At 66.1% G+C, this 55,233-nt stretch carries 54 protein-coding genes (1 of these 54 only partly in view); 29 read left to right on the forward strand and 25 right to left on the reverse strand.

The genetic code is table 11. The annotated features are described in order from the left end of the window. Nucleotides 1-833: 833 nt before the first annotated feature. From PKE71_RS14310 to rnd, 5 genes are read left to right on the forward strand one after another with little or no spacing between them, the layout of a single operon-like run. Complete coding sequence (locus PKE71_RS14310) at nt 834-1,451, forward strand: TetR/AcrR family transcriptional regulator (RefSeq protein WP_271187674.1); 618 nt, start codon at nt 834-836, stop codon at nt 1,449-1,451. 45 nt (nt 1,452-1,496) lie between these two features. Next, nucleotides 1,497-2,270 carry a lysophospholipid acyltransferase family protein gene (locus tag PKE71_RS14315; protein ID WP_271187675.1) on the forward strand — a complete coding sequence of 258 codons (774 nt, stop codon included), beginning with the start codon at nt 1,497-1,499 and terminating at the stop codon, nt 2,268-2,270. Nucleotides 2,271-2,306: 36 nt separating this feature from the next. Next, on the forward strand, nt 2,307-3,044 hold the full coding sequence (locus tag PKE71_RS14320; protein WP_271187676.1) for a lysophospholipid acyltransferase family protein: 738 nt from the start codon (nt 2,307-2,309) through the stop codon (nt 3,042-3,044). Continuing rightward, nucleotides 3,041-4,363: an MFS transporter gene (locus PKE71_RS14325; protein ID WP_271187677.1), complete on the forward strand. Its 1,323-nt coding sequence runs from the start codon at nt 3,041-3,043 to the stop codon at nt 4,361-4,363. Before PKE71_RS14320 ends, PKE71_RS14325 begins: the two co-directional genes overlap by 4 nt. 34 nt (nt 4,364-4,397) lie before the next feature. After that, entirely contained in the window at nt 4,398-5,558 is a 1,161-nt protein-coding gene (rnd, locus tag PKE71_RS14330; protein WP_271187678.1) for a ribonuclease D, read from the forward strand. Between the two features lie 53 nt (nt 5,559-5,611). Here the strand turns inward: rnd and PKE71_RS14335 are convergent, their stop codons facing one another. From PKE71_RS14335 to PKE71_RS14360, 6 genes are all read right to left on the reverse strand, one after another. Next, nucleotides 5,612-6,199 carry a hypothetical protein gene (locus PKE71_RS14335; protein WP_271187679.1) on the reverse strand — a complete coding sequence of 196 codons (588 nt, stop codon included), beginning with the start codon at nt 6,197-6,199 and terminating at the stop codon, nt 5,612-5,614. Nucleotides 6,200-6,263: 64 nt separating this feature from the next. Then, nucleotides 6,264-8,567: a putative bifunctional diguanylate cyclase/phosphodiesterase gene (locus PKE71_RS14340; RefSeq protein WP_271187680.1), complete on the reverse strand. Its 2,304-nt coding sequence runs from the start codon at nt 8,565-8,567 to the stop codon at nt 6,264-6,266. A gap of 118 nt (nt 8,568-8,685) precedes the next feature. Further along, the gene (locus PKE71_RS14345; protein WP_271187681.1) at nt 8,686-10,212 is read right to left on the reverse strand and encodes a Ppx/GppA family phosphatase; all 1,527 of its coding nucleotides are present in this window, start codon (nt 10,210-10,212) and stop codon (nt 8,686-8,688) included. A gap of 5 nt (nt 10,213-10,217) precedes the next feature. Then, entirely contained in the window at nt 10,218-12,395 is a 2,178-nt protein-coding gene (locus PKE71_RS14350; RefSeq protein WP_271187682.1) for an RNA degradosome polyphosphate kinase, read from the reverse strand. Beyond that, the gene (locus tag PKE71_RS14355) at nt 12,392-13,072 is read right to left on the reverse strand and encodes a P-loop NTPase family protein (protein WP_271187683.1); all 681 of its coding nucleotides are present in this window, start codon (nt 13,070-13,072) and stop codon (nt 12,392-12,394) included. Before PKE71_RS14355 ends, PKE71_RS14350 begins: the two co-directional genes overlap by 4 nt. Before the next feature lie 22 nt (nt 13,073-13,094). Continuing rightward, a complete protein-coding gene (locus PKE71_RS14360; RefSeq protein ID WP_271187684.1) occupies nt 13,095-14,162 on the reverse strand; it encodes a DUF2066 domain-containing protein in 1,068 nt (355 codons plus the stop codon). A gap of 132 nt (nt 14,163-14,294) precedes the next feature. On the opposite strand from PKE71_RS14360, the gene purM reads away from it, so the two are divergent. After that, on the forward strand, nt 14,295-15,335 hold the full coding sequence (purM, locus tag PKE71_RS14365) for a phosphoribosylformylglycinamidine cyclo-ligase (RefSeq protein ID WP_271187685.1): 1,041 nt from the start codon (nt 14,295-14,297) through the stop codon (nt 15,333-15,335). A gap of 15 nt (nt 15,336-15,350) precedes the next feature. Next, on the forward strand, nt 15,351-16,001 hold the full coding sequence (gene purN, locus PKE71_RS14370; protein ID WP_271187686.1) for a phosphoribosylglycinamide formyltransferase: 651 nt from the start codon (nt 15,351-15,353) through the stop codon (nt 15,999-16,001). A gap of 15 nt (nt 16,002-16,016) precedes the next feature. Here the strand turns inward: purN and PKE71_RS14375 are convergent, their stop codons facing one another. Next, nucleotides 16,017-16,757, reverse strand: a complete 741-nt coding sequence (locus PKE71_RS14375) for a class I SAM-dependent methyltransferase (protein ID WP_271187687.1) — start codon at nt 16,755-16,757, stop codon at nt 16,017-16,019. 108 nt (nt 16,758-16,865) lie between these two features. Here PKE71_RS14375 and arfB point away from each other — a divergent pair, with 108 nt between their 5' ends. Further along, nucleotides 16,866-17,282, forward strand: a complete 417-nt coding sequence (gene arfB / locus PKE71_RS14380; RefSeq protein ID WP_367277642.1) for an alternative ribosome rescue aminoacyl-tRNA hydrolase ArfB — start codon at nt 16,866-16,868, stop codon at nt 17,280-17,282. On the opposite strand, the gene PKE71_RS14385 is transcribed toward arfB, so the two are convergent. After that, nucleotides 17,279-18,517 (reverse strand): winged helix-turn-helix domain-containing protein, encoded by a 1,239-nt coding sequence (locus PKE71_RS14385; RefSeq protein WP_271187689.1) that lies wholly within the window; start codon nt 18,515-18,517, stop codon nt 17,279-17,281. The genes arfB and PKE71_RS14385 overlap by 4 nt on opposite strands. A gap of 130 nt (nt 18,518-18,647) precedes the next feature. Here PKE71_RS14385 and PKE71_RS14390 point away from each other — a divergent pair, with 130 nt between their 5' ends. Further along, nucleotides 18,648-20,111: a S41 family peptidase gene (locus PKE71_RS14390; RefSeq protein WP_271187690.1), complete on the forward strand. Its 1,464-nt coding sequence runs from the start codon at nt 18,648-18,650 to the stop codon at nt 20,109-20,111. Here the strand turns inward: PKE71_RS14390 and PKE71_RS14395 are convergent. After that, complete coding sequence (locus PKE71_RS14395; protein ID WP_271187691.1) at nt 20,108-20,731, reverse strand: LysE family translocator; 624 nt, start codon at nt 20,729-20,731, stop codon at nt 20,108-20,110. The two genes, PKE71_RS14390 and PKE71_RS14395, sit on opposite strands and share 4 nt — an antisense overlap. A 144-nt stretch (nt 20,732-20,875) precedes the next feature. Then, nucleotides 20,876-21,298 carry a nucleoside-diphosphate kinase gene (gene ndk, locus PKE71_RS14400; protein WP_271187692.1) on the reverse strand — a complete coding sequence of 141 codons (423 nt, stop codon included), beginning with the start codon at nt 21,296-21,298 and terminating at the stop codon, nt 20,876-20,878. A gap of 299 nt (nt 21,299-21,597) precedes the next feature. Here ndk and PKE71_RS14405 point away from each other — a divergent pair, with 299 nt between their 5' ends. From PKE71_RS14405 to PKE71_RS14415, 3 genes are all read left to right on the forward strand, one after another. Continuing rightward, the gene (locus PKE71_RS14405; protein WP_271187693.1) at nt 21,598-23,478 is read left to right on the forward strand and encodes an ABC-F family ATP-binding cassette domain-containing protein; all 1,881 of its coding nucleotides are present in this window, start codon (nt 21,598-21,600) and stop codon (nt 23,476-23,478) included. A 195-nt stretch (nt 23,479-23,673) separates the two neighbouring features. After that, entirely contained in the window at nt 23,674-23,982 is a 309-nt protein-coding gene (locus PKE71_RS14410; RefSeq protein ID WP_271187694.1) for a hypothetical protein, read from the forward strand. Nucleotides 23,983-24,105: 123 nt separating this feature from the next. Further along, complete coding sequence (locus PKE71_RS14415; protein ID WP_271187695.1) at nt 24,106-24,411, forward strand: HigA family addiction module antitoxin; 306 nt, start codon at nt 24,106-24,108, stop codon at nt 24,409-24,411. A gap of 41 nt (nt 24,412-24,452) precedes the next feature. On the opposite strand, the gene PKE71_RS14420 is transcribed toward PKE71_RS14415, so the two are convergent. The 4 genes from PKE71_RS14420 to PKE71_RS14435 form a co-directional block, all read right to left on the reverse strand. Next, entirely contained in the window at nt 24,453-24,845 is a 393-nt protein-coding gene (locus PKE71_RS14420; protein ID WP_271187696.1) for an I78 family peptidase inhibitor, read from the reverse strand. A gap of 19 nt (nt 24,846-24,864) precedes the next feature. Then, nucleotides 24,865-25,200 carry an I78 family peptidase inhibitor gene (locus tag PKE71_RS14425; RefSeq protein ID WP_271187697.1) on the reverse strand — a complete coding sequence of 112 codons (336 nt, stop codon included), beginning with the start codon at nt 25,198-25,200 and terminating at the stop codon, nt 24,865-24,867. Then, entirely contained in the window at nt 25,197-25,649 is a 453-nt protein-coding gene (locus tag PKE71_RS14430; protein ID WP_271187698.1) for a DNA polymerase III subunit chi, read from the reverse strand. Before PKE71_RS14430 ends, PKE71_RS14425 begins: the two co-directional genes overlap by 4 nt. Before the next feature lie 254 nt (nt 25,650-25,903). Beyond that, on the reverse strand, nt 25,904-27,388 hold the full coding sequence (locus PKE71_RS14435; protein ID WP_271187699.1) for a leucyl aminopeptidase: 1,485 nt from the start codon (nt 27,386-27,388) through the stop codon (nt 25,904-25,906). 123 nt (nt 27,389-27,511) lie between these two features. On the opposite strand from PKE71_RS14435, the gene lptF reads away from it, so the two are divergent. The 6 genes from lptF (at nt 27,512) to rsmA (ending at nt 35,233) form a co-directional block, all read left to right on the forward strand. Further along, the gene (lptF, locus tag PKE71_RS14440; RefSeq protein ID WP_271187700.1) at nt 27,512-28,651 is read left to right on the forward strand and encodes an LPS export ABC transporter permease LptF; all 1,140 of its coding nucleotides are present in this window, start codon (nt 27,512-27,514) and stop codon (nt 28,649-28,651) included. Next, nucleotides 28,648-29,745 (forward strand): LptF/LptG family permease, encoded by a 1,098-nt coding sequence (locus PKE71_RS14445; protein ID WP_271187701.1) that lies wholly within the window; start codon nt 28,648-28,650, stop codon nt 29,743-29,745. Before lptF ends, PKE71_RS14445 begins: the two co-directional genes overlap by 4 nt. A gap of 84 nt (nt 29,746-29,829) precedes the next feature. Further along, nucleotides 29,830-32,022 carry an LPS-assembly protein LptD gene (locus PKE71_RS14450; protein ID WP_271187702.1) on the forward strand — a complete coding sequence of 731 codons (2,193 nt, stop codon included), beginning with the start codon at nt 29,830-29,832 and terminating at the stop codon, nt 32,020-32,022. A gap of 69 nt (nt 32,023-32,091) precedes the next feature. Next, the gene (locus PKE71_RS14455; protein ID WP_271187703.1) at nt 32,092-33,372 is read left to right on the forward strand and encodes a peptidylprolyl isomerase; all 1,281 of its coding nucleotides are present in this window, start codon (nt 32,092-32,094) and stop codon (nt 33,370-33,372) included. Beyond that, nucleotides 33,372-34,379 carry a 4-hydroxythreonine-4-phosphate dehydrogenase PdxA gene (gene pdxA, locus PKE71_RS14460; protein ID WP_271187704.1) on the forward strand — a complete coding sequence of 336 codons (1,008 nt, stop codon included), beginning with the start codon at nt 33,372-33,374 and terminating at the stop codon, nt 34,377-34,379. Before PKE71_RS14455 ends, pdxA begins: the two co-directional genes overlap by 1 nt. Further along, nucleotides 34,376-35,233 carry a 16S rRNA (adenine(1518)-N(6)/adenine(1519)-N(6))-dimethyltransferase RsmA gene (rsmA, locus tag PKE71_RS14465; RefSeq protein ID WP_271187705.1) on the forward strand — a complete coding sequence of 286 codons (858 nt, stop codon included), beginning with the start codon at nt 34,376-34,378 and terminating at the stop codon, nt 35,231-35,233. Before pdxA ends, rsmA begins: the two co-directional genes overlap by 4 nt. 12 nt (nt 35,234-35,245) lie before the next feature. On the opposite strand, the gene gmk is transcribed toward rsmA, so the two are convergent. From gmk to fabD, 7 genes are all read right to left on the reverse strand, one after another. Further along, nucleotides 35,246-35,905 (reverse strand): guanylate kinase, encoded by a 660-nt coding sequence (gene gmk, locus PKE71_RS14470; protein ID WP_271187706.1) that lies wholly within the window; start codon nt 35,903-35,905, stop codon nt 35,246-35,248. Continuing rightward, nucleotides 35,895-36,770 carry a YicC/YloC family endoribonuclease gene (locus PKE71_RS14475; RefSeq protein WP_271187707.1) on the reverse strand — a complete coding sequence of 292 codons (876 nt, stop codon included), beginning with the start codon at nt 36,768-36,770 and terminating at the stop codon, nt 35,895-35,897. The genes gmk and PKE71_RS14475 overlap by 11 nt, the downstream gene beginning before the upstream one ends. Further along, complete coding sequence (gene mltG, locus PKE71_RS14480) at nt 36,770-37,813, reverse strand: endolytic transglycosylase MltG (RefSeq protein WP_271187708.1); 1,044 nt, start codon at nt 37,811-37,813, stop codon at nt 36,770-36,772. The genes PKE71_RS14475 and mltG overlap by 1 nt, the downstream gene beginning before the upstream one ends. Before the next feature lie 20 nt (nt 37,814-37,833). Further along, nucleotides 37,834-39,117: a beta-ketoacyl-ACP synthase II gene (gene fabF, locus PKE71_RS14485; RefSeq protein WP_271187709.1), complete on the reverse strand. Its 1,284-nt coding sequence runs from the start codon at nt 39,115-39,117 to the stop codon at nt 37,834-37,836. Between the two features lie 10 nt (nt 39,118-39,127). Continuing rightward, entirely contained in the window at nt 39,128-39,364 is a 237-nt protein-coding gene (locus PKE71_RS14490; protein WP_271187710.1) for an acyl carrier protein, read from the reverse strand. Nucleotides 39,365-39,524: 160 nt separating this feature from the next. Then, the gene (fabG, locus tag PKE71_RS14495) at nt 39,525-40,262 is read right to left on the reverse strand and encodes a 3-oxoacyl-[acyl-carrier-protein] reductase (protein WP_367277651.1); all 738 of its coding nucleotides are present in this window, start codon (nt 40,260-40,262) and stop codon (nt 39,525-39,527) included. Further along, complete coding sequence (fabD, locus tag PKE71_RS14500) at nt 40,262-41,215, reverse strand: ACP S-malonyltransferase (protein WP_271187712.1); 954 nt, start codon at nt 41,213-41,215, stop codon at nt 40,262-40,264. The genes fabG and fabD overlap by 1 nt, the downstream gene beginning before the upstream one ends. A gap of 255 nt (nt 41,216-41,470) precedes the next feature. Here fabD and rpsF point away from each other — a divergent pair, with 255 nt between their 5' ends. From rpsF to PKE71_RS14555, 11 genes are all read left to right on the forward strand, one after another. Then, the gene (rpsF, locus tag PKE71_RS14505) at nt 41,471-41,824 is read left to right on the forward strand and encodes a 30S ribosomal protein S6 (protein WP_271187713.1); all 354 of its coding nucleotides are present in this window, start codon (nt 41,471-41,473) and stop codon (nt 41,822-41,824) included. Nucleotides 41,825-41,838: 14 nt separating this feature from the next. Further along, nucleotides 41,839-42,093, forward strand: coding sequence for a 30S ribosomal protein S18 (gene rpsR, locus PKE71_RS14510; RefSeq protein WP_138510340.1), 255 nt, complete (start codon nt 41,839-41,841; stop codon nt 42,091-42,093). Nucleotides 42,094-42,107: 14 nt separating this feature from the next. Then, nucleotides 42,108-42,743 (forward strand): 50S ribosomal protein L9, encoded by a 636-nt coding sequence (gene rplI, locus PKE71_RS14515; RefSeq protein ID WP_271187714.1) that lies wholly within the window; start codon nt 42,108-42,110, stop codon nt 42,741-42,743. Nucleotides 42,744-42,883: 140 nt separating this feature from the next. Continuing rightward, the gene (locus tag PKE71_RS14520) at nt 42,884-43,315 is read left to right on the forward strand and encodes a hypothetical protein (protein ID WP_271187715.1); all 432 of its coding nucleotides are present in this window, start codon (nt 42,884-42,886) and stop codon (nt 43,313-43,315) included. 242 nt (nt 43,316-43,557) lie between these two features. Continuing rightward, a complete protein-coding gene (locus PKE71_RS14525; RefSeq protein WP_271187716.1) occupies nt 43,558-45,045 on the forward strand; it encodes a replicative DNA helicase in 1,488 nt (495 codons plus the stop codon). Further along, nucleotides 45,026-46,138 carry an alanine racemase gene (gene alr, locus PKE71_RS14530; protein ID WP_271187717.1) on the forward strand — a complete coding sequence of 371 codons (1,113 nt, stop codon included), beginning with the start codon at nt 45,026-45,028 and terminating at the stop codon, nt 46,136-46,138. Before PKE71_RS14525 ends, alr begins: the two co-directional genes overlap by 20 nt. Nucleotides 46,139-46,202: 64 nt before the next feature. Continuing rightward, on the forward strand, nt 46,203-47,579 hold the full coding sequence (radA, locus tag PKE71_RS14535; RefSeq protein WP_271187718.1) for a DNA repair protein RadA: 1,377 nt from the start codon (nt 46,203-46,205) through the stop codon (nt 47,577-47,579). Between the two features lie 11 nt (nt 47,580-47,590). After that, nucleotides 47,591-48,235, forward strand: coding sequence for a CvpA family protein (locus tag PKE71_RS14540; protein ID WP_271187719.1), 645 nt, complete (start codon nt 47,591-47,593; stop codon nt 48,233-48,235). Next, entirely contained in the window at nt 48,232-49,713 is a 1,482-nt protein-coding gene (gene purF, locus PKE71_RS14545) for an amidophosphoribosyltransferase (RefSeq protein WP_271187720.1), read from the forward strand. Before PKE71_RS14540 ends, purF begins: the two co-directional genes overlap by 4 nt. Beyond that, nucleotides 49,710-50,426 carry an SDR family NAD(P)-dependent oxidoreductase gene (locus tag PKE71_RS14550; protein ID WP_271187721.1) on the forward strand — a complete coding sequence of 239 codons (717 nt, stop codon included), beginning with the start codon at nt 49,710-49,712 and terminating at the stop codon, nt 50,424-50,426. The genes purF and PKE71_RS14550 overlap by 4 nt, the downstream gene beginning before the upstream one ends. A 70-nt stretch (nt 50,427-50,496) precedes the next feature. Then, nucleotides 50,497-50,976: a GNAT family N-acetyltransferase gene (locus PKE71_RS14555; RefSeq protein WP_271187722.1), complete on the forward strand. Its 480-nt coding sequence runs from the start codon at nt 50,497-50,499 to the stop codon at nt 50,974-50,976. A 37-nt stretch (nt 50,977-51,013) separates the two neighbouring features. Here the strand turns inward: PKE71_RS14555 and der are convergent, their stop codons facing one another. From der to panB, 4 genes are all read right to left on the reverse strand, one after another. Beyond that, a complete protein-coding gene (gene der, locus PKE71_RS14560; RefSeq protein ID WP_271187723.1) occupies nt 51,014-52,513 on the reverse strand; it encodes a ribosome biogenesis GTPase Der in 1,500 nt (499 codons plus the stop codon). 68 nt (nt 52,514-52,581) lie between these two features. Then, complete coding sequence (locus PKE71_RS14565; protein WP_271187724.1) at nt 52,582-53,958, reverse strand: outer membrane protein assembly factor BamB family protein; 1,377 nt, start codon at nt 53,956-53,958, stop codon at nt 52,582-52,584. Then, a complete protein-coding gene (locus PKE71_RS14570) occupies nt 53,951-54,724 on the reverse strand; it encodes a tetratricopeptide repeat protein (RefSeq protein WP_271187725.1) in 774 nt (257 codons plus the stop codon). Before PKE71_RS14570 ends, PKE71_RS14565 begins: the two co-directional genes overlap by 8 nt. 85 nt (nt 54,725-54,809) lie before the next feature. Beyond that, nucleotides 54,810-55,233, reverse strand: partial view of a 3-methyl-2-oxobutanoate hydroxymethyltransferase gene (panB, locus tag PKE71_RS14575; RefSeq protein WP_271187726.1) — the 3' portion only. It continues 404 nt past the right edge of the window; 424 of the gene's 828 nt are visible here — the last part of the coding sequence; its start codon lies off the right edge, out of view; the stop codon is at nt 54,810-54,812.

The raw sequence follows: 55,233 nt of genomic DNA on the forward strand, positions 1-55,233 counted from the left end.
CCGCACGCTCCCGGGCACAAGGGACTGAGCTCATGCCTCCCATCCCGGAAACCGTCTGCGAGCATACGCGCAGTTGAGCGGGCGGGGATAAGTTTCCCGCGCTATTCTCTCTCCCCCGTCATCCTGACGAAAGTCAGGACCCAGATCGCAAAGGGAGATTTGGGCGAGGCGGGCTCGGTCTGATCTGTGGCGATGTGAGGGATAAGTGCGAACTCGCGGCCACCGCGCTCTATGAGCTGGGCCCTGACTGAAGCCTGCGCCCGCGAAAGCGGGTGTCAGGGTGACGGTGTTTGTTGCGGCGTTTGCGCTCTGTCTTCCAACCGCCTCACTTTTTCCCGGACGGAATCCTGCGAAGGCAGGCTGCAGATCCGGGATCTACCGAAGATCACTTCAAGCGAGGAGCTTCCCGCAGATCCCGGCACTCCGCCCGGCCTTCGCCGGGCTTTCAGCCGGGAAAAGCGGCGGGGTGTTTAGGGGGTGGTGGCTTCAGCACCCCCTCTCCCCGACCGGGGAGAGGGCTGAGGCGCGGTTCGCGCAGCGAATTCAACAGGCCGGGGGCCTGTTGAAAGCAACGAAGGGTGAGGGGCGGCCGCGCAGCGGCCTGCTCAAGACTCTTTGCAGCGCTGCCGCGCGCCCCTCATCCGCCCTGCGGGCACCTTCTCCCCGGTGGGGGAGAAGGGAAGTTCAGCGCGATAATCAATGAAATTCAATTCTCTAACACCGGAACACGCTTGTAAGTAATTATTCACTTGCAATTACGCGAACATCGTTCCATAAAATGCGTGAATGATCGTTCACACGATCGCCAACACGGGACGAAAGCGATGAGCGGGATGCTGAGAACTGACCTTTTCGACGGCGTGGATACCAATACCGGCGTGACGGCGAAGGCCGGCACGACCAAGGCGCGGATCGAGCGGGCGGCATTGATGCTGTTTGCCCGGCACGGGATGGACGGGGTGTCGATCAAGCAGATCGCCGGGGCCTGCGGCATATCCGACGGCGCCATGTACCGCCACTTCAGGTCCAAGGATGCGCTGGGCCGGCAGATGTTCGAGGCCATCCATGCCCGGCTGGAAAGCCTGGTGACGGACAATCTGGCCCCCGGCGCCTCGCTGGAGGATATCGCCCGCGCCCTCACCCGCGCCTATTGCCACCTGGCGCAGACCGATCCGGCGCAATTCGCCTTCCACCTCACCCACCGCAATTATTTCATTGCGGCTTCGGGCGATGGCGGGGCCGACCCGTCCGACCTGATGACGGCCTGTGTGGCCGACGCGATGGCGCGCGGCGAAATTCCCCAGGGCGATGCCGAACTGAAATCCGCCATGGCGCTGGGCGTGGTGATGCAGGCGGCGGAGTATTCGCTCTACGGCCGGATCGCCAGACCGCTCACCCACTATGTGGACGACTTCACCCGCGCGATTATGGCCGTGCTGCACACCGCCTGATCCACCCGATTTTCCAATGACTTCCAACAGCCAAGGGAGGCCGTGATGCGGTCCTTCGTGTTCAACTGTGCCTACTGGTTCCTGTCCGGCGTCTACGCCATTGTCTGCGCCATCCTGGCGCTCGTGCCCGGCCGCCGCGTGCTGATGCACGGCCTGCGCTCCTACTGCCGCGCCACGGTAATCCTGATGCGCGTCGTCTGCGGCATCCGCGTGGAAGTGCGCGGCACCGCGCCGAAAGACCAGCCGGTGATCATCGGCGCCAAGCACCAGTCCTGGGGCGACGGCATCGTGATGATGGCCAAGTGCGGCGACGTAAATTTCGTCTGCGGCGACCACATGCTGAAATTCCCGCTGATCGGCTGGGTGCTGAAACGCTGCGGCGCCATCGTGCTGTCCAATGGCGGAGGCGCGGAGGCGCAGAAGAGCCTGACCGAGGGCATTGCCCGCTCGCAGGGCGAAGGCCGTCCGCGCCCCGTGCTGATCTATCCGGAAGGCCATCTCACCCCGGTCGGCGAAGGCCTGCGCTATCGGTCCGGCGTGTGGCGCCTGAGCCAGGCACTGGACCGGCCGATCATTCCCGTCGCCACCAATCTGGGCCAGTGCTGGCCACAGCAGGGCTGGGCCAAGCATGCCGGTACGGCGGTGATCGAATTCATGGACCCGATCGCCCCCAGTGCCGACCGCGATGCGGTGCTGGCGGAGCTGGAAAGCCGCGTCGAGGCCCGCTCGCGTGAGCTGGAAGCGGAATACGCGGCCCGGTTTGCGCCGCGTGAAGAACGCGCGCAGTCTGCCAGCCGCCCGGTCCGGAGCTGCGCATGAGACGCGGCCAGGGCCCGGCCGCACCCGGGGAGTGTCATGCGATCGACCGTGTTCAACATCCTGTTCTATGCCTGCCTGGCCGTGTTCGTGCTGATCGCGGCCGCCCTGACCCTGCAGCCCTCGCCCCGGCCTGTTCGCGCCGTCATGCGCACGGCGTGCCGCACAGTGCGCGGCCTGATGCGCGGGGTGATGGGTATCCGCATCGAGGTGCGCGGCACACCGCCGGCGGGACAGCCCGTGATCATCGCCTCGAAGCACCAGTCCTGGGCCGACGGTTTCATGATGATGGCCGTGACCGGCGACATCAATTTCATCATCGGCACGGCGATCGCCAAGTTTCCGCTGGTCGGCCGCATCGTCGCCCGGTCTGGCGCGACCATGGTCAACTCGCCCGGCGACCGCGCCTCGGACCAGTCGATGCAGGATGTGCTCAACCGCGCCGCCGACGATCCGCGCCCGCTGCTGATCTATCCGGAGGGCAATCTGGCCGCGGTCGGCGAGGCCAGGCGCTACAGGAAGGGCGTGCACCTCATGTATGAGACGCTGAACCGCCCCGTCGTGCCTGTCGCCACCAATATGGGGCTGCGCTGGCCGAAGAATGAATGGGTCAAGCATCCAGGCCCGGCGGTGATCGCGTTTCTCGACCCGATCCCGCCCGGCCTGCCGCGCGATGCCTTCCTGCCGCGCCTGATGACCACGATTGAAACCCGCACCCGCGCGCTGGAGGCCGAAGGCCGCGCGTATGGGCCTGCCGACACGGAGACAGTGTCATGAGTGCCAGGATTGCCGCCCGGCTGGTAACGCAGAAGCGTTTCCTGCCCCTGCTGGTCGCCCAGTCCCTGGGAGCCTTCAACGACAATTTCTTCCGCTATGCCCTGGTCACGCTGATCGCGTTCGAGGGCCTGACGATGTTCGGGCTGGACCGGCTGACCCTGGTCTCGGTCGCGGCCTCGATGTTTACCGTGCCGATCTTCCTGTTCTCGGCCGTGGCCGGCCGCATGGCCGACAAGTTCGACCGCACGCGCATCATGCGCTTTGCCAAGTTCGCCGAGATCTGGCTGATGGCGATCACCGCGCTGGGCTTCATCCTGGAACAGCCGCACCTGTTGATGACGGCGCTCTTCCTGATGGGCACGCAATCGGCCTTCTTCACCCCGGCCAAGAATTCCGCCCTGCCGACACTTCTTAGCGACACCGAGCTGGTGCCCGCCAATGCGCTGATCTCCGGCCTGCTGAACGTCTCGGTGCTGATCGGTATCGGCACCGGCACCTGGCTGATCACCCAGTCCTTCGGACCGCAGGCCGTGGGCGGCGGGCTGGTCGTGATGGCGATCGTCGGCTGGCTGGCGATCCGGCAATTGCCGGAGGCGCCCGCCTCGCGGCCGGACATGCCGCTGACCGTCAACTTCATCGGCGAAACGTTCCGCGTGCTGGGCTATGCGCTGAAAGCGCCGGACGTGCTGCGTCCGCTGACGGGCGTGGCCTGGTTCTGGATGCTGGCCGCCTCGATCATCACGCTGATGCCGGTCTTCACGGCCTCGGTGCTGGGCGCGGACGAAACGGTGGTGCTGCTCTTTTCGGCGCTGTTCACGGTCGGCGCGGCGATCGGTGCGATGGCGTGCGGCGCGCTGAGCGGCGACGGCGACGCCCTGCCCTTCTCGATTGCCGGCGCTTTCGGCGTGGTGATCTTCGCCGGGGATGTCGCCCTGCACACCTGGTCCAACCCGCTGACGCCGGAAGGCGCGCCGCTGGTCTCGGCAAACGCCTTCATGGCCGAACCGGCCAATCTGCGCATCCTGATCGATCTGGGCATGGCCGCTGTGTCGGCGGGTCTCTTCGTGGTGCCCCTGCAGGCCATGGCCCAGCGCCGCGCACCGGCCGAGCTGCGCGGCCGTCTGCTGGCGGCGGGCGGGATCCTGAATGCCGCCACCGCGACCGCCGGACAATTCGTGCTGGCCGTCATCGCTGCCCTCACCCTGCCGATCCAGACCGCCTTCCTGGTGATCGCCGCGATCAGCCTGCTGGCGGGTCTGTTTATTCTCTGGCGGCAATCCCTGCGCTGGCGCTCTGCCCCCGACTCGCCTTCGAGATAGTCAAAACGCTTCCACCACGCTAAACGGCGACTCCATGAATATAATCACGACGACAAAGGGCCTGGAAAAGGCCTGTGACGACCTCCTCCAGAATCCCTACATGGCTGTCGACACCGAGTTCATGCGCGAAACGGTGTACTGGCCGCAGCTCTGCCTGATCCAGGCGGCGGGCGGCCCGACGGAAGTCATCATCGACCCGCTGGCCGACGGCCTCGATCTGGAACCCTTCTGGGAGCTGATGGCGGATGAGCGGATCATCAAGGTCTTCCATGCCGCACGGCAGGATCTGGAGATCTTCTTCCACCGCGGCGGCGACAGCCTGATCCCGCATCCGATGTTCGACAGCCAGGTTGCGGCGATGGCGCTGGGCCTGGGCGACTCGATTGCCTATGACGCACTGGTGAAGGCGCTGCTGAAACGCCCGATCGACAAGGGGCCGCGCTTTACCGACTGGTCGCGCCGTCCGCTGAGCGATGCCCAGCTGGAATACGCCATGGCCGACGTGACCCATCTGCGCGATCTCTATCCGATCATGCAGGAGCGGCTGGAGAAGAAGGGCCGGGCCGAATGGCTGGCCGAGGAAATGAAGATCCTCACCAATCCGGAGACCTACCGGCTCGATCCCGAAGAGAGCTGGCGCCGGATGAAGCTGCGCAAGAATTCGCCGAAATGGCTGGCGGCGCTGCGCGCCGCTGCCGCCTGGCGCGAGACCGAGGCGCAGACCCGGGACATGCCGCGCCAGCGCGTGATGAAGGATGATGCGATCTACGAGATCGCCGGTGTCGCTCCCACGACGCCGGAACAGCTGACCGGACTGCGCGCCGTGCCCAAGGGCTTCGAACGCTCATCGCCGGCCCGCCGCCTGTTCGAGAAAATGTCCGCCGCGCTGGCCGCACCGGAATCCTATGCACCGGCATACGAAAAGTCCGCGCCCCCGCCCCAGGGCACGGGTCCGACCGTGGAATTGCTCAAGGTGCTGCTGAAATTCGTCGCCGAGGATGCCGGTGTCGCACCGCGCCTCATCGCCACCGTGCCGGACCTGGAAAAGATCGCCAGCGGCGATGACGAGGATGTCGCGGCGATGACCGGCTGGCGGCGCGAGGTGTTCGGCGAACCGGCCCGTCGTCTCAAGCGGGGTGAACTGTCGCTGACGCTGAAGGACGGCAAGGTCTGCGTCACCGAGGTGAAGGTCTAGGGCGGTCGCGCGATCGAACCGGCGAACCGGTTTCCACGCCACCGGATCACGCTCTAATCCAGTGGCTTGAGCCTTGAATCCCAGGCACTGCCGCCATTGGCGTAGAGCGGCATGCCCGGCGGCGGCAGCAGGATGTTGTTCCAGTAGACATGCACCAGATCGCGGATGGGGTCGTCGAGGCGCTCGATGAGATCGCGCGCCAGATCCGGCATCGCGAAGAAGACGAACTCGCCCAGCGAACAGCACAGCCAGCTCTCGAAACCCGTCGCCGTGCCTTCGCGATCATAGGGGTTCGGCACAGCCGTGGTGCACAGCGTGTAGAAGCGGACATGGTCCTCGACGTCCCAGCCGGCAAAGTCGAGACAGTCTGACGGTGTGCGCAGATGATCGTGGATCGCCTCGCGCCAGCCGGCTTCGGCTGCACGCTCCGGCCAGGTCTCGCGCAGGAATTCCGCCACCGCGCCGGCCGGGTCCAGAAGGACGAGACCGGGATGTTCGCCACTGCCGCCGCCGATAACCAGACCACCGCGCGAACAGGAAAACTCCTGCTTGGGCCCGTCGATATCCTCCAGCGGGCGATAGACCGGCAAATAGCCGAAATAACCAACAAGCTGGTGTTTGTAGCCGTCGATAAAACTCACGCCGCATTCCTTTGCGATCCGTCTCGTCCCGGATAGCGCGCGGCGCGCGCTGTGGCGAGCCCCGTCAGCCGGCGCGGCTCATTTGCACAGCCCCCTCACGGCGCTCGGTCTCGACATGCGCGACCAGTGCATCGAGCGTGAGCGGGCGTGCAAAGAGATAGCCCTGGGCCTGGTCACAGCCGATGATACGTACGGCCTCGAACTGGCGTTCGGTCTCGACGCCCTCGGCGACCGTCGTCATCTGCAGGGCCCGGGCAAGCGCGTTGATCGACCCGACGATGGAGATGGATTGCGGCTCGCGGTCCAGTGGTTCGACGAAGGAGCGGTCGATCTTCAGCTTGTCGAAGGCGAATTTGCGCAGATAGCTGAAAGAGGAATAGCCGGTGCCGAAATCGTCCAGGCTGATTTTCAGGCCGATATCGCGCAGCTTGCGCAGTATCGAGAGATTGGCGTCGGTGTCCGCCAGCAGGACGGACTCGGTAATCTCCACCTCGATGCGCCCGGGATCCACGCCATGGCGCGTCAGCGCCTCGACGAAGACGCCCGGCAGGTCCGGATTGCGCAGCTGCACGGGAGACACATTGATCGCGATGCAGATACCCGGATCGATCTGCGCCGCAGCCTCGACGACCGAGCGGATCACCCATTCGCCCATCGGCACGATCAGCCCGCTGCGCTCGGCAAGGTCGATGAAGCGGTCGGGCGGCACATTGCCATGTTCCGGGTGACTCCAGCGCAGCAGCGCCTCGCAGCCGGTGGTCCGGTTCCGGTCGATATCGATCAGGGGCTGGTACAACAGGTGGATCTGGTCATTGTCGATCGCGGCCCTGAGATCGCGCTCCATCTGCATCAGCGCCTGGGCCTCGATGTCCATCGTCCGGTCGAACTCGACCACATTGCCCTGCCCGCTCGCCTTCGCACGATAGAGCGCGAGGTCGGCCTGGCTCAACACCGCCTGGACGCAGGTATCACCGGCGCCGAGCTGGCGGATGCCGATACAGGTCGAACAATCCACCACGGCGTCGTCGATCGTGATCGGCAGCTCGATCGCATCGACGATCTGGCGCCCGATATACTGGGCCTCGCGACACGGATCGGTGAGGACAATGGCGAATTCGTCGCCGCCCATCCTGCACACGGTGCCGGCCTGGCCGACGACATGGCGCAGGCGACTGGCGACGGTCACCAGCACACGGTCGCCCACCCCGTGTCCCATCGTGTCATTGATGACCTTGAAACGGTCCAGGTCCAGCAATAGCAGGCTCGTGCGGCCGTCCGGCAATTGCATGCGCTGATCGAGCAGTGCCGAAAGCGTCGCCCGGTTGGCCAGGCCCGTCAGAGTGTCGTGCGAGGCGAGATACTCGATCTTTTCAGCGCTCTCGCGTGTCGCGGTGATATCGGAGGCCACGCCCTGGTAGCCGGCGAACCGCCCGTCCTCGTAGCGCGGCTTTCCGGTCAGGCTGACCCAGCGCACGGTACCATCGCCCTTCAGCCGCAGCTCGCGATCGGAAAAGGCCTCCTCGCTCGCCATCAGATGCGCCAGCTCGCTGGCTGCCCCATCCTGCTCGAACAGCGACAGCAGCGCCGGCGCAGGCTGATCGTCCGGGCGGATGTTGTCCGGGTCGAAACGCGGCAGGCCGGACCGGATCCGGCCCGACGTGTCGGTGCGCCATAGCCAGTCGGACGCCGCCTCTTCGAAGTCGTGCAGCAGGAGACCGATCAGCTCGGTCTGCTGTTTCGCGACGCGCTCTCCGAGCAAGCGGCGGACAAATTCGGAATAGGACCAGCGTACCGATTGCGCCAGCACGCCGGAATAGACCAGCAGGAGTGCGGCGACATAGAGCTCGACCGGATCCGGGTTCCGGAACAGGGCGACAAGCGAGCCTGCAGTGATGATACCGATCCATGCCATGGCCGCGCGCGGCAGGCTGGACAGCATGAAGGCGCCGCCGCACAGCATGCCGACCGTCACGGCGACGACCGCTGCCTGGAACGAGCCCGACATGGAATTGTAGAACAGGATCGGAAACGCGGCCCACACCAGCGCCAGGATCGAACTGTCGCGCAGATTGCGGCTGATCGACCGTTCCGAAGCCGCGGCGCGCGGTGGGCGCCGTCGATAGCGCATCCAGCCATAGAGCAGGAAGAGATTGGGTGCGGTGATGGCGAACGCCCAGAACAGGCCGGACCACATATAGCTTGATTGTATCATCACGCCCGCAACCAGTACCGCATTGGCGATATTGGCCCCGGCTGCGACGGGGCTGAAGCGCCTGAACGCATCCAGCTGCCGCGCGCGCACCCACCCGGCAACGTCCTGCGGCACCGGTACAGGCGCGAAAAGATATTCCCCTAAACGCTTGAACATATGTCCGTAGTGCCGGTTTATCCCGCGAGCACACTGTCGGACAAAACCTTACGCCACCGTAAGAAATCGCCGCTTTTACAGCCGGCGGCGAGGATAAATTATAACCGGCCGAAGCGTCCTAGACGTATTCCGCCCGCCCTTCGCGGCCAATCGCACGGGCCAGATTGTCCAGCAGGGACAGCGATCGTTCGACATAGAGGTCGCGCACGCTCTCATCGACCGCCAGGCGGACCTCTGCCGGCGACACGGTCAGGGTGAAACGATCCAGCAGACGCGGCGCCCGGCCGGACAGTTTGGCGCCCAGGCGCAGCGCACAGCCCATCATCTGGGCGACATTGTGCTGCACCTCGCTCAACAGCGCGAACTCGGCATGCGGCTCCAGCTCGCTCCGCCTGCCGGCATAGCGATAGTGCAAGGCCGCGGCCAGGAAGGCCCGTTCGGCATGAGTAACACCGGCAAAGGGCGCATACAGAACGGTATCGCGCGCCAGTTCGGCGCGGTGATCCGGGTGAAAGCGCGCACCCAGATCGGTCAGACGTGCCCCGGCCTCCTGCAGCACCCGGTCACGCACCGGATCGAACGCCGTCTCCACCTCGCGCATGGCCGGTGCGATCCAGGCGGCGAGCGCCCGGCCGAAATCCGGTGAGGGCGAAGACGGACGGGCCATCGTCTCGGCTCCGGCGATCAGCGGATCGGTCGCCAGAAGGTCCGGCGGCAGGCCCTCGGCCAGCACTCCTTCACGCACGCCATAGGCCGAGAACACGACGCGCCCGAACCCGCCATGCCGGATCACCCGCCGCAGGAGAAGCGCAGCATAGGGCAGCGTGGTCACGCGGCGCGAGGAGAGGCCGGGCACACCGGTCAGCGAAGCGGCGCTCAAGCGGGTCGCCAGCCGCGCCAGCTCCAGCGCCTCGGCGGCCGAAAGTTCGAACTGGTGCACGACATGCAGCGGATGGTCGAACCGCGCAAAGGCCAGCTGTGCCATGGCACGCCAGGCCCCGCCCACGGCATAGAAGGTGCCGCCCTGCCCCGTCAGGACACCGCCTTCGGTCAGACGTTCGTCGATCACGGCCTGGGCCGCCGCACTGTCGAACGCATCGCCGGAAAGAACCGCTTGCGGGCCGAGTTCGAAGGTCTTGCCCTCACCCACCGAACCATCGGCGATCGGTGTGAGTTCCAGGCTGGAACCGCCCAGATCGCCCATCACACCGCGCGCATCGGGGATGCCGGTCAGAACGCCCATCGCCGAAAGGCGCGCCTCGTCCTCGCCGGACAGGATCCGGATATCCAGCCCCGTCAACTCCGCCGCCTCTGCCACGAAAGCGCGACCGTCCACCGCATTGCGGACGGCGGCCGTGGCGACAACATGACGCTCACGCACGCCCTTGGCGTCGAGCAGGCGCTGGAAGCGCTTGAGCGCACGCAGGGCGATGTCCCGGCCTTCAGCGTGCAGACGCCCGGTTTCGCGAACGCCGCGCCCCAGACCCGCCATCACCTTCTCGTTGAAGATCGGCCAGAGCGCCCGCCCCTCGACCCGGAAATGCACCAGGCGCACCGAGTTGGAGCCGACATCGATCACCGCGATGTCACGATGAATGGCGGTTTCCGCGATCAGCGGCTCGATCGGCTGGATGACGTCGTCCAAGGCGGTCAGCTGCCGGTACTGCCGGTCAGGGTCGGCGGCTGATCATTCTTGAGCGCGTGGCCGCGGCCGGACAGGCTGGGATTGGTCATGAAATAGGCATGCGCACTGAACGGCTTGTCGACATTGGCCGTGTCCACCCGGTGATAGCCGCCCTCTGAATCCATGTACCAGCTCTGATCGGTATCGTTGAGATTGGCGACCATGATCTGGTCCAGCACCTGGCGGTGAACGGTGGGATTCTGGATCGGGCAGAGATGCTCGACCCGGCGGTCCAGATTGCGCGGCATCCAGTCGGCCGAGGAGATGAAGACCTTGGCCGCGGGCGACGGCATCGCGGCGCCATTGGCAAAGCACACGATGCGCGAATGCTCGAGGAAGCGGCCGACGATGGATTTGACCCGGATGTTTTCCGACAACCCCTTGATCCCCGGACGCAGACAGCAGATGCCGCGCACCACCAGTTCCACACGCACCCCGGCCTGGCTGGCGCGGTAGAGCGTGTCGATGATTTCAGGATGCACGAGCGAATTCAGCTTGGCCCACACGGCCGCCGGCTTGCCGGCGCGGGCATTCTCGATCTCGCGCTCGATATGTTCGAGGATGAATTCCTTCATGCCGATCGGCGAGACCGACAGGCGTTCCAGATTCTCCGGACGCGCATAGCCGGTGACATAGTTGAACACCCGTCCCGCATCGCGCCCGAAGGCCGGGTCGGCGGTGAAGAGAGACAGGTCGGTATAGATGCGCGCCGTGATCGGGTGATAATTGCCGGTGCCGAAATGGGCATAGGTGCGCAGGTCCGAACCCTCGCGCCGCACCACCAGCGAGATCTTGGCGTGGGTCTTGTACTCGATGAAGCCGTAGACGACCTGCACGCCGGCGCGTTCCAGGTCGCGCGCCCATTTCAGATTGGCTTCCTCGTCGAAACGCGCCTTCAGCTCGACCAGCGCGGTGACATTCTTGCCGCTCTCCGCCGCCTCGATCAGCGCCGCCACGATCGGGCTGTCCTTGGAGGTGCGGTAGAGAGTCTGCTTGATCGCGATGACGTCCGGATCGGCGGCGGCCTGGCGCAGGAATTCCACCACCACATCGAAGCTCTCATACGGGTGGTGGACGATGATGTCCTTCTCGCGGATCGCCGAGAAGCAATTGCCGCCATGATCGCGGATCCGTTCCGGATAGCGCGGCTCATAGGGCTTGAACATGTGATCCGGCCGGTCGTCCGGGATCAGCTGGCCGATCTGGGCCAGGCCCAGCAGACCGTTCACCGGCACGATGTCCTGCGGGCCGGCATGCATGTGCTGGACGATCAGGTCGCGCAGGCCCGGCGGCATGCCGGTCTCCATGGTCAGGCGGACCACCGCGCCGCGGCGGCGCTGTTTGAGAAGGTTCTCGAATTCCAGCATCAGGTCTTCGGACTCTTCCTCGACCTCGATATCGCTGTCGCGGATCACCCGGAAGACGCCCTTGCCGACCACTTCATGGCCCGGAAAGAGCGTGTCGACGAACAGGGTCAGCACGGCTTCCAGCGACATGAAGCGCCGGTCCGGGCGGCCGCCATCGCGGCGCGCGCGCGTCGGCAGTTCGACAAAGCGCTTCACACCGCTGGGCAGCGGGATCAGCGCATTCATCAGCTTGCCGGCCTCCCGCTTGCGCAATTGCAGCGCCAGGGCAAAACCCAGATTGGGGATGAAGGGGAAGGGATGCGCCGGATCGATCGCCAGCGGCGTGATCACCGGCAGGGTGTGTTTGAGAAACTCGCCGCGCAGCCAGGCCTCGTCGGTCTTTGATATCTGGTGCGGCTCGAGCACCTTCACCCCGGCCTTGCCCATCTCCGTCTTCAGCTTGCGCCAGAGGTTTTGCTGCTTGAGCATCAGCTCGCCGGCCAGCGCGTGAATCTGTTCCAGCTGCTCGGCCGGGGTCAGCCCGTCGATACTGGTCGCCGTGACGCCGGAATGCATCTGCGCGCGCAGGCCCGCAACACGGACCATGTAGAACTCATCCAGATTGCTGGCCGAAATCGACAGGAAACGCAGGCGTTCGAACACCGGATGGTTCGGATTCTCCGCCTCCTCGAGGACGCGCAGATTGAAGCGCACCCAGGACAATTCCCGGTTCAGATAACGCGCAGGCGACTGCATCAGCGCGTTGATGTCGGCGATGTCCCGGGCCGGGAGGTTCATTCCGTCTCTCCACTGTCCTGCCAGGTTTCCAGCACTTCCCGCGCAATAGCACGCGTTATTGGCGTTTTCTTCACGAGCGCCAGCTTGTCCATCCGCTCCACGATGCGGCGTACGGCCGTGGCCGAACGCTCCATACGCGGCAGGAGATAGTCTATCACGCCGGGCCGGACCGGGGCGCCCCGGTCCTGCAGCTGTTTCTCGATCAGCCGGGTGAGCAATTCATCGTCAGCCTCGTACAGATCCGCATGCGGCAGCGCCCGCAGCCGCGATACCAGATCGGGCAATTGCGCCGGCCACAGCACGGGCGGTTTGCGGGCCGTCAGCAACAACGCCGGAATATCGCCCTCGGCAGCACGATTGAGCGTATGGAACAGCGCATCATCGTCGAGCGCGCGGTCGATGTCTTCCACCAGAACGCGGCACCCCGGTGCGATATCCGCCAGCCGTTCGGCCAGGTCCGCAGCCTCGACGATCTCCGCCTCGCAGCGCAGCGCCCAGACCGTGGCCAGGTGCGATTTGCCCGCCCCTTCCGGCCCGACCAGCGCCATGACATTGCGCGGCCAGTCCGGCCAGCGGCCAAGCGCGGCCAGCGCCTCGGCATTGGACGGGCCGAGGATCAGGCTCGACGCGCTGAAATCCTCGCGCGCCGGCAGATCGAGTGCCAGTTGGGGTGTCATGTCGGCCCGCCGGTTCAAGGGATCACCGGGTGGCAAGCACCACCCAGCCCAGTTCCGGGTGTTCTTCCAGTGCGGCGCCGCGTTCGGCAAGTTCCGAGACCAGCTGATCCAGTGCACCGCGATACTGCACCGTCATGCGCGCACCGTCGCGCGACAACGCGTCGAGCTGGGCATTGCGCACCAGCGATGCACGCGCCAGCGCCGTCTGCAGACGCCGCCATTCGTCGATACCGCTGTAAAGCACCGTGACGCGCATCTCGGTCTCCTCCATGTCGCGCACAATGCCCTGGCGCTTCCAGGCATCCTCGCGCTCGATCACGAAGAAGTCCGCCGCCTCGGCCCAGCCGCCATAGAAACTCATCGGGCCCCAGGTATCGACAGCCATCGTCCCGTCCTGGGCAAATTCCACCATGTAACCGCCGGCCCGCACCGCCTCGGAGGGCTGTTGGGCCGCGCGCAGGATCGCGATCCGGGTGACGCCATACTGCATGGCCAAGGCCGAAAGCGCGGCTTCATCCAGCTGCAGCGCCTGGCGCGCGGTGATCGGCGCCATTTCCGGATCGGCCGTCGCCAGCGTCATCGGCGTCAGAGCATGACGGAAGCGCCGGCTCTGCCACGCCTCGCGCCAGGGATTGTCACGCCACAGCACCAGGTCGCCGCCGGCATCCAGCACCGGCAGGACGAGCGTCGCGCGTGCCGGACTGTCGACAAAGGGAATACCGTAGTTCTCCAGGACGCGTGCCACCGAGCGGCGATGGAATCCGACATCCAGCTTGGCGAGGTAGCGGGTGCCGCTGCGCTGCTCGTCGCGAATCTGCAGCCCGGAGATCATTTCCGCGATGATGGCATCGTCCAGGGCAAACGCGGCGCTTTCCAGCGGCGTGCCGACCCGGTCCTCTGCGAGGGTCAGACGCTCGATCAGCCGGCGCGCAGCGGCCCGCTGGCCCTGCTGCATCGCCGCGGTCTGCGCCTGCAGCGCGTTGTCGGCGGTCGCATCGATCTCCACGCCGGTGACCGTATAGGGGTCGTCCGCCTGCGCCGCTGCCAGCGGAACAAGGCTCAGACACAAGGCAGCGAGAAGGAATCGCACGGCAGGCTCCTGTCAGGTTCGGATGTCGCGCCACTATAACCGGACGCAGTCGCGCGTGAAGCCCGTGGCTTGCGTCTGAGGCGGGTTTCGACTGTACTCCGCCGCACTTTGACAGAAGGCTGGGGAATCGGCATGGCCGGAACCGACGATAGCGGACGCAAGAACGGGCTCACCTATGCGGACAGCGGGGTCGATATCGACGCCGGCGATGCCCTGGTCGACCGTATCAAACCGCTTGCTGCCGCAACACGCCGCGCCGGTGCCGCGGCCGATCTCGGCGGTTTCGGCGGCGCCTTCGATCTCAAGGCCGCCGGCTATCACGACCCGATCCTGATTTCCGGCACGGACGGTGTCGGCACCAAGCTGAAACTGGCGATCGCAACCGGCATTCTCGACACGGTCGGCATCGACCTGGTTGCGATGTGCGTCAATGACGTGCTGGCGCAGGGCGCCGAACCGCTCTTCTTCCTGGACTATCTGGCGACCTCCAAGCTCGATCCGGCGCGCGGCGAAGCCATCGTCAAGGGCATTGCCGAGGGCTGCAAACAGTCCGGCTGTGCCCTGATCGGCGGCGAGACGGCGGAAATGCCCGGCATGTATGCCGAGGATGATTTCGACCTGGCCGGTTTCGTCGTGGGGGCTGCCGAGCGCGGCCGCCTCCTGCCCGACCATGACGCCATGAAGGCCGGCGATGTACTGATCGGTCTCGCCTCCTCCGGCGTGCACTCCAACGGCTTCTCGCTGGTCCGCAAGGTGATGGAAGTCGCAGGGCTGGACTGGTCCGACCCGGCTCCGTTCGAACCGGGCAAGACGCTGGGCGAGGCCTTCCTGACGCCGACGCGGCTCTATGTGAAATCCTGCCTGCCCCTGATCAAGTCCGGCCTGGTGAAGGGCCTCGCCCACATCACCGGCGGCGGCCTGGTCGAGAACCCGCCACGCATGATGCCGGACGGTCTGGAAGCCCGGATCGACTATTCCGCCTGGCCCCTGCCGCCGATGTTCCAGTGGCTGGCCGAAACCGGCGGGATCGAGGTCCGTGAAATGCACCGCACCTTCAATTGTGGCGTCGGCATGCTGCTATGCGTCGCACCGGAGACTGCGGATGCTGCCCTTGAGGCGCTTGCCTTGACCGGCGAGCGCGCCATGATTGTCGGGCAAGTCGAGACAGCCTGACCCAGGATAATCCCGATGGCGAAGACCAAGATCGCCGTGCTCATTTCCGGGCGCGGATCGAACATGCAGGCGCTGCTGGATGCGGCGAAGGACGAGGATTTCCCGGCCGAGATCGTGCTGGTCGCCTCGAACCGGCCCGATGCCGCTGGTCTGGCCGTTGCCGAGGCGGCGGGCATCGCGACCGAAGTCATCGACCACCGCGACTATGAGGGCCGCGCGGCTTTCGAGGAAGCGCTGGACTCGACACTCAAGATGTACGGCCCGCGCATCGTCTGCCTGGCCGGCTTCATGCGCATCCTGACGCCCTGGTTCACCGAGCGCTGGCGCGATCTGCTGATCAATATCCACCCCTCCCTGCTGCCGGCCTTCAAGGGGCTGCACACGCATGAGCGGGCGCTGGAAGCCGGCGTGCGCATCCATGGCTGCACGGTGCATTATGTGCGTCCGGAAATGGATGACGGTCCGATCATCGGCCAGGCCGCCGTACCGGTCCTGCCCGGCGACACGCCGGACACGCTGGCCGCACGCGTGCTGGAAGCCGAGCACAAGCTCTATCCGCAATGCGTCGCCCTCGCCTGCTCCGGCAAGGCCCGGGTTGCCGGCGAACGCGTCCGGCTGCAGGTCCGCGAATTCGGCGCCGAATTGCTGATGAACCCGCACGACTGACGACGGAGCCGGGGCTCAGCGCTTTTGCGTCAGATAGCCGGCGATATCGAGCGCCTGGAAGAAGCGGACCGGCGGGGCGAAGCCGACAGCTTCGAGCAGCTCTGCCAGACGCGCCTCGCTGACCGGGTGAAAATCCTCCGCCATGCGTTCCACGGTGCGTGCCGCAAGCGACGGGTCCGGTGCAACCGACTCGATCCAGCGGCTGAAAGCCGGACGCGCTGCGTCTTCGAACAGCAGTCCGAGATCGGCCAGGATCAGCGGCGCGCCGGGCCGGAGACGATCGGCCAGATCGGCAAAATAGCGCGCCTTCTCGCCAGTGTCGGGCAGGAAGTGGGCGACCAGAACGCTCAGCGCCGCGTCATGCCGGTGGAGCGGTGTGTACTCACCCAGTGTGCTGATGCGGAAGTCGACCTGTTCCAGACAGCCCAGCATTTCCGCCCGGCGGCCGGCAATGGCCAGCATGTCGGGCGACGGATCGACGGCGGTGAAACACCATTTCGTCGACTGGAAGGCCAGTTCGGACAGTTCGGCGCCGGTGCCCGCCCCGCTCAGCAGGATGGAGGCAGCGCCGCGTCCGATCCGCGCCGCCAGGACGGGTGCGATCAGTTCCTGCAGCACCGAATAGCCCGGCACGAGACGCCGGATACGCGCATCGTAGGACCTGGCACCCGAGCCCGAGAAACGCCCGCTATCCGGGGCTGACTGGCCTGCCGCCGCGCGGGCAGCGGCAGGCGGGATTTCAATGGAGTGTGTCATGAGCTCCGGATAGCATTATTGCGAATGTGTCGCAATTGCATTTCTTCAACTTGCCCTTTTTCTGCGCAGCGCCGAAACACGGGCGCAGGAAAGGAGGCGAGCGGTTCCATGCGCATCACCGACACGCTGAGCATCGACGAGAGCGAAATCGAGGAGCGCTTCCTGCGCGCCTCGGGCCCGGGCGGCCAGCACGTCAACAAGACCGAGAGCGCCGTCCAGCTGCGCTTCGACGTCGCCCGTTCGAGCCTGGAGCCGGGTGTGAAGCAGCGGCTTGTCCGGCTGGCCGGCTCGCGCATGACCCGCGAGGGCGTCCTCGTGATCCGGGCGGAGAACCAGCGATCCCAGGACCGTAACCGGGCCGAGGCCCGCGAGCGCTTGCGCGTGCTGATCGAACGCGCCCTCACCCCGCCCAAGCCGCGCAAGAAGGCCCGCCCGTCACTCTCCTCCATCCGCAAGCAGAAAGAAGCCAAGGCCCGCCGCTCGCAAACCAAGGCCATGCGCCAGAAACCGGCACCGGACAGCTAGTTTTCAGAGCCTGCACAGAGTTCCGGATCACCCGTCCGGGCGGCGCCTTCCGCGCACAGCGCGTCGGCCGCGGCCGGATCGCCGTTTTCCCGCAGCAGGGCGGCGAGTTCGGTGGTGGCAGCGCGGTTATAGGGGTCCCAGTAGAGCACGCGGCGGTACCAGAGTTCGGCGGTCACGGGATCCTCACGCAGGGCATGGCCGCGCGCGATGCTCAGCCCGGTCGGGCTGTACCAGGGCCGGATCAGCACGGTCTGCGCGTCATAGACCCGGCTCATCGCATCATAGGCACGTTCCAGATAGGTCAGCGCCAGATCGGCCTCGCCCTTGAGAGCGTGGAGGTCCGAGAGGTTGACCCAGGCTTCCCAGGCATCCGGGTCGAGCGTCAGGGCGCGGTTGTGCGCCTCGATCGCGCCGTCGAGATCGCCCTGTGCCGACAGGGCCAGGCCCAGCGCCCGGTAGCCCAGCGGGTATTCGGGGTTCGATGCGATGGCCTGCCGCGCGAGAGCTTCAGCCCGTTCCAGCTGCCGGGCGGCCGCGGTTTCGCGTGTCTGGCCGGACGCCAGCGCCGCGCCGATCCGCGACTGCCCGGCCTCACCGGGCCAGTCGTCCGGCCGGGCGCGGATGACGCGCTGGGTGATCGTGTTGGCCAGCCCGGCGAGCGCACGCGGACTGTCGGGCTCGAGCGCCAGCGCGGCCTCGTAGAGCCGCATGGCGGCGTCATTATCGCCGGGCTGGAACTGGTAATAGAAATCGTCCGCGCGGTCGGTCAGGCTTTCAGCACGATCCGCGGGTGCACCGGGCGGAGCGATACGGTCGCGCACCAGCCAGAAGACCGGAAAGGCCGCCAGCAGCACGAGAGCTCCCACGACGCCGCGCACCCAGGCGGGAACGGCGCGCACCGGCGCCGGAAGGGTTTCCGGCTCGGCCGGCACCAGCAGGCGATAGCCGCGCTTGGGTACGGTCGCGACATAGCGTGGCGAGCGTGCCGGGTCGCCCAGCGCCCGTCGCAGCTTCCACACACAGCGGCCGAGCGCGTCGTCATTGACCGTGACCCCGGGCCAGATGCGTTCGGCAATCGTCTCGCGCGACACCACATCGCCTTCGGCTTCGGCGAGCAGGCACAGCAGGTCCATCACTTTCGGCTCGACATCCTGGCTGCCGCCAGGACCGGCGATCCGGCCGGCCCGCGGTTCGACACGCCAGTCTCCGAGCTTGAATGCCCTGCCGTACTTCATTGATTTTACAGTCCCCTTGCCCCGGTCAGAAAAAGGTCAGACCATCAGGAAGATTGGGTCATGGCCTTTTGTCAGGCGGCGCCCCCAGTGTCCGGGCAGCCCCACCTGAAAGAAGACACGGGAGACCGGGATGCTCAAGAGCCTGACCCTTTGCACCGCACTGATGACAGCCGTCGCGGCACCGATCGCCGCACAGGCCCCGACGCCGGACACAGTCTATGAGGCCGACGTGGTCCGCGCCGATTTCGACCGGCTTTATGCCGGCTTGCGCGCGGCGCATTTCGACCTGTTTGCCGTCACGCCGCAGGCCGTATTCGACCAGCGGCATGCGGAAATGCGGGCCGGTTTCGACCGGCCGATGACCCGCCTCGATATCCGCCGGGAGTTCCAGGAATTCACCGCGCTGGCCCGTCATGCCCATGCGCGTATCGATTTCCCGATGGAGGCCTATGGCGCCTTCCGCGCGGCCGGCGGCCGCGTCCTGCCGCTGACGATCTCGATCCGCGAAGGCCGCGTCTTCGTGGAGACACGGGCGGCAGCCCTTGAAGACCTGGCGCCGGGCGACGAGATTCTCGCCTTCAACGGCCAGCCGAACACGGTCTGGATCCCGGCCCTCACCCGGCACCTGTCGGCCGAGACGCCACGCTTTGCGCACACCTTGCTGGAAACCTATCTGCGCGGCCTGGTCTGGCTGGAATGGCCGGAGATGACCGAGGCGACGCTGGACGTGCGTCATGCCGACGGATCGGTGGAGACCCTCACCCTGCCCTTCCTGAGCGGTGACGCACTGGCCCCGGCTGAAGAAGGCGAACAGCCTTTCAGCCTCGATGGCCGCGAGGCGCGCATGATCGGCAGCGATATCGCCTATCTGCGCCCGGGCCCGTTCTACAATACCGAGCCGGACGGGAATGTCTGGGATACGACGGGCTTCGCCGCGTTTGTCGACAACAGTTTCAATGACTTCCGGTCAGCCGGTGCAGAGGCGCTGATCCTCGATCTGCGCGACAATCCCGGTGGCGACAACTCCTTCTCCGACCGGGTCATGGCCTGGATCGCGGACCGGCCCTTCCGCTTTGCCTCGCGCTTCACAGTACGGGTCAGCGAGGAGACGACCGCGGCGAACCAGGCCCGCCTGGACACGCTGCCGGAGGGTGAAGGCGGCATGTCGGCGACCTATGCCGACCTGTTTGCGGCCCATGCGCCGGGCGAGACCGTTGAGATCGACCTGCCCTATGCCCAGCCGCGCCCGGACGGAGACCGGTTCGAGGGACAGGTCTATGTGCTGATCAACCGCTACAGCTTCTCCAATGCGGTGACCGTGGCGGCGCAGATCCAGGATTACGGCTTCGGTGTCATCACCGGCGAGACGACAGCCGACATGGCCACCACCTATGGCGCGATGGAGCAGTTCACCCTGCCCCGTACCGGCATCATAGTGGGTTACCCCAAGGCCCATATCGTACGCATAAACGGTGCATCGGAGTCACATCCGGTGACACCGGACATCGCCCTCGACTTTCCCGTCCTGCGCGGGCCGGAGGATGTCGTTCTGGACCAGCTGGTCGCGCATGTCCGCACCGCGCTCGACGGCTAGCCCTTCAGGATGATGGCGATCGTGGCGAGCAGGAGAAGCGCGATCGCGAAATTGAGGATGCGGGCGTGGCGGCGATCGGTCAGGAAGCGATTGATCACGCCGCCCGCCAGCAGCCACATCAGCCCGCAGGGCGCACCGAAGAGCAGGAAGGTCGCCATGAACAGCATGGCCCGCTCGCCGGCCGTGTCGGCCAGGGCGATATAGGCGCCGGCCGTCGAGATGGACATCAGGAGCGCCTTCGGATTGATCCACTGGAAGAGCGCCGCCTCCCAGGTGCGGAAGGGCCGCGAGCGGCGCTTGGGCGCCTTGGCGTCGCCCGGTTCGGCCGGACGCGCCAGCCCGGCCCGCACGAAGGCGAAGGCCATCCAGGCCAGCCACAGCGATCCGCCCACCTTCACCACATCCAGCGCCACCGGATAGCGGGCCACGAGTGTGCCCAGGCCGAACACGGCCGCGACCAGCAACAGGTTGAAGCCGATCTGCACGCCCAGGAAATGCGGCACGGTGCGGCGCACGCCGAACAGCGCCGAGGAGGACATCAGCATGAGATTGTTGGGGCCCGGCGTGGCCGACATGGCGACGACAAAGCCGACCAGGCTGAGATAGAGGGCCATGTCCATGAAGCTTCCCCGCGCGACGTGCAGCGCAGGTAGGGGGCGGAACGCACAGGATCAATGCCGCAGGGACAAAAAGCGGTGCGCAAAAAGAAAGGGCCCGGCGATCGCGCCGGGCCCTGTCCTGCAGTCGGGAATGGCAAGTCCGGCTTAGCCGACGATCTCGTCGTCGGAGAAGAAGAACTTGATCTCTTCGGCAGCTGTTTCCGGCGCGTCGGAACCGTGCACGGAGTTTTCGCCGATCGACAGGGCGAATTCCTTGCGGATGGTGCCTTCGGCAGCTTCGGCCGGATTGGTGGCGCCCATCACTTCGCGGTTCTTGGCAATGGCGTCTTCGCCCTCCAGCACCTGCACGACGACCGGTTCGGAGATCATGAAGTCGACCAGTTCACCGAAGAAGGGACGCTCCTTGTGCACCGCGTAGAAGCCTTCGGCCTGCTCGCGGGTCATGTGGATGCGCTTGGACGCGACGACGCGCAGGCCGGCCTCCTCGAACTTGGCGATGATCTTGCCGGTCAGGTTACGCTTGGTGGCGTCGGGCTTGATGATGGAGAAGGTGCGTTGCAGCGCCATGGGAAAGGTCCTCGAAGACTTTTTGTGACTGTCCGGGCAAACCGGCCTCTGGGATTCGCGCGGCTTATAGCGGCGCTTGCGCCCAGCCACAAGCCGCGCGGCAGGGACATTCCAGCAAGGGGTGCGGTGAAGCGGTTTTCCCAACTTTCTCTTTTCCCCGGCCCTGTGCCGGGGCCTGGAGGAGTCTGACCTTGAAATGCCGCCAGACCCCGGAATAAATCCGGGGAAACCGGTCTGCTGGTTTCCCCATCAGCCTTTCCGGATTGATCGGTTCGCCGCTCCGCGCTAACGGCCTTCCCATGTTGCACATCAATGATCTCACCTACCGCATCGAAGGCCGGATGCTGTTCGACCAGGCGACGCTCTTCCTGCCGGCCAAGGCCAAGATGGGTCTGGTGGGGCGGAACGGCACCGGCAAGTCGACCCTGTTCCGGCTGATCCGCGGCGAAGCCGTTGCGGAAAGCGGCGATGTGCGTGTGCAAAAAGGCGTGCGCGTCGGCTCGGTCGCCCAGGAAGCGCCCGGTGGCGACGAGACCCTGATGGATGTGGTGCTGGCCGCCGATAGCGAGCGCGCCGCCCTGCTCGCCGAAGCGGAAACCGCGACGGATCCCGACCGGATCGCCGAGATCCAGACACGGCTGGCCGATATCGAGTCGCACACGGCGGAGGCCCGCGCCGGCTCGATCCTGTCGGGGCTGGGCTTTACCGGCGAGGAACAGCAGCGCCCCTGCCGCGAATTCTCCGGCGGCTGGCGCATGCGCGTCGCGCTGGCGGCGACCCTGTTCGCGCGACCCGACCTCCTGCTGCTCGACGAACCGACCAACTATCTCGACCTGGAAGGCGTGATGTGGCTGCAGAGCTATCTGAAAACCTTCCCCGGCGCCGCCCTGGTGATCTCGCACGACCGCGACCTCCTGAACGGCGCGATGCAGAAGATCGCTCACCTGAAACAGGGCAAGCTGTCCGTCTATGAAGGCGGCTATGACGATTTCGAAAAGGCGCTGGCCGAGAAACAGCGCCTGCAGATGAAGCTGGTGGAAAAGCAGGAGGCCGAGCGCCGCCACCTGCAAAGCTTTGTCGACCGGTTCAAGGCCAAGGCCTCGAAGGCGAAACAGGCCCAGTCGCGGGTGAAACGGCTGGAGAAGATGCAGGTTGTCGCCACCCAGGTGGAAGACCCGGTCGCCCCCTTCGACTTTCCCAATCCGCAGCGCCGCATGGCGCCGCCCATCGTGCGCATGCTGGACGTGTCGGTGGGCTACGAGCCGGGCAAGCCGGTGCTGCGCGATATCAGCCTGAATATCGACACCGAGGACCGGATAGGCATTCTCGGCCGCAATGGCGCGGGCAAGTCGACCCTGGCCAAACTGCTCAATGACCGGCTGGAACCGCTCTCGGGCCATCTGCGCAAGCACAAGAAGCTGGAGATCGCCTTCTTCGCCCAGCACCAGATCGACGATCTGTCGCCGGACATGTCGGCCTACCAGCACGTGATCGAGCTGATGGAGGACGCCACCGAGGCCCAGCGCCGCGCGCGCCTGGCCCGGTTCGGCCTGCCCGGCGACCGCCAGGAAACGCCGGCAAAGAACCTCTCCGGCGGCGAGAAGGCGCGCCTCCTGTTCAACCTGATCACCTTCGGCGGCCCGCACCTGCTCATCCTCGACGAGCCGACCAACCACCTCGACATGGACAGCCGCGCCGAGCTGATCAACGCCATCAATGCCTATGAGGGCGCGGTGGTGCTGATCACCCACGACCGCCACATCATCGAAAGCTGCGTCGACCGGCTCTGGGTGGTCGGCGACGGCACGGTGACGCCCTATGACGACGATATCGAGACCTATCGCCAGTCCCTGCTGGGCCGGGTCGCCCGCGACGCCCGCGGCAAGAAGCCTGCGCCGGCCGACGAGAAGTCGCAGCGCCGCCGCGACAAGGCCTCGCTGCGCGAGACGCTGAAACCGCTGAAGGCCGCAGCCGCCCGCTGGGAAAAGGAAGCCGAACGCCTGCGCGGCGTCATCGAGATCATCGACAAGGGCCTCGCCGCCCCCGGCCTCTACGAAAAAGACCCCAGGACCGCCACCGACCTCCAGATCAAGCGCGCCAAGGCCGTCGACCTCCTCGACACCGCCGAACTCAACTGGCTGGAAGCCGCCGAAGCGCTGGAAACCGCGCAGGCAGAGTAGTGCTCGCACACTAACCCCTTGTTGCGCCAAGCGCCTATCCGGTTAATCAATCCTTAAGAGTCGGTTTATACAATATTACCCGAAATCAGCCGAGGTGCCTGGAGACATGCCTGCCGACTGCCTGTCGAGCCCTGTGAACGGTGAACCGGTCCGCGTGTGCGGACGGGGCGGCGTGTGCCGGGCGGGCGGTGCGGCATGAAGATCGATCCGCCGGTTGCGGCCCCGATCTCGCTGGCCCAGGTGCGCAGGATGCGCGCCCGCACGCATCCGCGCGGCGGCGATTTCCGTCAGGAAGTGCCCACCCATGCGCCCGAAGTGATGCATGTCGATGCGCTGGCCCCGGCCGATCCGGACAGTCATGAGCCGCCGGAATTCGACGATGTCGAGATCACGCGCGACGATGCGCTGGAAACCGCCCGCGACATCGCCCACGAACTCGCCGCCCTCACCCTGCCCATCGCCAACTGGCAGGCCACACGGGTGCACCACCTGTTTCATCCGTAAGAGCCGGAGGCCTCGAGGCCGGCGTCCTTCCCGCATGGGTGGACGCGGATGTACCGATCATCGATACATTCCGCTTGACGATGCACCGGTTACCGGCTCAGCGGCCAATATGGAGGGCTCGAGATGAAGCAGACCGTATTCACCCGCCAGACCTCGTCCGTCGGCGAACATCTGCAGGACTTCATGTCGGAGATGGGCCTCAAGGCCCCGACCCTCGCCAAACGGCTGCATGTCGGCCGGTCCCGCCTGCAGCGGTTGCTGGAAGGCGCGCGCTGCGATGCAGACATGGCTCTGCGGCTGGCCCGCTTTTTCGGCACCACGCCGCAATACTGGATGAATCTGCAGGCGCTGCGCGATCTGTCCGCGGCACAGGTCGAGGCCGGTGACACGATCCAGCGCGATATCGTGCCTTTCGACACGGCCGCCTGAAATCCGCAGACGGCCCTGCGGTATATCCTGAACGATTGGGATCAGCCGCAGGCCATGCTTTCGACGATGTCGTTCTCGTTGACGCGGATGGTCAGCCGGTCGGGGCGGTAGTCCATCGTCACCGGCGTGTCCGGGCCGACGACGCGGTAGTTTTCCGGCATGGCATTGCGCGGGACATTGACCCGCGGTTCGCCGACGAAATGCTGCAGGTCTTCCATGCCGCAATCGCCGGTGATCGGCGGGCGCACGGGATTGGCGTCGACATCGCCGGCATCTTCCAGCGGCGGCAGGGCCGGCGCGGCATTGCCAGCGTCTGCGGACGGGTTGCCGGCGATCTCGGGATAGGGTGCGGGGGCCGGTGTTTCACCGCCGCGCGTTGTCAGGGCACAGCCCGCCAGGAAACAGGCAATCAGCAGGGAAAGACGGGTTTTCATCGCACGCTACTCGACCGGGTCAGCCACACCAGGGCCGTAGAATGACGCCCGATTCGGCCAGGTCAAGGTTCAGGCGCGACGGGCGGTAGTCCTCGGTGATGGCGGTGTCGGGATAAATCAGGCGGATATTGCCGGACAGGCTGTCCAGATCGACCTCCCCGACCTGCTGGCCGACGAGATAGCCCATCTGCGTGGCCCCGCAGGGGCTGGTGTCCGGCGCGGCGATATCGCCGTCCATGTCCCCATCCATATCCGGCGGCGGCAGGGCCGGGCCGGACGGCCCCATCCCGCTGCCCCCGCTGGAACAGGCGGTAACGGCCAGAGCGGCGAGCGCGGCGAGGACTGCGTGTTTCATGCCTTCTTCTCCCATCTGCCCTCGGGCGACTGGCGCCAGTAGGACACGGTGCGTCCGTCGGCGGCCGCCTTCTTCCAGAGTGCGCGGGCATCCTGGACCGAGGCCTCGTCATGCCCGTCGAACATGACAATCATGCGTTCGAACCCGTCCGGATTTTCCGGTTCGGCGCCGTCGAGCAGGAAAAGGCACTGGGCGCCGTTGGGATTGGCTTCGTCCCCGGCCAGCAGGATGGGCTGTCGCGCCTCCTGCCCCGCCCCCGCCTGGCCGTGCGGCGTGAAACTGTCGTCGCGCCAGCTCCACAGCCACTGGTCCAGGGCTTCCAGACGCCGCGCGTCCGGCGAACGCACCAGCGCCCGCCAGCCCCGCGCCAGGGTCTTTTCCAGCAGTTCGGGAAGAACGTCTTCCAGGGCGGAACGTTCCAGATGGTAGAACCAGAGTTCGCCGCTCATCGCCCTCTCCTGCATCTGAACCCGGGTCCAGTGGACAGTATAACAATGCCGGTGTCATCCCGCCCCCCCGCCTACGCGGGCGCAAGCTTCTGGCCCGCACAGGCGGGCCGCAGGGCCGGGACCCATAACCGCCGGACGTGGGAAAGCGTGGCTCCGCTGCCGGCGTCAGCTGGTCAAAGTGCGGGCGTATAGGTCCCGGACTTCCGCCCGGCACAAGGCCGGGCATCCATCCGGGATGACATGAAAGCCGGGCCTCAGCCCTCGTGATTGTCGCGCACGAAGCGGTCGAGAATGCGCACGCCCCAGCCGGTGCCCCAGCTCGGCTGGCGCGGATCGTCCTTCGGGCTCATGCCGCCCATCGCCGTGCCGGCGATGTCGATATGGCACCACGGACGGTCATTGACGAAGCATTTGAGGAATTCCGCGGCCGAGATCGAGCCGGCCAGGCGCCCCTCGCCGACATTCCTGATATCGGCATTCTTGGTCTCGATGTGCTTTTCATAATCCGGACCCAGCGGCATCCGCCACACCGGCTCGTCGCTGTCATTGCCCGCCTTGAACAGGTGATCGGCGATCTCGTCGGAATTGGTGAAAATGCCGGCGCGGGTATTGCCCAGCGCGATCAGCATGGCGCCGGTCAGGGTCGCAAGGTCGATGATCAGCTTCGGCTTGAACCGGTCCTGGGAGTACCAGAGCACATCGGCCAGCACGAGACGGCCTTCCGCGTCGGTATTGAGGATCTCGATCGTCTGGCCGGACATGGAGGTGACGATGTCGCCCGGGCGCTGGGCATTGCCGTCGGGCATGTTCTCGACCAGGCCGACAATGCCGATGGCATTGACGTTGGCCTTGCGGCCGGCGAGGGCGCGCATCAGGCCGACCACCGCGGCCGAACCGCCCATATCGCCGCGCATCTCGTCCATGCCGGCACCCGGCTTCAGCGAGATACCGCCACTGTCGAAGGTCAGGCCCTTGCCGACGAAGAGCAGCGGTGCGTCGCCCTCCTTGCCGCCATTCCATTTCATGATGGCGATCTTGCTCTCGAATTCGGAGCCCTGGCCGACACCCAGAAGCGCGCCCATGCCCAGCTCGGTCATGTGGACCTCGTCGAGAATCTCGATCTCCAGGCCGAATTCGGCCAGGCCCTCGATCTTCTTGGCGTAGGTTTCCGGGTTCAGCACGTTCGGCGGCAGGTTGGTGACGTCGCGCGCCAGGTCGACCCCGTCGGCCACAGCCCCCCAGCTCGCCCATTCCGCGTCAGCCGCAGACGTGTCGTCGACGACGATGGAGACGGTCTCCAGCGAGGGCTTCTGATCGTCCTTCAGCCTGGTGCGGAACTGGTCGTAGCGATAGGCGGCCAGACGCGCACCGAGCGCGGCGCGGGCCGCGCCTTCCGCATCGGTCTCGCCATTGAGCGCGACGGCGACATCGGTCTCGCCGCTGGTCAGCAGCAGCTTGGTGACGGCCGCACCGGCCTTTTCCAGCGTCGAGGCCGAGCGCTTGTCCTTCTCGCCCAGGCCGAACAGCACGATGCGGCTGTTCTCGACACCCGACGGCGCCACGATTTCAAGCGTCTGGCCCGGCTTGCCGGAGAAGCGCGAAGCCGCCACGGCCCGCTTCACGGCGCCCGAAGTCGCCCCGTCCAGCGTCTCGGCTGCAGCCGACAGGCTCGCACCCTCATAGACCGGCACGGCGATCGCTCCGGACGTGCTGGCGGCAGCGGCGAATTCGATTTTCATGGCTTCCCTCTCCGGTGTGGCGAAGGCCCGGACATGTCATCCGGGCGCAAAAACATATGTCGCGGAAGTGGTATCCGATCACGACGTGAGATAGAAGGCGGATCGCGCAGCACAAGCCGGATCATGATTCTCGTTCAGCGGTATTTCTTCAAGCAATTGCTCTGGCCCTTCCTGACCGCGGTCGGGGCCTTCGCTGCACTGGCGCTGCTGACGCAGTCGCTGTCGAATGTCGATCTGGTCTCCGGCTATTCGGAAACTGCACTGACCTTCATCAAGATCACGCTGCTGGCGCTGCCGCATCTGACCGCCCTTCTGGTCCCGCTCGCACTGTTCGTCGCCGTCCTGTCGACGCTGAACCGGCTGTCCGGCGACAGCGAGCTGGTGGTGACGCAGGCCTCGGGTCTCGGCCGGTTCGGCATGATCACGCCGGTGCTGCGCCTGGCGGTCTATGTGATGATCGCCAATCTCGCCATCAATCTCTTCGTCCAGCCGGTTTCCTATCGCGAGATGCGCCGCTCGCTGCACGAGCTGCGCTCGGACGTCGCCGCCAGCCTGATCACGCCCGGCGCCTTCACCCAGCTGGGCGACGGCGTGACCATCTATGCCCGCGACCGCGACCGGTCCGGCCGCATGCAGGACATCCTGATCGACGATACCCGCGGCGAGGAACAGTCCACGCTGACAGCGCGCGAAGGCGTCGTCGTGCGCACCGACGACCGCTCGGTGATGGTGCTGATCGACGGCAATCGCCAGCAGATCGACGAGGCCGGCGAGCTGTTCTACGGCTCCTTCGACCGCACCGAATTCGATCTGGGCGAGTTCATCGGCCCGGTCGACGCCATGTTCTTCAAGGAAAGCGACCGCTTCCTGCACGAGCTGATCTGGCCCGATGCCGGCACGATCGCGCGCACCGGCGGTCCCGAACGGGCCTGGGCCGAGGCGCACTACCGCCTCTCCGCGCCGCTCTACAACATCGCCTTCGCGCTGATCGCCGCGGCCGCCTTCCTGGCCGGCGACCACTCGCGCATGGGCCATTCGCGCCGCGTGATGATCGCCGTGGCCGCCGGCATGACGATGCGCCTGATCGGCTTCGGCGTGCAGTCGGCCAGTGCCGACGACAGCGCGATGAATGCCATGCAGTACATCATTCCGCTGGCGGGCATCGCCGGCGCACTGGCCGTGATCTACTGGCCCGCCCGCCGGCGCCCCAAGACCCCGCCCGCCGAGACGGCCCCGCTCGCGGGTGCGGAGGTGACGGCATGATCGGCGGCCGCCTCAATCGCTACATGCTGACCCAGACGCTGAGCGGGCTGGGCCTGGCGCTGCTGACCATCACCACGGTGATCGTGCTGGTCGATTTCGTCGAACAGTCGCGCGCCATCGGCACGCGGGTCGATGTGTCGACGCTCGACCTTCTCGGCCTGACCCTCTTGAAGACGCCGCTGCTGCTGGAAACCACCCTGCCCTTCATCTTCCTGTTCGGCATCCTGACCTCGCTGTTCCGCCTGAACCGCCGCTCCGAACTGATCGTGATGCGCGCCTCGGGCATGTCGGCCTGGCGGATCCTGACGGCGCCGATGCTGTTCGCCGTCGTGGCCGGCGTGATCGGCGCGACCGCGCTCAACCCGCTGGCCGCCGCCGGCAATGCCGAATTCCAGCGCCGCCGCGACGCGCTGATGAATGTGCGCCAGACGCCGGGTGTGGAAGAGCCGGTCTGGCTGCGCGAGACCACGGCTGACGGCTTCACGGTGATCTCGGCCATGGCACTGGAGGAGAACCGCCAGGAAGTGCGGCGCCCGACCTTCTATCACTTCTCGCTGAGCGATGAGGGCGTGCCCGGCCTGGAGCGCCGGATCGACGGGGCGACCGCGCAGCTGATGGACGGTTTCTGGGAAGTGACCGATGCCATCGAGCGCATTCCCAATGAAAGCGCGCTGGAACTGGGCATGATCACCCTGCCGACCCAGATCAACCGGCAGGCCCTGTTCGAACGCGCGCGCTCGCCGCAGGGCGTGTCCTTCTGGGATCTGCCGGGCCTGATCGCCACCGCCCGCGATGCCGGTCTGGCGACCGCACGCTACGAGCTGCGCTGGCACGGCCTGCTGGCCCTGCCCCTGACGCTGCTGGCGGCAACGCTGATCGCCGCCGCCGCGACCCTGCGCCTGCACCGGCTGGGCGGAGCGGCCGCCTTTGCGCTGGTCGGCGGGCTGGCCGGTTTCGTGATGTTCTTCTTCCAGGAAGTCCTCAGCTCCTTCGGGGCGACGGGCGCCCTGCCACCGCTGACGGCCGCCTGGGCCGCACCGGCGATCACCGCGCTGATGGCGCTGACCTATATCGCGTCGACCGAAGACGGCTGACGGCATGGACGCGGGCGGCGGGTTCGGCTAGTCAGGTTCGATCCGTTCGGCCGGGGTTCGGGACAGATCAAGGGGATGACGCGCATGGCGTCACAGGTTCGCCGCCTCGCGGCAGTTTTGTTGAGCACGACGGCGCTGGCGATGGCAGCTCCTGCCCAGGCGCTGGCGCAGACGCCGGAACCGTCGGACCCGCCCATCTACCTGGAAGCCGACCGGATCGACGATCTCGCCGAGGGCGGCTACGTCGCGCGCGGCAATGTGCGCGTGCGCCAGCAGGACCGCACGCTGATGGCGGACGAGCTGGAATATCATCCGCAAAGCAATCGCGTGATCGCCCGCGGTCATGTCGTGATCATCGGCCAGGGCCCCTACCCGCAATATGCCGACGAGGTCGAGCTCGATTCGGCCCTGTCCTCGGGTATCGCGCTGGGCTTTGCATCCAGGCTGGAGCGCAATGGCCGCGTGGCGGCCGCCTCGGCGATCCGCGACGAGAATGCCTCGATGACGCTGCGCGACGCCTACTACACGGCGTGCGAGCTGTGCGAGAACGGCGAAGGCAATCCGACCTGGCGCCTGCGGGCCCGCGAGGTGCACCAGAATGCCGAAGAGCAGATGATCTACTACCGCGATGCGCGGCTGGAAATTCTGGGCGTGCCGGTGCTCTACGCCCCGGTCTTTGCCCATGCGGATCCGTCGTCGGAGCGGCGCTCGGGCTTCCTTTTCCCGAAGATCGGCGTCTCTTCGCGCCTCGGCTTCGTCTACCAGCAGCCCTATTACTGGTCGCTGTCCCCGTCGCAGGACATCGTCATCGCCCCGCGCGTGATGACGAATGTGAACCCGCTGCTCTACACCGAGTATCGCAAGCGCTTCTGGTCGGGCTTTACCGAGTTCGAAGCCAGCGTGACGCGTGAAGCGGAAATCGACAGTGACGGCGAACGCTTCGGCGAAGAGGAGTGGCGCTGGCATGTGTTCGGCGGCGGCCGTTTCGAGATCAACGAGGACTGGCGCTGGGGTTTCGGCATCCAGCGTGCCTCCGACGATCTTCACCTGCGCCGCTATGATTTTTCCGAACGCGCCAAGGATCTCGGCCAGCCGATCGGGGCGGTGAACCGGCAGCTGGTCAGCCAGCTCTTTGTGGAAAACCGGACCCGGCACCGCTACGGGTCGGTGCTGGCGGCGACCTACCAGTCGCTGCAGACCGTTGTAAACGACGACACCTTGCCTCATCTGGCGCCGCAGATCGATGTGACGCAGATCGTCGATGCACCGGATGGCTGGGGCCGTGTCTCGCTCAATGGCAATGCGACGCACCTGACCCGCGAGTTGGGTTCAGACTATACCCGCGCCAGCGCGACGGCCGACTGGCGGACGCGCTGGATCGCGCCCGGTGGCGTGGTGGTCGAGCCCTTCGCGCTGGGCCGTGTGGACTATTACAATCTCGCCGACCTGCCCGTGCAGGCAGGCCAGGACGACACCGACAGTTTCACGCGTGCGCTGGGCCTGGTGGGTACAGAATTCAGCTGGCCATTCTATCGTCCCGGCGAACAGACCGATTGGGTGATCGAACCGGTCCTGTCGCTGGTCGCGGCGACTGATGACCCGGAGCGGGACCGCATTCTCAATGAGGACACGCTCTCGACCGATCTGGACGAGAGCATGCTGTTCGAGCCGGTCCGGGCGTCCGGCTATGACATCTGGGAAGAAGGCACACGAGCCAATTACGGCCTGCGCGCCACGGCCTTCTGGGGCGAGACGGGCCGTTTCCGCGCTTTTGTGGGCCGCAGCGAGCGCTTAGAGGGCGACGCATCCTTCGGCGCGACCAGCGGGCTGTTCGAAGAGAGTTCCGACTATGTCGTTGCCGGCGAGATCGACATCGCCCAGTTCTCCGCCGAGATCCAGACCCGCCTCGACACCGAAGACTATGACGTCAACACGCTGCAGGCGGCGGCATTCTATCGCGGCGACCGGTTCAGGGCCATGCTGGGTTATCTGGACACCAGCGACGATGCCGCCATTCGAGGGCCGCAGCGTGAACTGCGTGCCGATCTGCTCGTGCGCATGACCGACCGCTGGAGTGCGGTGGCGCGTGTGACCCGCGATATCGACCGCGATCTGTCGCGCCGCCAGGAGACGGGCTTCATGTATCGCGACGAGTGTACCCAGTTCGAGATTGTCTATCAGCGCGAGGATCTGGGCATCCAGAGCCTGGGCCCCTCGGAATCGATCCAGTTCCGGATTACCCTCTTCACCCTTGGCAGTCTGGATCCCGAACAGTAACGGTGTCCCGTGATTGCGCCCCTGCCGAGTTTGAGTAATGTTCCGCGCCGAACCGAAATGCGATTGCTTATGACCGCCAAGAACTTCGTCTTCGCCCTGTTTGCCGCCCTGACGGTATTGCCCGCCATGGTGCTTGCCGGTGGTGCACACGCCCAGTCGACGACGGAGGGCGTAGCCGCGCTCGTCAATGACGAACCGATCACCACGGTCGATGTGCGCAACCGGATGCGTCTGATCATCTCGACCTCCCGCATGTCACAGATCGACGAGCAGACGCTGGCGCGGGTTCAGGACGAGGCCCTGCGCGGCCTGGTCGACGAGCACCTGCAGATGCAGGCGGCCCGGGAATATGAAATCGAGATCGAGGACGCGGAGATCAACAACGCCCTTCTCGACCTCGCCAGCCGCAACAATGCGACCATCGACGAGATCCTGGCGGATCTGGAAAGCTCGGGCATCGATGCCTCGACCCTGCGCAGCCAGATCGAGGCGGAAATCGCGTGGCAGATCCTGGTCAATGGCCGTTACGGCTCGCGTATCCGGATTTCCGAACAGCAGATCGAGCTGGCACTGGACCGTCTGGTCGCCAGCGCCTCCCAGCCGCAATTCTACATCTACGAGATGTTCTTCGAAGTACGCCGCCCCGGTCAGGAGCAGGCCACGCTGCAGCGCGTGATCGCAGTCATGAACCAGCTGCAGCAGGGCGCGTCCTTCCCGGAACTGGCGCGGCAGTTTTCCGATGCGAGCTCGGCCGCGGCCAGTGGCGAGATCGGCTGGGTTGCCCTGTCCGAACTGCAGCCGGAAGTCGCCGCGATCATGCCGCAGATGCGCCGGCAGTTCGAGCAGTCCGGCGGCCGTGGTGCCCTGTCCAATCCGGTCCAGGTTCCCGGTGGTTTCATGGTCATTGCGCTGGTCTCCGTGCGCGACGGCACGACCTCCCTGCAATACGATCTCGTACAGATCACGATCCCGCAAAGCGCCACCCAGGACGATACGCGCAGCCGCCTGCAACGGGCCTTGTCCGACAATCCGCAGTGTGACGCCAGCCAGGCTGTGGCCGACCGTTTCGACGGTGCCATCCACACGCCCCTCGGCAGCATCGGTGCGGACGCCATGCGCGACGAGATCCGTCTGGCGCTCGAACCGCTCGATGCCGGCGAAAACACCGGCGTGCTCGATACGCCGGCCGGCCTGACAGCGCTGATCGTCTGCGACCGCTCCATCACCGGCCCCGGCGTCCCCAGCCGCGACGATGTCGAGTCGCAGCTGCGCGGCCAGCAATTGTCGCTGCTCTCGCGCCGCTGGCTGCGCGATCTGCGCCGCGACGCGACCATCGAGATCCGCGAGTGATGACACCGCGCTCACCCATCGTCGTTTCGATGGGTGATCCGGCCGGGATCGGCCCCGAGATCATCCTGAAGGCCCGGGCCGAGCTGGGTACATCCATTCCGCTGCTCGCCCTTGGAGACCCTGGCGTTTTCGCAAGCACCGCCGCCCGGCTCGGCCTTCCGGGGCCGGCCGTTATCGACGCTCCGGACGCACAGCTTCCCGGCGACCGTCTCGCCGTTCTCGCCACGCCGCACACCTGTTCCGCACCGGTCACGCCCGGCCAGCCCGATGCAGCGCATGCGCGCGCGGTCACGTCCGCAATCGAGACCGGCGTAGCCCTGTGCCGCGACGGCAAGGCCTCGGCCCTGGTGACCGCGCCCATCTCCAAGGCCGTGCTCTACGACGCCGGCTTCAGCTTTCCCGGTCACACCGAATATCTCGCCGAGCTGACCGCCGAGGCTCCCGTCGAGGGCCCGCGCGGCCCCGCCATGATGCTGTCCGGCGGCGGACTTCGCGTGGTTCTGGCGACCATCCACCTCTCCCTGCGCGACGCCCTCGAAGCCCTGACGGCCGAGCGGATCGCCGGGATTGCCCGCCTGACCCATCACGCCCTCATCCACGATTTCGGGATTGCCGCGCCGCGGCTGGCCCTCGCGGGCCTCAATCCGCATGCAGGCGAAGGCGGGGCGCTGGGCCGCGAGGAGATCGAGATCGTCAATCCCGCAGCGGCCGCCCTGCGCGCCCAGGGGATCGACATCACCGACGCCCTGCCGCCCGACACGATGTTCCATGCCGAGGCCCGCGCACAATATGATGCCGCGGTCTGCCTCTATCACGATCAGGGCCTGATCCCGGTGAAAACGCTGGACTTCCATGGCGGGGTGAACATCACGCTGGGCCTGCCGATCGTGCGGACCTCGCCGGATCACGGCACCGCCTTCGCGATTGCCGGTCAGGGCGTGGCGCGGCCCGACAGCCTGATCGCGGCGATCCGCCAGGCCGCAGAGATTGCAGAGCACCGCGGATGAGCCTCGACGCCCTGCCCCCGCTGCGCGATGTCATCGCTGCCCATGGCCTGGGCGCCAACAAGGCGTTCGGCCAGCACTTCCTGCTCGACCTCAACCTGACCGGCAAGATCGCCAGCCTGGCCGGCGACATGTCGGCAGCCCATGCCGTCGAGATCGGTCCCGGGCCGGGCGGGCTGACCCGCGCCATCCTGGCCGCGGGTGCGAAAACCCTGACCGTGATCGAGAAGGACAGCCGCTTCCTGGGCGCGCTGGGCGAGATCGGTACGGCCAGCGGCGGCCGTCTCGACATCATCGAGGCGGACGCGCTCAAGGTCGACGAGGACGCCAGCCTGCCGCGCGACGGCGCGCGGATCATCCTGTCCAACCTGCCCTACAATGTCGGCACGCTGTTGCTGATCAAATGGCTCGAAGCGGAGCCGGTGTGGTGGTCGCGCGCCGTGCTGATGTTCCAGCGCGAGGTCGCCGACCGTGTCGTCGCGGCGCCGGGCACGAAGGCCTATGGCCGCCTCGCCGTGATCTCCCAGGCGCGCTGTGAGGTGCGTATGGGGCTGAAAGTGCCGGCCCGGGCCTTCACCCCGCCGCCCAAGGTCGACAGCGCTGTCGTGGTGCTGGATCCGCTGCCGGACGACAAACGCTTCGCCGATGTCGAGGCGCTGGGCATCGTCACCGCTTCCGCCTTCGGCCAGCGCCGCAAGACGCTGCGCCGCAGCCTCGCCCAGGCCGCCGGACAGACAGGCGCCAGCGCAGAAGACCTGCTGACCGCGGCCGGCATCGATCCGGGAGCAAGGGCAGAAACGGTGGATGTGGCCGGGTTCCGGCGGCTGGCCGAAGCCTGGCGTGCCGCGAAGGGCTGAGGCCCCTATCGCCTATTCTTCATCCATGATCGCGTCGACGAAATCGTCGAGCCAGGGATGGCGGGTGCGCTTGAGACGTTCGGCGTGCAGGATCAGGCTGAGCTTTTCCAGCGCGCGGGCGAAGTCGTCATTCACGATGATGTAGTCGTATTCGTGCCAGTGCGAGATCTCGTCCTTGGCGCGGTCCATGCGGCCCTTGATGATCTCCGGCGTATCCTGGCCGCGCTTGCGCAGACGCTCTTCCAGCAACGCCAGCGAAGGCGGCAGGATGAAGACACGCACCGTGTCTTCCGGTGCCTGTTCGGCGATCGCGCGGGCGCCCTGCCAGTCGATGTCAAAGACCACGTCGCGGCCTTCTTCCACGGCATCCATCACCGGTGTTTTCGGCGTGCCGTAATAGCGGCCGAACACTTCGGCCCATTCAAAGAACTCGCCCTCGGCCGCCTTCGCCTTGAAGGCGTCGACGGACATGAAGTGGTAGTCCTGGCCATCGACCTCGCCCGGGCGCGGATCGCGGGTCGTCGCCGACACGGACAGAATGACATCGGGGTTCTGGCTGATCAGGCGCTTGGACAGCGTCGTCTTGCCCGCCCCGGACGGGCTGGACAGTGCCAGAAGAACGCCCCGGCGGCGGCCGCGGAAAATCGGTCCGGTATGGCCGTCACTCGACATTCTGTACCTGCTCCCTGAACTGATCGACGGCGTTCTTGATCGCCAGGCCGATCTGCGTGAGTGAAGAATCGGAAGACTTGGAGCATAGAGTGTTCGCTTCGCGATTAAACTCCTGCGACAGGAAGTCCAGCTTGCGGCCGGTCGGCGAACCGGCAGCCAGCAGCTCGCGCGCCGAGGCGATATGCGCCACCAGCCGGTCCAGCTCCTCGCGGACATCCATCTTCACGGCCAGTGCGGCGGCTTCCTGGGCCAGCCGGTCTTCCGGCAGATCGCCCTCGATCAGCTCGGCAAACCTGGTGGCCAGGCGGTCGCGGATCGTGTCGATGCGCACGGCCGCACTCGCAGCGGCCTCGCGGGTGAGCTGTTCGATCGTGTCGATATGGCCGCTCAGCACGGTCTCGAGCGTGCGCCCCTCATCGCGGCGGGCCGCCTGGAGCGCGTCGAGCACGTCCGCGAGCCCGTCCAGCAGGGCCGCGTCCAGCGCCGGATCTGCGGCCTGGTCCTGCGGGCCGCCCAGCGTGCCGGCGAGTGCCACCAGCCCCTCGAAGCTCGGCCTGGCGATCACGCCGCGTTCGACATAGGGCGCCGCCGCCGCCAGCAGGGCGTCGATCCGGGCGGTGTCGATATCCAGTCCGGAACCGGACGCGTCGCGCTTGAGGGTCAGGGTCGCCTGCACATTGCCGCGCGTGAAGCGGGCCTTGGCAAGATCGCGCGCCTTGGCTTCCAGACGGTCATGGCCGGGCGGAAAACGGAAACGGGCCTCCAGCCCCTTGCCGTTGACGCTGCGCGCCTCCCAGGTCCAGCGCCAGTCGCCCGTCACGCCCTCGCAGCGGGCAAACCCCGTCATGCCCGAGAGCACGCCCATCACCGCCCCCCGTTCGAGCGGCGCTCGCGCTCGATACGGCGCCACTGCGCGACATTGCGCAGGTGCTGGGCATAGGTGTCGGCAAAGACATGACCGCCCGTGCCGTCGGCGACGAAGAAGAGCGCGCTGGTCTCGGCCGGATTGAGCACGGCGGCCAGGGATTCGCGCCCCGGATTGGCGATCGGCGTCGGCGGCAGGCCGGCGATCTGATAGGTGTTCCAGGCGTTTCCGGTATTGTCGATTTCCGACCGGCGCAGGCCGCGGCCCAGCGGCTCGCCGCGCGAGATGCCGTAGATGATGGTCGGATCGCTCTCCAGCCGCATGCCCCGGCGCAGACGGTTGACGAAGACGGAGGCCACTTCGGGCCGTTCGGACGCGATACCCGTCTCCTTCTCGACGACCGAGGCCAGGATGATGGCTTCCTCCCGCGTATCGAAGGGCAGGTTTTCCGCGCGGGCCGGCCACAGCTCGTCGAGCAGCGCTGTCTGGGCAGCGGCCATGCGATCGATGACGTCCTGGCGCGAGGTGCCGCGTGTGACCAGATAGGTCTCGGGCAGCAGCGTGCCTTCGGCGGGGATCTCGGCAATCTCGCCGGTCAGCACCTCGACCTCGTTGAGCACGGCCACGATCATCGCGCTGGTCAGCCCCTCGGCAAAGGTCACCGGGTGCTGCACGGTCTGGCCGGAGCGCAGGAGTTCGTAGATCTGGGCCATGGAGGCACCGGCGGGGATGCGATACTCGCCCGCACGCAAGGCCCGGTCGCCCTCGTCCAGGGTGACGGCAATGCGGAAGATGCGGCGATCGGTGATCACACCCTCGTCTTCCAGCTGCTGGGCGATGCGGATCAGCCCGGCGCCGCGCGGCAGGAGGACAACGGTCTCTTCAGCGGCCGGGCCCGGTTCGGCGAACTCGGCCTCGAACCATTTATAACCGCCATAGAGCGCGCCCAGCGCACCGAGCGCCAGCACAACGAGAACCACCAGCAATCCGGTAAAGAATTTCGCCAGCCCGTTTCCGGACTTTGGCGCAGGCGTCTCGCTCATTCACATTTCCCCGACAGGCGTCACTCTGCGGCGACGAATACCACGGACGCGTTGGTCCCGCCGAATCCGAAGGAGTTCGACAGGGCGGCGCGGACCGGCTTTTTCACGGCAGCCTTGGGCGCCAGATTGATCGCGGTCTGAACCGACGGATTGTCCAGGTTCAGCGTCGGCGGGCAGACACCGTCGCGGATCGCCAGGATCGAGAAGATCGATTCGACCGCACCGGCCGCGCCCAGAAGGTGGCCGATCGCCGATTTGGTCGATGACATGACCAGCCCGCCGGCGCTGTCACCGAACAGGCGTTCGACAGCCCGCAGCTCGATCTCGTCGCCCAGCGGCGTCGAGGTGCCGTGCGCGTTGACATAGTCGATATCGCCCGGCGCGAGCCCGGCATCCTTCAGCGCGGCGGACATGGAGCGGAAACCGCCATCCCCATCCTCGGCCGGCGCCGTGATGTGATAGGCATCGCCGGACAGGCCATAGCCCTTCACTTCGGCGTAGATCTTCGCGCCGCGCGCCCTGGCGTGCTCATAGTCTTCCAGCACGACAATGCCGGCCCCCTCGCCCATGACGAAGCCGTCGCGGCCGGTGTCATAGGGGCGCGAGGCCTTTTCCGGCGTGTCGTTGAAACCGGTGGACAGTGCCTTGCAGGCGACAAAACCGGCAATGCCCAGGCGGCAAACGGCGGCTTCCGCACCGCCGGCTACCATCACGTCGGCATCGCCGCGCGCGACCAGGCGGGCTGCATCGCCGATGGCATGGGCGCCGGTCGAACAGGCCGTCACCACGGCGTGGTTCGGCCCTTTCAGGCCATGACGGATCGACACCTGGCCGGAGACCAGATTGATCAGCATGGCGGGAATGATGAAGGGAGAGAGGCGCCGCGGCCCCTTCTCGTGCAGATCGATCGAGGCCTGGTAGGTGGTCTCCAGACCGCCGATCCCCGACCCGATCATGACGCCGGTGCGCTGCTTTTCGTCTTCCGTCCCGGGGGTCCAGCCGCTGTCGGCAATCGCCTCGTCGGCAGCGGCAATCCCGTAGAGGATGAAATCGTCGACCCGGCGCCGGTCGCGGGCGCTCAGGACGTCGTCGGGATTGAACACCCCGGCATCGCCTTCACGGCCGCCGCCGCGTCCGTCGCTGCGTGGAACAAGTCCGGCGATCCGGCAGGCCAGATCGTCCGTTTCGAAATGTTCGATCGGACCCAGCCCCGACTGACCGGCGAGAAGACGTTCCCAAACGACTTCCCGCCCGCAGCCCAGCGGCGTGACGAGCCCGATACCTGTGACAACGACGCGACGCATGAAGGGGTCGTTAGCCCACCTTCTCGGAGATGAACTTCACGGCGTCGCCGACCGTCTGGATGTGTTCGGCGGCATCATCCGGAATTTCGATGTCGAACTCTTCTTCGAACGCCATCACCAGTTCGACATTGTCCAGGCTGTCAGCGCCCAGGTCGTCGATGAAGCTCGCATTCTCGGTGACCTTTTCGGCCTCGACATCGAGATGTTCGACAACAATTTTCTTAACGCGCTCGAGAACGTCAGACATTTCAGACCCTCATAATGAATCACCGCGAGACTATAGCGGTGCAGGAGAAGACGGGAAGTGCCCAATTACAAGGCCCCTCCCCAAGATGCGCGGGCACGTAGCACACATAATGACGGGACGCCAGAATGTGACACCGTGTCCGCAGGCTCGGATATTGCCGCTAGATCATCGCCATACCGCCATTCACATGAACGGTCTGGCCGGTGACATAGTGGGCTTCGGAACTGGCGAGATAGACCACGGCGGCGGCAATGTCGTCGCCCGAGCCCAGATCGCCGGCAGGAATTTTCGTCAGGATCGCCGCCTTCTGGTCGTCGGTCAGCGCGTCGGTCATCGGCGAGGCGATGAAGCCCGGCGCGACACAGTTCACCGTCACGCCGCGCGCGGCGACTTCCTGGGCCAGCGACTTGGAAAAGCCGATCATGCCGGCCTTGGAAGCACAGTAATTGGTCTGGCCCGGATTGCCGGTGACGCCGACGACGGAAGTGATGCCGATGATGCGGCCCCAACGCGCCTTCATCATGCCGCGCAGGGCGGCACGGGACAGGCGGAAATAGCTTTCCAGATTGATACGCATCACCGTGTCCCAGTCCTCATCCTTCATGCGCATGAGGAGCTGGTCCTTGGTGATACCGGCATTGGCCACCAGGATGTCCAGCGAGCCCATCGCCTCGGCGGCCTGCTTGGGCAGGGCGTCGACGGCTTCGGCGTCGGACAGGTTGCAGGGCAGGACATGGGTGCGCTCGCCCAGCTCGCCGGCGAGCTCCTGCAGCACGTTTTCGCGCGTGCCGGACAGCGCAACGGTCGCGCCCTGGGCATGCAGCTTGCGGGCAATCGCATTGCCCAGACCGCCGGTGGCACCGGTCACGAGGGCAGTCTTGCCGGTAAGATCGAACATCATGCGTTCTCCTTGAGAGCCGCCGCGAAGGCTTCCAGATCGTCGGCGGAATTGAGGGCAACGCCATCGGCGTCCTTGGTGGTGCGCTTGAGCATGGTGGTCAGCACCTTGCCCGAACCGGCCTCGGCCAGCGTAGCGACGCCCGCCTCCTCGACCATCCACAACACACTTTCGCGCCAGCGCACGCGGCCGGTCACCTGTTCGACCAGCTGACGGCGGATCGTCTCGACATCGTCGGTCGGACGCGCGGTGACATTGGCCACCACCGGCACGACGGGCGCCTTGATCGTTGCTGCGGCGAGCGCTTCGGCCATCGCATCGGCGGCCGGCTGCATCATCGGGCAGTGGAAGGGCGCGGAGACCGGCAGTTTCATCGCCTTTTTCAGGCCCAGCTCGCCGGCCCTGGCGATGGCGGCATCGATGGCCGCCACGGATCCGGAGATCACGATCTGGCCCGGTGCATTGTCATTGGCGATCGCGCAGACACCCGCCTGGGCGCCGGCGGCGACAGCCTGGGCCGCGAGGTCCTCGTCGGCACCGAGAAGCGCCGCCATCGTGCCCTCGCCCACCGGCACAGCCTTCTGCATGGCCTGACCGCGCAGCTTGAGCAGTTTCGCGGCATCGCTGATGGACAACGCGCCTGCAGCCGCCAGGGCCGAATATTCGCCAAGACTGTGACCGGCGACGAATTCGGCGGCGTTGACGTCAACGTCAAACTCGCTTTTCAGCACCGCCATCACGGCCAGGCTGGCGGCCATCAGGGCCGGCTGGGCGTTCTCGGTGAGGGTGAGCTCTTCGATGGGGCCATTGGCCATCAGGCCCGACAGGTCCTGGCCCAGCGCCGCATCGACTTCGTCCAGCACCGCCTTCGCGCTGGCAAAGCGCTCCGCGAGTTCCTGGCCCATGCCGACGGCCTGGCTGCCCTGACCGGGGAAGACAAAGGCAAATTTCATGGAGTATTCCCTTCCCGACTCTCAAATGGCCGATCTGTCCGGGTTCGCTCGATACCTCCTGCGGGAGGCCGCGCGCAAGGGCGCTTGCGCCTTGCGCTGTGCATTCAATTCGGGTATGGCCCGCGCTTCGCCTGGTTGCGGTCCGTTCTTCCGGTCGATCCTGCATGGTGCAGGGTCAGGGATTTCGGAGCCGCCGCAGACCTGCCCGACCCTTCGGCATGGTGTGCGCCGCAACCGCTTATGAAGGGAGCCGACATGGCACTTTACGAGCACATCTTCATTGCGCGTCCGGACATTTCCCCGGCGCAGATGGAATCTCTCATCGAAGAGACCAAAGCCCTGATCGAAGAGAAGGGCGGCAAGACCGGCAAGACCGAATACTGGGGTCTGCGCAACCTTGCCTACCGCATCAACAAGTCCCGCAAGGGCCATTACGGCCTGATCGACATCGACGCCCCGGCGGATGTCGTTGCCGAACTGGACCGTATCCAGCGCCTGTCCGAAGACGTGATCCGTCACATGACGGTCCGTGTCGAGGACCACAGCGAAGAGCCGTCCGCGATCCTGTCCAAGAAGGACGATCGTCGCGGCCGTCGCGAGCGCAGCTAGAAAGGACTTAACAGATGTCTTCCGGAAACATTTCCAACCTGCCGGCACGCCGTCCGTTCATGCGTCGCCGCAAGGTCTGCCCGTTCTCCGGCGAAAACGCGCCGAAGATCGATTACAAGGACCCCAAGCTGCTGCTCCGCTACATGTCCGAGCGCGGCAAGATCGTGCCGTCCCGCATCACCGCGGTTTCGGCCAAGAAGCAGCGGGAACTGGCCCGCGCCATCAAGCGCGCCCGCCAGCTGGCCCTGCTGCCGTACGTGGTCGATTGAGGGAGGACTGACATATGAAACTGGTTCTCCTTGAACGCGTGGAAAACCTTGGCGCCATGGGTGACGTTGTCTCCGTGCGTCCGGGCTTCGCCCGCAACTTCCTGCTGCCGCAGGAAAAGGCGCTGCGCGCCACCGAAGCCAACCTGGCCCGTTTCGAAGCCGAACGCGAAGCGCTGGAAAAGCGTAACGCCGAACGCGCTGCGGAAGCGGCCACGGCTGGCGAAACGATCGATGGCGAAAGCTTCATCATGATCCGCCAGGCCGGCGAGAGCGGTCAGCTCTACGGTTCGGTCACCTCCCGCGATATCGCCGACATCGTGTCGGCCAGCGGCACTTCGGTTGCCCGTTCGCAGGTCGTGCTGAACTCGCCGATCAAGACGCTGGGCGTCCACGATGTGCGCATCAAGCTGCACGCCGACGTCTCCGTGACGGTGTCGATCAATGTCGCCCGTTCCGAAGAGGAAGCCGAGCGCCAGGCCGCCGGTGAAGACGTGATCGCGGCCCAGGCCGACGAAGATCGCGCCATCGCCGAAGCCCAGGCCGCGGCCCTGTTCGAAGCCAGCGAGGAAGGCCAGGAACTGGCTGCCCAGCAGGCTGCGGAAGCCGAAACGGCCGGCGACGAAGCCGAGACCGAGGAAACCGAGCAGTAAGTCCTGCAGGTTCCCGAGTTTTCAAAGGGCGGTCCGCCGGGCCGCCCTTTTTCTTTTGCTGTCGCCAATCCGGAAGATGCACGCTAGCGTATCAAATTGTAGGGGATGGCCGGACCTGCTTCCGTGCCGAGTAGACGCGAATGGGTTTTCCGGTTGTTTTCCGTCTCGTCGAGCGCTGGCTTGGCGTGATCCTGTGTTTCCTGCTCGCCCTGTCGCAGGGCTATTTCATTCTCGGCCTCTACGTGTTCTCGGTCGACGAATATGTCGATCTGGAACCCAATGTGACGTTCGAGGACGTGCGGCCGGTGATCGAATGGCCGCTGGAAACGGCGATCATCATCGCCTTTGCCGGCGCGGCGCTGGCCACCGTGCTGGCCATATTGAGATCCCGCTGGGCTTTTGCCGCCATCCTCGTGCACTTCATTGCGGCGAAAACGGCCTGGGTGCTGTCGACCTTCCTGCCCTATTATGACGGCGGTGCGATCGGCGCCTGGCTGACCGTGATCCAGATGGTCGCCATTGTCCTGATCTTCCGTACGACCACGCCTTTCCGGTCCCGGCCCGTCGCGTAACAGTCGCACTGTGGATAACCCGGCCGCGCAACCCCTTGTTTTCCCGCTCCTGAAACTCTCCTGCCCCAACCGTCAACACCATGACAGGCAAGGCGCACTTAACGTTATCCACAGCCATCAACAATCGTTAACGCCGACCGGGCCGACAGCTGCATCTGACAGTGTTCGACAGTGGTCACGGGCGATCCGGACCGGTATTGATCCGCTCTTCGCCTGCGGGCGAGGTACAGGGGACAACCGGAATGACCACCGCGCTGCAGCCGTTCGTCGAGAACGGCTCCGAGATTGCCGATGCCGATACGGCGCCGCACAACCTGGATGCGGAGCAGGCGTTTCTGGGTGCGCTTCTGTATGACAACGAGATGTATCACCGGGTCGCGGACTGGCTGAAGCCGGCGCATTTCTACGACCCGGTCCATGGCCGCATCTACGAGACGGCGGCCGATCTGATCGGCCGCGGTTCGCTGGCCGACGCCGTGGTTCTGAAAACCCAGTTCGACCGCGATGACGGGCTGCGCGAAATCGGCGGCACGACCTATCTCGCCGTGCTGATGGAAGGCGCGGTGACGGGCAATGCGGCCGTCGAGTACGCCAAGATCATCTACGAGCTGGCACTGCGCCGCGAACTGATCCGTATCGGTCACGATCTGGCAAATGCCGCCAGCGCCGATGCCGATGTCCAGGCCCGCGCCCTGATCCAGGACATCGAGCAGCAGCTCTACAATCTGGCCGAGGAAGGCTCGGCCTCGCGCGGCTTTGTCAGCTTCAAGCAGGCGCTGGCGGAATCGGTGGAGACCGCCTCGGCGGCCTATGAGCGCGAAGGCGGTCTGGCCGGTATCTCCTCGGGCCTGAAAGAACTGGACCGCAAGCTGGGCGGGCTGCACCCGTCGGACCTGATCATCCTCGCCGGCCGCCCCTCGATGGGCAAGACCTCGCTGGCGACGAATATCGCGTTCAACATCGCCAAGGCCTACCGGTACGAGGAACAGCCCGACGGCACCCGCAAGACCGTCAATGGTGGCGTCGTAGGCTTCTATTCGCTGGAAATGTCGGCCGAACAGCTCGCCACGCGTCTGATCGCCGACCATACCGGCATTCCCGGCTACATGATCCGCCAGGGCACGATCGATGCGGCCCAGTACGAGGACATCCGCGACGGCGTGCTCGAGATCCAGGGCCTGCCGCTCTATATCGACGACACCGGCGGCCTGCCGATTTCCGCCCTCGCCGCCCGGGCGCGGCGCCTCAAGCGCACGCATGGCCTCGACCTGATCGTGGTCGACTATCTGCAGCTGGTTACATCCTCGCGCGCCCGTGCCGGCGCCAGCCGGGTGGAAGAGGTTTCCGAGGTCACCCAGAATCTCAAGGCGCTGGCCAAGGAACTCGCCGTCCCGGTGATCGCCCTCTCGCAGCTGTCGCGCCAGGTGGAAAACCGCGACGACAAGAAACCGCAGCTGTCCGACCTGCGGGAATCGGGCTCGATCGAGCAGGATGCTGACGTCGTGCTGTTCGTTTACCGGGAAGCCTATTACAAGGAACGCGAGAAGCCGCGCGAAGACACGCCGGAATATCTCGCCTGGGAAGAAGAGTTCCGCCGGATTGAGAAAGTCGCTGAAGTCATCATCGGCAAGCAGCGTCACGGCCCGATCGGATCGGCAAAGCTCCACTTTGATGGCATGCTGACGAAGTTCACCGATCTCGAGACCCGCTATGACGACGAGTCCGACTGACACACGCGCCGAACCCGCTCCGCGCCTGATCATCGATCTGGCGACCATCCAGCAGAATTACCGCAAGGTGCGCGATCTCGCGCCCGGTGCCGAGGCCGGCGCGGTGATCAAGGCCAACGCCTATGGTCTCGGCGCCATGGAAGTGGTGCCGGCCCTGGCCGATGCCGGCTGCCGCACCTTCTATGTCGCGCATACATCGGAAGGCCGCGAGGCCCGTACCGCGCTCGCCGGACGCCCGGCCGACATCTATGTCTTCAACGGGTTCTGGCCGGCCGAACTGCCGGCGCTGCGCGACGCCGAACTCTTCCCGGTGATCAATGAGCTCGCCCAGTTGGAACAGCTGCGCGAACAGGCGCCGGACCTGCCCTGCGCCCTGCATTTCGACACCGGCATGAACCGTCTGGGCCTCGGCCCGGAGGAGACCGACGCGCTGATCGCGAATCCCGCGCGGCTGGATGCGATCGATGTGCGGCAGATCATGAGCCATCTCGCCTGCGCCGACGAGCCGGTCTACCCGCTCAATGCGCGGCAGCTGGAACGCTTCTCCCGCATCCGCGAGGCCTTTCACGGCATTCCCGCCTCACTGTCCAATTCGGCCGGTATCCTGCTGGGGCCGGACTATCATTTCGACGTGCTGCGCCCCGGGCTCGCCCTGTTCGGCGGGGTTCCCGCGCCCGGCTATCCCTCGCCCTTCGAGCCGGCGGTCGAGATCGATGCCCCCATCCTGCAGATCCGCACGCTGCGGCCCGGCGACACGGTGGGCTATGGCGCAACCTTCACGGCCGACACGCCGCGCCGCATCGCGACGGTCGCGGCCGGCTATGCCGACGGGCTGCTGCGCGCTTTCGGCAATGGCGGGTTCGGCCGGATCGGCGAGACCCGCGTGCCGATCCTGGGCCGGGTCTCGATGGACCTGATCGGTGTCGATGTGACCGATGTCGACAGCCCGCTCACGCCGGGGCATCCGGTTTGCTTCCTCGGCGGCGATATCGAGGACATGGCCGACAGCGCCGCCACCATCTCCTACGAATTCCTGGTCCGCCTGGGCCTGCGTTTCCACCGCATCTACAAGCCGGCTGCCAGACGGCGCTGACCCCGGACACATTCTGTCATCCTCCCCTGCTTGACTGTGCGCAAACAGAAGGAGACACACCCACATGGCCCGATCCGATAGCGTCTATGTCTGCCAGTCCTGCGGTGCCGTCCATTCCAAATGGGCGGGCAAGTGCGATGATTGCGGCCAGTGGAACACCCTGGTCGAGGAAGCCGCATCCGCGCCCCTGGGCACACAGGCAACCGCTCCGAAGAAGCGCGGCCGCGCGGCCCGGCTGGAACTGGTCGATCTCGGCGCCGAGACCCCGGAAACGCCGCGCCTGCGCTCGGGGATAGACGAGCTGGACCGGGTCGCGGGCGGCGGGCTGGTGCCCGGCTCCGCCATCCTCGTCGGCGGCGATCCCGGCATCGGCAAGTCGACGCTCCTCCTGCAGATGATGGCGCAGCTGGCCAGCCAGAACACGCGCGCGATCTACATTTCCGGCGAGGAGGCGATCGACCAGGTGCGCCGCCGCGCCCGCCGGCTCGGCCTGGCCGATGCACCGGTCGCGCTGGCGGCCGAGACCTCGCTCAACGACATTCTGGACGGGCTGAAATCGGAAAAGCCGGACATCGTCGTGATCGATTCGATCCAGACGCTGTGGACCGACCAGCTGGCGGCCGCGCCGGGCACGGTGGCCCAGGTACGCGCCTGCGCCCAGGAACTCGTACGCTTCGCCAAGAAGCGGAACTGCACCGTCATCCTGGTCGGCCATGTCACCAAGGATGGCCAGATCGCCGGGCCCCGCGTGGTCGAGCACATGGTCGATGCAGTGCTCTATTTCGAGGGCGAGCGCTCGCACCAGTTCCGCATCCTGCGCGCCGTGAAGAACCGCTTCGGACCGACCGACGAGATCGGCGTGTTCGAGATGGGCGACAAGGGGCTCGGCGAGGTCGCCAACCCCTCCTCGCTTTTCCTGGATGGCCGCGCCGAGGCCAATCCCGGTGCCGCGGTCTTTGCCGGCATGGAGGGCACGCGGCCCGTCCTGTCGGAGATCCAGGCCCTGGTCGCGCCCGCCGCCTTCGGCACGCCGCGCCGCGCTGTCGTGGGCTGGGATTCGGGGCGCCTCGCCATGGTGTTGGCCGTGCTGGAAGCGCGCTGCGGCGTCAACATCTCCAATCGCGACATCTTCCTCAACGTCGCCGGCGGGCTGAAAATCACCGAACCGGCCGCCGATCTGGCTGTTGCCGCCGCGATTGTCTCCTCGGCCATGGATGTGGCACTGCCGGGCAAGGGTGTCGTTTACGGAGAAATCAGTCTTTCAGGCGATGTTCGTCCCGTCGGACGCTCTGAGGCCCGGCTGAAGGAAGCTGCAAAGCTCGGTTTCGATTCGGCCATCGCGCCCCAGGCCGCGGCCGACGGTAACGCACCCGTGCGGGTGCATGGCGTGGCCACGGCGCTCGAATTGGTGCAGACTTTGCGGGCTCTGGCGGGAGAGTAGGAGTTGCAGGGATGGATGGAGCTCTGAGTGCCTTCGACGGGATCGGCCTCGCCATCCTGTTGATTTCCGGCCTCCTGGCGCTGGTGCGCGGCTTTGTCCGCGAAGCCCTGTCGGTCACCGCCTTCGTCGCCGCCTCGCTTGCCGCCCTCTGGAGCCTGCCGGTTTTCATCGGCCCGGCCCGCGAGATCATCGATCCGGACTGGCTGGCACCTGTCGCTGTCGGCGCAGCCGTCTTCATCCTGATCTATCTGGCCGTGACCTTCGTGACGAGTTCCCTGTCCAGGGGGCTGGCCAAGGGCGAGGATGTGAATGTGGTCGATCGCACGCTGGGCTTCGCGTTCGGCGTCGTGCGCGGCCTCGTCCTGCTCGGTCTCGGTGTGATCTTCATGGCTGCAACGATGGGTGAAAGCGGACGCCCGCCGGCCTGGGTGACCCAGGCGCGCATCTATCCGCTGGTCGGCGCGACGGCCCGGGCCCTGCAGACACTGGCTCCCGAGACTTCGCGACTGGCCGAGACCCGTCCCCTGCCCTATGGCGAGGACGACCCGATTGCAGAAACAATAAGAAATAATGACAGCTCCTATGGAAGCCGCGACCGAAACCGACTAGATGACCTCATCGGTTCGACCACGGATGACCAGGACGAGGACGGATGAGCCAGGCCAACCCCCAAACTGCCACGCTCACTTACGATCCCGAGACGGATCGCCCCCAGGAAGAATGCGGCGTTTTCGCCGTCTACAATGCGGTAGATGCCGGTGTCCTCACTGCGCTCGGGCTTCACGCCCTGCAGCATCGTGGACAGGAAGCCTGCGGCATCGCGACCCATGACGGGTCGCGTTTCCATATCGAGCGCTATCTCGGCCTTGTCGGCGAGAACTTCACCTCGCCGGACATGCCGCAACGCCTGCCGGGCAAGGTCGCGATCGGCCATGCGCGCTATTCCACCCAGGGCGCGTCGGTGCTGCGCAATGTGCAGCCGCTTTATTCGGACGTGCGCGGCGGCGGTATCGCGCTTGCCCACAACGGCAACCTGACCAATGCCCGCGTCCTGCGCGAAGAGCTCGTCAGCCACGGCGCCATCTTCCAGTCGACCTCCGATTCGGAGGTCGTGCTGCACCTGGCCGCCCAGTCGAAGAAGACCAAGCTGACCAATCGCGTCCTGCAGGCGCTGAAACAGGTCCAGGGCGCCTTCGCTTTCGTGGCGCTGGTCAATGACCGCCTGATCGCGGCGCGCGACCCCTATGGCATCCGGCCCCTGGTGATGGGCACGCTGGGCGATGCGGTGATCTTCGCCTCGGAAACCTGCGCGCTGGACATGGTCGGCGCGAGTTTCGTGCGCGATATCGAGCCCGGCGAAGCCGTGGTGGTGAGCGAGGACGGCATCCGTTCCGAACGCTTTGCCCCGGCCCATCCGGCCCGGATCTGCGCCTTCGAATACATCTATTTCGCCCGCCCCGACTCGATCATCGGCGGCCGTTCCGTCTACGAGGCCCGCAAGCAGATGGGCCGCCAGCTGGCGATGGAAACCCCGGCCGATGTCGATGTCATCGTGCCCGTGCCGGACAGCGGCGTGCCGGCCGCGATCGGCTATTCGGAAGCTTCCGGCATACCCTTCGAGCTGGGCATCATCCGCTCGCACTTCGTGGGCCGCACCTTCATCCAGCCGACCCAGGACCGGCGCGACCTGTCGGTCCGCCGCAAGCACTCGGCCAATGCCGCCGTGGTGCGCGGCAAGCGCGTCCTGCTGATCGACGACTCGATCGTGCGCGGCACGACCTCGCTGAAGATCGTGCGCATGATGCGCGAGGCCGGTGCGTCCGAAGTGCATTTCCGCTCGGCCTGCCCGCCGATCAAGTTCCCGGACTTCTACGGCATCGACATGGCCGGCCGGGCCGAACTGATCGCCGCCAACATGGACCTCGACGAAATGGCTGCCAAGCTCGAGGCGGACAGCCTCGGCTTCCTGTCGGTCGACGGTCTCTACCAGGCCGTCTGCGGCGAAGCGCGCAATGACGCCAACCCGCAACTCGCCGACCACTATTTCACCGGCGAGTACCCGACGCGTCTCGTCGACCACGACCGGGACCTCTCGGCCAAGGAATTCCAGCTCTCGCTTCTGGTGGACGCATGACCGACATCGATCTGAAAGGCCGCCTCGCTCTCGTCAGCGGGGCCTCGCGGGGTATTGGCCGGGCTCTGGCCCTGGAACTGGCCAGGGCCGGCGCCCATGTGATCGCCACCGCCCGCACGCAAGGCGCCCTGGAAGAGCTGGACGACGCCATCAAGGCCGCCGGCGGAACCACGACGCTCGTGCCGATGGACCTGATGTCGGAAGACGGGATCGAACAGCTCGGCCAGATCGTCACCGACCGTTGGGGCAAGCTGGACATCATGATCGCCAATGCCGGTGCGCTGGGCGAACTGACACCGGCCGCCCAGGTGAAGGCGAAGACCTGGCAGAATGTGCTGGGCGTGAACCTGGTCGCGCCGGCACGCATGATCCGCGCCTTCGAGGGCCCGCTGCTGTCGTCGGATGCCGGCCGCGCCGTCTTCATCTCCTCGGGCGCCGCCAGCTCGCGCCGGGCCTTCTGGGCGCCCTACGCGGCCGCCAAGTCCGGCCTCGACGCCCTCGCCCAGTCCTGGGCTGCCGAGCATGTGAATTCGCCCAGCCTGCGCATCAATGTCGTCTATCCCGGCGCCATGCGTACGCGGATGCGCGCCAAGGCCTTCCCGGGCGAGGATCCCAATTCCCTGCCGGAACCGGCAGCCCTGTGGCCGCTGGTCGCCGAGCTGGTCGGTCCGGACTGTGCCCGCCACGGCGAAATCGTGCGGTTCGAGGGTTAGCGCTCAACTTGCCGTGAGAGCCTGACGCACCGGCTTCCCGTTGCCCCCAAGCCGGTGCTAGCTGGGCGGCATGTCTCAGCGTCCCGACATCACCTTCACACGCCTGACCAAAATCGCGCCGGACGCGATCCTGGCCCACATGTCCGATCCACGCCTGGCCGAGCACATGCCCCTGCTCAAGGGCGGTTGGGACATGGACGCCTGCACGGCCTTCATCGCCGCCAAGGAGGCGTGCTGGGCACGCGACGGGCTGGGACACTGGGCGATCCTGGCAGACGGGCGCTATGCCGGCTGGGGCGGTTTCCAGAAGGAAGGCGAGGACTGGGATTACGGCCTGGTGCTGCGGCCGCAGGATTTCGGTCTCGGCCTCGCGATCACCCGCAAGGCCCTCGCCTTTGCCCGCGCCGATGCGCGCATCCCCTATGTGACATTGCTGCTGCCCCCCTCGCGCCGTCACATGCGCGGTCTGGAGCGGCTGGGAGCGGAGATGACAGGCGAGGTCACCTATGAGGGCGAGGTGTTCCGCAAATACCGGCTGGAAACGCCCTGAGCGCCTTGCGGGATCGGCCGGCTATGTCTTCTTCCCGTCAGCTGCGCTTGCGCGGTCCGGCCGCCTTGCCCGGCTTGCCGGCTTTCTTGACCGATCCGGGGGCGCCCTTGGGCTTCTGACGGATGCGCGGCATGCTGGCCCGCGCCGGCGCTCCGGCCCGGACCGGCGCACTGCCGCCACGCTCGCCATCGGCGTAAGGGTTCTTGCCCGCTTTCACGATCAGACGGATCGGCACGCCGGGCAGATCGAAGGCCTCGCGCAATCCGTTGACCAGATAGCGCTTGTAGCTTTCCGGCAATTCGCTGGCGCGCGAGCACATCATCACGAAAGTCGGCGGACGGCCCTTGGTCTGGGTGATATAGCGCGGCTTGACGCGGCGGCCATTGACCGAGGGTGGCGGATGCCGCTCGATCATCTCGTGCAGCCAGTCATTGAGATCCCGGGTCTTCACCTTGGCATCCCAGTCGGCATGCAGTCGCGACAGGGCCGGCATGATCGTCTCCAGCCCCTTCTTCTTCAGGGCCGAGATCGGCAGGATCGGCGCGCCGGTCATCTGCGGCAGCAGGCGCTCGAACTCGGTCTGGATATCCTTGATGAAGGCGTCGCGCTGGTGCACGAGGTCCATCTTGGAAACGGCGATGGCGACCGCGCGGCCTTCCTTGTAGGCCATGTCAGCCAGGTGCAGGTCCTGCTTTTCCAGCGGGTGGCCGGCATCGACGATCAGCAGCACGACTTCGGCAAACTTCACCGCGCGCAGCGTGTCGGCCGCGCTCATCCGCTCCAGCCGGTCATTGACCTTGCCGCGCTTTCTAAGACCGGCCGTGTCGTGCAGCCGCACCCGGCGGCCGTCCCACATCCAGTCGATCGAGATCGCGTCGCGGGTGATCCCGGCTTCCGGGCCGGTGATCAGGCGTTCCTCGCCGATCAGCGCATTGATGAGCGTCGACTTGCCCGCATTCGGACGGCCGATCACGGCGATCCGCAGCGGCGGATCCTCGCTGTCATCACGATAACGCTTGGCATCACGGGCCATGTCGCCCAGACCGGTCTCGACAGCGTCATAGAGATCGCCGATACCGCCGCCATGGGCCGCCGACAGGGGAACAGGCTCGCCCAGGCCGAGGCCGTAGGAGTCCATCAACCCGCTCTCGCCGAACCGGCCTTCGCACTTGTTGGCGACCAGCACGACCGGCTTGCCCGAGCGGCGGATCACATCGGCAAAGCTCTTGTCCAGCGGCGTCACGCCGGTACGGGCATCGATCAGGAAGAGGCAGAGATCGGCATCCTCGAGCGCGATCTCGGTCTGGGTGCGCATTTCGGCGTCCAGGCCGGCCTTCTCGCCATCGTCATAGCCCGCCGTGTCGATCAGCAGGAGTTCCATGTCGCCCAGCCGGCCGCGCGCCTCGCGACGGTCACGCGTAACCCCTGGGCGATCGTCGACGATCGCCAGCGGTTTTCCGGCCAGCCGGTTGAACAGGGTGGATTTACCCACATTGGGCCGTCCGACGACGGCGATGCGGGGAAGATATGCAGTCATTGGCGAGCGCCTAGAGCAATTTCACACGGAATGAAATCACAAAAAGCCGCTGGATGCCCGATTTGCCGTTAGCGGATCGCGATCAGCCGCGCCTCGTCGGTGAGCACATAGATGGTCTCGTTGGCGATGACCGGCCCGATGAAAACGTCGTCACGCAGATCCATCTCGCGCAGCACCTCGCCATCATAGGCATTCAGCACCACGCCCTGGCCATTGCTGGACGCCACGAAGACACGGCCACCGGCGAGAACGGGGCCCGTCCAGGCAATCCGGTCCCGGCGCTTGTTCGGGTTCTCGAACAGGTCGAGCTGCGTCATCCAGAGCACAGAGCCGTCGCGCCGGTCGAGGCAGACGATCTCGGCCTCGTTTGTGGTGACGAAGAGATAGTTCCCGGCCACCCAGGGCGCCTGCGAACCGCCGGCGGGCTGCGTCCAGACGCGTTCGCCCGTACGCAGCGAAATCGCGACGAGAAGGCCGGAATGGCTCATCGCATAGACGGTGTCTTCCATGATGACCGGGCTGCCGGCGAGATCGTTGATCTCGGACACAGCGGTCAGACGGGACGAGCCGGACAGGCTGTCCGACCAGATCGGATTGCCGTTCTGCACACGCAGTGCGATCAGCTCGCCCGAAGCGAAGGGCGCAATGACCAGATCGCCCAGCACGGCCGGGGACGGCGCGGTCAGCAGACGGGCCGTCTCGACGATGCCCGGATGGGTCCACATGACGGTACCGTCATCGGCGTCGAGGGCCAGAAGCTCGTTATTGTCGCTGGTCACGAAGACGCGGCCATCGGCCACGGTCGGCGCCCCGTGGAAGGGGACAAGCACATCGCTGCGCCAGATCTCGTCACCGCTCCCGGCATCCAGCGCCACGAAGTAGTTGTAGCCGGAATGGGCGTAGACACGGCCGCCATCATAGGCCACGCCGCCGCCAAAGGACATGCGGTCGCGCCGGTTGGGGCCTTCCAGGCGCGTCGACCAGAGACGGCTGCCGCTGTCGGCATCGTGCGCGAAAACCACGCCGTTCGCGTCGATCGTGAAGATCCGGCCATCGGCGACGACCGGCCGCGCGTTGATACGGCGGTCATTGTCCGAACCCTGACCGAAGCTCTGGCGCCAGGCCACTTCGAGGGGGCCGCTGGCCTGGGTGTGCTGCAGGGCGTGGGTCGGATAGCCATCCGGTTGCGGCCAGACCTGATTGACGTAGGCGGTCGGCAGTTCCACCGGCGCCGCCTCCGTGTCGAGCTGGAGGCCCTGCTCGAACGTCATGATCGAGACGCGGTTATCTTCCGGCGCCACGCCGTTGAGATCCTCCTCGTCGTCATTGCCGATACCCGGGATCGCGTTGAGCGGATTGGGAATGTCCGGGATCGACGAACAGGCCGCCAGCGGCGCGATCAGCGCCACGGCGAGAAGATTACGGATACGCTCGACACTATTCATCGCCTGGCTCCCCGGCGTCATTTTCATCATCGCCGGCCGGTGCCGGTTCTTCCGCCGCGTCGCCCGCAGGCGCGCCGGCTTCCGCTTCACTGTCAACGGCTTCCGCCGGGGCCTGCGTGGCCGACCGGCTCGCGATCACCGCCAGCGCTTCCTGGGCCCGTTGCCGCACACCCTGCGGTGCGTCGAAGCCGAAGCTGATCAGCTGGTAGGTCTCGCGGGCGCGTTCGAGATTGCCATCGCGCAGCGCTGCCGCAGCGATCGCCTCACGCGCCAGGAAGCGGTAGGGCGAGGTATCGCCGGTCAGCGGCGTCAGGCGGATCTCGATATCGTTGAAGCTCAGCGCATCCCACCGGGCCCAGACCGACTTCAGCGTGGCCAGGTCGCGAATGACAGGATCGGACGCCTGGCGGGCCGCCCGGTCGAAGAAACCGGCAGCCGCTTCACGATCGCCCTCTTCCAGCGCGACCGAACCGCGCTGCAGCAGCGCCAGTTCCGGATAGCCGCCGACGCCGTCCTCGGCGAGCGTCTCGAATCCGGTCGATGCCAGGGAATAATTGCCGGCCTCGGCCGCACGCAGCGCGGACACATAGGCATCGGACGACGCCTCCTGCTGTGCCGTACGCCAGGCGTTCCAGCCCTGGTAACCGGCCGCACCGGCGATGATCGCCAGCGCGCCGCCAAGCACCCAGGGGCCGTACTTGCGCAATAGATCCTGATACTTGTCGCGGCGAAGTTCTTCGTCGACTTCTTCGAAAATATCGACCACGTCGATGTGGCTCCGTCGTTCTTGTGCCCATGCCTAAAGATTTGCGCGGGACCCTAGCCTTACCCGCGCCGGGCGGCAACAGAGCTCAACCGTCCTGACGCGTCATGGTGTAGACCTGCGCCGTCGCCGGGAAGCTGCGATCACGTACCTCCTCGGCATAACGCTGCACCGCCGCAGTGGTGCGTTCGGCCTGGTTGTCATAGCGCTTGACGAATTTCGGCGTCCATTCGAACACGCCCAGCATGTCCTGGGTGACCAGGACCTGGCCGTCGCAGGCCGCCGAAGCGCCGATGCCGATCGTGGGAACCGGCACTCTCTGGGTGATCTCGAGCGCCAGATCCTCGGCCACGCCTTCCACAACGATGGCAAAGGCCCCCGCATCGGCGGTTGCCATGGCTTCGTCGATCACTTTCTGACGTTCCGCGCGGGTCCGCCCCTTGGCCTTGAAACCGCCATCGGCCAGCGCCGCCTGGGGCCTCAGCCCGATATGCCCCATCACCGGGATCGAG

Source organism: Maricaulis virginensis (assembly GCF_027922185.1).
GTDB lineage: Bacteria > Pseudomonadota > Alphaproteobacteria > Caulobacterales > Maricaulaceae > Maricaulis > Maricaulis virginensis.

What these genes read in the sequence shown, in the direction of transcription:
- PKE71_RS14450 (WP_271187702.1), top strand. Translation starts at nt 29,830, where the DNA reads ATGGCGTCACAGGTTCGCCGCCTCGCGGCAGTTTTGTTGAGCACGACG.
- PKE71_RS14550 (WP_271187721.1), top strand. Translation starts at nt 49,710, where the DNA reads ATGACCGACATCGATCTGAAAGGCCGCCTCGCTCTCGTCAGCGGGGCC.
- rplI (WP_271187714.1), top strand. Translation starts at nt 42,108, where the DNA reads ATGAAACTGGTTCTCCTTGAACGCGTGGAAAACCTTGGCGCCATGGGT.
- PKE71_RS14325 (WP_271187677.1), top strand. Translation starts at nt 3,041, where the DNA reads ATGAGTGCCAGGATTGCCGCCCGGCTGGTAACGCAGAAGCGTTTCCTG.
- PKE71_RS14320 (WP_271187676.1), top strand. Translation starts at nt 2,307, where the DNA reads ATGCGATCGACCGTGTTCAACATCCTGTTCTATGCCTGCCTGGCCGTG.
- PKE71_RS14445 (WP_271187701.1), top strand. Translation starts at nt 28,648, where the DNA reads ATGATCGGCGGCCGCCTCAATCGCTACATGCTGACCCAGACGCTGAGC.
- PKE71_RS14375 (WP_271187687.1), bottom strand. Translation starts at nt 16,757, where the DNA reads ATGACACACTCCATTGAAATCCCGCCTGCCGCTGCCCGCGCGGCGGCA.
- PKE71_RS14405 (WP_271187693.1), top strand. Translation starts at nt 21,598, where the DNA reads ATGTTGCACATCAATGATCTCACCTACCGCATCGAAGGCCGGATGCTG.
- gmk (WP_271187706.1), bottom strand. Translation starts at nt 35,905, where the DNA reads ATGTCGAGTGACGGCCATACCGGACCGATTTTCCGCGGCCGCCGCCGG.
- PKE71_RS14555 (WP_271187722.1), top strand. Translation starts at nt 50,497, where the DNA reads ATGTCTCAGCGTCCCGACATCACCTTCACACGCCTGACCAAAATCGCG.
- rsmA (WP_271187705.1), top strand. Translation starts at nt 34,376, where the DNA reads ATGAGCCTCGACGCCCTGCCCCCGCTGCGCGATGTCATCGCTGCCCAT.
- lptF (WP_271187700.1), top strand. Translation starts at nt 27,512, where the DNA reads ATGATTCTCGTTCAGCGGTATTTCTTCAAGCAATTGCTCTGGCCCTTC.
- fabG (WP_367277651.1), bottom strand. Translation starts at nt 40,262, where the DNA reads ATGTTCGATCTTACCGGCAAGACTGCCCTCGTGACCGGTGCCACCGGC.
- PKE71_RS14565 (WP_271187724.1), bottom strand. Translation starts at nt 53,958, where the DNA reads ATGAATAGTGTCGAGCGTATCCGTAATCTTCTCGCCGTGGCGCTGATC.
- PKE71_RS14540 (WP_271187719.1), top strand. Translation starts at nt 47,591, where the DNA reads ATGGATGGAGCTCTGAGTGCCTTCGACGGGATCGGCCTCGCCATCCTG.
- PKE71_RS14415 (WP_271187695.1), top strand. Translation starts at nt 24,106, where the DNA reads ATGAAGCAGACCGTATTCACCCGCCAGACCTCGTCCGTCGGCGAACAT.
- rpsR (WP_138510340.1), top strand. Translation starts at nt 41,839, where the DNA reads ATGTCTTCCGGAAACATTTCCAACCTGCCGGCACGCCGTCCGTTCATG.
- fabF (WP_271187709.1), bottom strand. Translation starts at nt 39,117, where the DNA reads ATGCGTCGCGTCGTTGTCACAGGTATCGGGCTCGTCACGCCGCTGGGC.
- PKE71_RS14525 (WP_271187716.1), top strand. Translation starts at nt 43,558, where the DNA reads ATGACCACCGCGCTGCAGCCGTTCGTCGAGAACGGCTCCGAGATTGCC.
- rnd (WP_271187678.1), top strand. Translation starts at nt 4,398, where the DNA reads ATGAATATAATCACGACGACAAAGGGCCTGGAAAAGGCCTGTGACGAC.
- PKE71_RS14475 (WP_271187707.1), bottom strand. Translation starts at nt 36,770, where the DNA reads ATGGGCGTGCTCTCGGGCATGACGGGGTTTGCCCGCTGCGAGGGCGTG.
- arfB (WP_367277642.1), top strand. Translation starts at nt 16,866, where the DNA reads ATGCGCATCACCGACACGCTGAGCATCGACGAGAGCGAAATCGAGGAG.
- der (WP_271187723.1), bottom strand. Translation starts at nt 52,513, where the DNA reads ATGACTGCATATCTTCCCCGCATCGCCGTCGTCGGACGGCCCAATGTG.
- radA (WP_271187718.1), top strand. Translation starts at nt 46,203, where the DNA reads ATGGCCCGATCCGATAGCGTCTATGTCTGCCAGTCCTGCGGTGCCGTC.
- PKE71_RS14430 (WP_271187698.1), bottom strand. Translation starts at nt 25,649, where the DNA reads ATGAGCGGCGAACTCTGGTTCTACCATCTGGAACGTTCCGCCCTGGAA.
- purM (WP_271187685.1), top strand. Translation starts at nt 14,295, where the DNA reads ATGGCCGGAACCGACGATAGCGGACGCAAGAACGGGCTCACCTATGCG.
- ndk (WP_271187692.1), bottom strand. Translation starts at nt 21,298, where the DNA reads ATGGCGCTGCAACGCACCTTCTCCATCATCAAGCCCGACGCCACCAAG.
- PKE71_RS14395 (WP_271187691.1), bottom strand. Translation starts at nt 20,731, where the DNA reads ATGGACATGGCCCTCTATCTCAGCCTGGTCGGCTTTGTCGTCGCCATG.
- mltG (WP_271187708.1), bottom strand. Translation starts at nt 37,813, where the DNA reads ATGAGCGAGACGCCTGCGCCAAAGTCCGGAAACGGGCTGGCGAAATTC.
- PKE71_RS14410 (WP_271187694.1), top strand. Translation starts at nt 23,674, where the DNA reads ATGAAGATCGATCCGCCGGTTGCGGCCCCGATCTCGCTGGCCCAGGTG.
- PKE71_RS14355 (WP_271187683.1), bottom strand. Translation starts at nt 13,072, where the DNA reads ATGACACCCCAACTGGCACTCGATCTGCCGGCGCGCGAGGATTTCAGC.
- fabD (WP_271187712.1), bottom strand. Translation starts at nt 41,215, where the DNA reads ATGAAATTTGCCTTTGTCTTCCCCGGTCAGGGCAGCCAGGCCGTCGGC.
- PKE71_RS14455 (WP_271187703.1), top strand. Translation starts at nt 32,092, where the DNA reads ATGACCGCCAAGAACTTCGTCTTCGCCCTGTTTGCCGCCCTGACGGTA.
- PKE71_RS14315 (WP_271187675.1), top strand. Translation starts at nt 1,497, where the DNA reads ATGCGGTCCTTCGTGTTCAACTGTGCCTACTGGTTCCTGTCCGGCGTC.
- PKE71_RS14340 (WP_271187680.1), bottom strand. Translation starts at nt 8,567, where the DNA reads ATGTTCAAGCGTTTAGGGGAATATCTTTTCGCGCCTGTACCGGTGCCG.
- PKE71_RS14390 (WP_271187690.1), top strand. Translation starts at nt 18,648, where the DNA reads ATGCTCAAGAGCCTGACCCTTTGCACCGCACTGATGACAGCCGTCGCG.
- PKE71_RS14490 (WP_271187710.1), bottom strand. Translation starts at nt 39,364, where the DNA reads ATGTCTGACGTTCTCGAGCGCGTTAAGAAAATTGTTGTCGAACATCTC.
- alr (WP_271187717.1), top strand. Translation starts at nt 45,026, where the DNA reads ATGACGACGAGTCCGACTGACACACGCGCCGAACCCGCTCCGCGCCTG.
- PKE71_RS14425 (WP_271187697.1), bottom strand. Translation starts at nt 25,200, where the DNA reads ATGAAACACGCAGTCCTCGCCGCGCTCGCCGCTCTGGCCGTTACCGCC.
- PKE71_RS14420 (WP_271187696.1), bottom strand. Translation starts at nt 24,845, where the DNA reads ATGAAAACCCGTCTTTCCCTGCTGATTGCCTGTTTCCTGGCGGGCTGT.
- PKE71_RS14310 (WP_271187674.1), top strand. Translation starts at nt 834, where the DNA reads ATGCTGAGAACTGACCTTTTCGACGGCGTGGATACCAATACCGGCGTG.
- PKE71_RS14435 (WP_271187699.1), bottom strand. Translation starts at nt 27,388, where the DNA reads ATGAAAATCGAATTCGCCGCTGCCGCCAGCACGTCCGGAGCGATCGCC.
- PKE71_RS14385 (WP_271187689.1), bottom strand. Translation starts at nt 18,517, where the DNA reads ATGAAGTACGGCAGGGCATTCAAGCTCGGAGACTGGCGTGTCGAACCG.
- rpsF (WP_271187713.1), top strand. Translation starts at nt 41,471, where the DNA reads ATGGCACTTTACGAGCACATCTTCATTGCGCGTCCGGACATTTCCCCG.
- PKE71_RS14350 (WP_271187682.1), bottom strand. Translation starts at nt 12,395, where the DNA reads ATGAACCTCCCGGCCCGGGACATCGCCGACATCAACGCGCTGATGCAG.
- PKE71_RS14520 (WP_271187715.1), top strand. Translation starts at nt 42,884, where the DNA reads ATGGGTTTTCCGGTTGTTTTCCGTCTCGTCGAGCGCTGGCTTGGCGTG.
- pdxA (WP_271187704.1), top strand. Translation starts at nt 33,372, where the DNA reads ATGACACCGCGCTCACCCATCGTCGTTTCGATGGGTGATCCGGCCGGG.
- purF (WP_271187720.1), top strand. Translation starts at nt 48,232, where the DNA reads ATGAGCCAGGCCAACCCCCAAACTGCCACGCTCACTTACGATCCCGAG.
- purN (WP_271187686.1), top strand. Translation starts at nt 15,351, where the DNA reads ATGGCGAAGACCAAGATCGCCGTGCTCATTTCCGGGCGCGGATCGAAC.